The sequence below is a fragment of the Stenotrophomonas sp. S41 genome, from assembly GCF_016624625.1.
Taxonomy (GTDB): domain Bacteria; phylum Pseudomonadota; class Gammaproteobacteria; order Xanthomonadales; family Xanthomonadaceae; genus Stenotrophomonas.
Genome location: NZ_JACVTV010000001.1, coordinates 57,672 through 115,342, shown reverse-complemented (window position 1 = coordinate 115,342; position 57,671 = coordinate 57,672). Strand labels below are relative to the sequence as shown.

Below are 57,671 nucleotides of genomic sequence, written 5' to 3'. Positions count from 1 at the left end.
ATGGAAGATGTTGGTCTCCTTGCCGAGCTGGGTGGACAGGGACATCGCGCAGTCTTCGCGCAGCGGATCGATCGGCGGGTTGGTGACCTGCGCGAAGGCCTGGCGGAAATAGTCGTACAGCGGGCGGCTGCGCTGGCTGAGCACGGCCATCGGCGTGTCATCACCCATCGAGCCGGTGGCTTCCTGCTCGGTCTCGGCCAGCGGCCGCAGCACCTGCTCCACTTCCTCGCTGCTCAGCTGGTACAGCTTGTGGTAGCTGCGCAGGGTGCCTTCGTCGAAGGGCTCTTCCACCAGCGACGGATCGATCAGCTCGGTCTGCAGGTAGGTGACGCCCTGCTGCAGCCACTGCTTGTACGGCGCGCGGCCACGGTTGATGCGGTCGATGGCTTCCGAATCGAGCAGGTCGCCGCGCTTGAGGTCGATGGCGATCATCTCGCCCGGGCCGAGCTTGCCCTTGCGCACCACGCGCTCGGTCGGCACTTCCCACACGCCCGCTTCGGAGGCGACCAGGAAGTGGCGGTCGGCGGTCAGCATCCAGCGCGCCGGGCGCAGGCCGTTGCGGTCCAGCGTACACACCGCATAGCGGCTGTCGCAGGCGACGATGCCGGCCGGGCCGTCCCACGGCTCGCTGTTCAGGCCATGGAACTCGTAGAACGCAGCCAGGTCGGGATCCTTGAACTCCAGCGACTGGGTCGCCGGCGGCACCAGGATGCGCAGCGCCTGGATCAGTTCCATGCCACCGGACACCATCAGCTCCAGCATGTTGTCCAGGCTCTGCGAATCCGAGCCGTGCATGGAGATGACCGGATCGAACTCGGCGATGTCGAAGCGCGGGGTCTTCCACACCTTGCTGCGCGCCTGCGCCCAGCGGCGGTTGCCTTCGATGGTGTTGATCTCGCCGTTGTGGGCGAGCATGCGGAACGGGTGCGCCAGCGGCCAGCGCGGCAGCGTGTTGGTGGAGAAGCGCTGGTGGAACACGATGGCGCTGGAGGCCAGTTCGCGGCGCTGCAGGTCCGGGAAGAAGCGGCTCAGCTTGTCCGGCAGCACCATGCCCTTGTAGCTGATCGCGTTGGGGCTGAGGGTGGTGACGTAGTAATCGGCATGCCCGCGCAGCTGCTGTTCGCTGCGGCGGCGGGCCAGGAACAGGGCCAGCGCGAAGCCGCCGTCATCCTGGCCGACACCGGCGTCGACGAACACCTGTTCGATGCGCGGCAGCGTGTCGCGGGCCAGCTGGCCGCAGACGCTGTCATCGGTGGGCACCTCGCGCCAGCCGGCCACCTTGCAGCCGACCGCTTCCACCTGTGCCTGCAGCTGCGTGCGGCAGGCCTGCGCGGCCTCGGCATCATGCGGCAGGAACACCAGGCCGGCGGCGAAGCGCGCACCCACGGTGATGCCCGCTTCGCTGGCCAGCAGTTTCAGGAAGGCATCGGGGCGGCGCAGCAGCAGCCCGCAGCCATCGCCGGTCAGCCCGTCGGCGGCGACGCCACCACGGTGGGTCATGCGCGAAAGCGCGGCGATGGCGGTGTCGACCAGTAGACGTGAGGGCTGGTCGTCAAGCTGCGCGACCATGCCGAATCCACAGGCATCGCGCTCGGAGCGCGGGTCGTAAAGCCCTTGGCGGTTGCGGGGGGCCATCTCTACCTCGATGCGAAATGAAATGAGCAGGGACACTCGTGCCCGCTCATTCCCTGGAGCGCATCATGAGGCCACCGGATGCCTCGACTAGATCACAGTTGTTGCAACGCCGCAATACACGGTTGCGCGTGCAACCAAAACGCCGGCAAACCCTTGCCGGCGTTGGCTTTCCGTCAGCCGCAGCGAGCGCCGCTGACCAGGCCCTTTTCGTCCACTTCGATGTTCAGGCGATCGCCCAGGAACTCCATCGTGGCCACGTCGTTGGGCTTGAGTACGCGCACCTGGCTGGCGGCGGCATCTTCCTGGGCCTGCTTGCCCAGCGCGTCGGTGTAGGCCTGGCCGACCAGGCTCTGCACCTGGCTGGCATCGCAGTTGCCGGCCGGCGGTGCTTCGGTGGCCTTGCCGGCTTCATCGGCCGGGGCCTTGGCGGCTTCGGCGGCCTGCTGGGCGTGGGCGGTGGCCGAATCCTGCTCATCCAGCGCTGGCGCCTGGCAGGCGGACAACGCCAGCACGGCCGGCAGCAGCAGGGCGGAGAGCGAACGGGCGCGAATCTGGAACGGCATCATGACTCCGGAACGGAAGGGACTGTGAAGACCCGAGCATAGCCGCGAAGCCCCCCTCACGTGTTTGTCTTGCGTTATTGACGTGGCCACGCCGCGCCGATCGCCACACTGGCGGCATGCCTCCTGCCCCCACCCCCGAACGACAGGCCGCACGCGCGGCGGGCCTGCGCTATGTCGATGACACCCAGCCCGGCATCAGCCGGCGCCGCGCAGGCAAGGGCTTTGCCTACCGCGATGCCGATGGCCACGCCGTACGCGATGCCGCCACCCTGCAGCGCATCCGCGCGCTGGCCATCCCGCCGGCCTACACCGCCGTGTGGATCTGCGCCCACGCCAACGGCCACCTGCAGGCCACCGGCCGCGATGCGCGCGGGCGCAAGCAGTACCGCTACCACGCCGACTGGGCGGCAGTGCGCGATTCGGGCAAGTTCGACCGCACCATCGCCTTCGGCGAAGCGTTGCCGGCCCTGCGCCGCCGGCTCAGTCGCGATCTCAAGCCGCGCGGCTTCCCGCGCGAGAAGGTGCTGGCGGTGGTGGTCGCGCTGCTGGCCGACACCCTGGTGCGGGTGGGCAATGAAACCTATGCCAAGGAAAACAAATCCTTTGGCCTGACCACGCTGCGCAACCGCCACCTGGACCTGCTGCGCGGCGGCCGCGTGCGCATGCGTTTCCGTGGCAAATCCGGGCAGCTGCACGAGGTGACCGTGGGCGACCGCCGGCTGGGCACGCTGGTGCGCGGCGTGCAGCAGCTGCCGGGGCAGGCGCTGTTCCAGTACCGCGACGACGACGGTGTCGTGCAGCCGGTCGACTCCGGTGCGGTCAATGATTACCTGCGCGAGGTGATGGGCGAGGACTTCACCGCCAAGGATTTCCGCACCTGGGGCGGCACCCTCGCGGCGGTGCAGACCTTCGCCGCCACCGAGCTGCCGGAGCCGTCCAGCCAGCGTGCGCTGGCCAAGGCGCAGCGCGAGGTGGTGTGCCAGGTGGCCGCGCGGCTGGGCAATACCCCGGCGGTCTGCCGCAAGGCCTACATCGACCCGTGCGTGTTTGCCGGCTGGGAGCGTGGCGAGTTGACCTCGCTGGCGGGCCTGCGCGGCCCGCGGCAGTGGGAGCAGGCCACGCTGAAGGTGCTGCGCCGGGCGCGGCGGCTGGCAAAGCGCCGTGGGGCAACGGCCCCGTAGCGTCGAGCTTGCTCGACGGCTCTTACCCGCAGTAGATCGCGGTGATGTTGTTGGTGCGACCGGTTTCGATGGTCAGGCGATCACCGCCTTCCTGCGCCGCACCCGCCGCCGGATCGGCCGTGCCGCTGGCGGTGTTGCCGCTGTGCTCGCGGCTGCCGCGGGTGACCTGCACGTGCAGGCTGTCGCTGTCCACGCGCGCGCGCTCGACGGTCATGTCCGAGGCGGCGAGGCCGACCGCGCCGCGCACCATGTTGGTGTGACACTGACCGGAAATCACGCCATCGATCGGCTGGATCTGGGCAACCGGACTGCTGCTGCAGGCGGCAAGGGCGAAGCAGACGGCGGCGGTGGCAATCGCATGTTTCATCTGGGCATTCCTCGTGTCGTGGCCTGAAGAGTGCGACGACACGCGTGGTGGCGGAATGAATGCCGTGCACGCGATGGACACGGTGCGCTCACTGCCACCGACAACGCGGGTAGGGACACTGCACGAGCGGCGCACGCCGCCCCCGCACGCCGCCCCCGGTAGTGCCGGCCGCTGGCCGGCAGCCCCTTTCCCTCCCGAGGAGACCTGCATGGCCACCACCAAGAAGACCCCCGCCCGCCGCAAGGCGTCGCCCAAGGTGCGCAAAGGCAGCACCACGGCAAAGACCGTCGCCGAAACCGACCGCCCCCGCGTGGTGAAGACCGCCACCCGCAAGGCCGCGTCGAGTGACCCGCGTGCCGCACGCGTCGCGTCGCGCCAGCGGCGCCTGCAGGACCAGGAGAAAGCCAAGGATGCGCGCGCCACCAAGAAGGCGACGAAGAAGACCGCCACCCAGGCCGGCGCACGCCGGCAGCCCGAAACGATGCCGGCCCAGCACCTGCCCAAGCCCGGCCACGAACACGCACTCGAACTCGCGCCGCGCTTCCTTGCACCGGATTACGTGGGCAGCGGCAAGCTGCAGGGCATGCGCGCGATCATCACCGGTGGCGATTCCGGCATCGGCCGCGCGGTGGCCGTGCTGTTCGCCCGCGAAGGTGCCGATGTCGCCGTGCTGCACCTGGATGAAGCGGAGGATGCGGACGTCACCCGCCAACACGTGGAACGCGAAGGCGGGCGCTGCGTGGTGATTGCCGGTGACGTGCGTGACCCGCGCTTCTGCAACAAGGCGGTGAAGCAGGTGGCCAAGGCCTTCGGCGGCATCGACATCCTGGTCAACAACGCGGCCTTCCAGCTGCATTGCGAACGTCTGGAAGACCTGGAAGACGCGCACCTGCAGGAGACCCTGCAGACCAATATCGGCGGCTACATCCAGATGGCACGGGCGGTGCTGCCGCATCTGGGCGAGGGCGCCAGCATCATCAACACCGGCTCGGAAACCGGCCTGTTCGGCAGCAAGGCACTGATCGATTACTCGGCGACCAAGGGCGCCATCCATGCCTTCACCAAGGCGCTGGCCAGCCAGCTGCTGCCGCGTGGCATCCGGGTCAACTGCGTGGCGCCGGGGCCGGTGTGGACGCCGCTGAACCCGGCCGACAAGCAGGCCGAGGACGTGGCCGAGTTCGGCAAGGACAGCGACATGGGCCGCCCCGCGCAGCCGGAAGAGCTGTCGCCGGCCTATGTGTTCCTGGCCTCGCCCGCGTGCGCCAGCTACATCAGCGGCGCGATCCTGCCGGTGATGGGCGGCCCGCGCGGCTGACGCGGCGGTGGTGCCGGCCGCTGGCCGGCAGCTATCCTCGGCGCATGCGAACAGAGGACGGGTTGGGCATGGACGGCACCGTTGAATACCTGTGGCTGCCGCCCGGCGCGACACCGCCCGAACGGGCCTGCTCCCCTTACCGCGCCATTGTTGCTGTCGAAGCAGCCGTGGAGGCGGACTGGCAGGCGCGGGTGAGTGGCTGGTTGGTGCGCAGCGGTTGCCGCTACATGATGGCCTGGGGCATCGAGTGCAGCGGTTGGGATGATGCGGTGGACCTGGGATCGCTGGAGGGCGAGGGCGCGGACTTCGTGATGACCACCTGGCATGACCGCGACACCTTGGCGGAGGTGTTCGCGTTCTGCGCCATTGCCCAGCACCCTACGCTGGAACTGCCGCACACACTGGTGTTGCATGTGGCTGAGACGGCCGACGAGACGCGCGTGCTTGCAGATGTTCAGGGCGCTGTTGCAGCAGGCGCATGAAGATCGGCGATGCGCGGAATGAACCGCTGCGGGTTGGCGCCGACCAGGTTGGTCAGCACCACCACCGCCACGCCGCGGTCGGGGTAGACGATGAAGGCCGAGCGCGTGCCACCGATGCCGGCCACCTGACGGTCCGGCGCCGCCTGCAGCACCGGCCACCCGGCGGCCCAGGGGCCGGCCCGGCCATCGGCGAGCGGCTCGGCGGTCCACATGCGCGTGCGCGCAGGCGCGCCCAGCAGGCGGCCGTCGGCCAGCGCGGCCAGCCAACGGGCGGTGTCATCGGCGGTGGTCAGGATGCCACCGCCGGCCCACAGGCTGGGCGGCATGTCGTAGAACCAGTGCGAGAGGCGCGGCGGCGTGTCGGCGGCCTCGGTTGCACGCGGTGCCAGGCTGTACATCGTCGCCGCGTCGGGCACCAGATCGTAGCTGTCGCCAAAGGTGGTGCGGTCCATGCCGACCTTGCCGAACTGGCTGCTGGCGAGGAAGCGCTCGTACGGCATGCCCGATTGCCGCGCGATCCGCGCCAGCAACAGGTAGTTGGTCTGGTTGTAGGCGAAGCGCTGGCCGGGTGCGGCATCCATCGGCCGCGCGGTCACGGCCTGCCAGGCCTGCGCCTCGGTACCGCCGCCCAGCAGCCCGCGCTCATCGAGGATGTCCGGCAGGCCCGAGGTGTGCGCCAGCAGCTGGCGCACGCGAACCCTCTGCCAGGCCGGCGGCAACGCATCGAGATAGCGCGCCAGCGGCGCATCCAGATCCAGCTTGCCCTGCTGCGCCAGCTGCGCGGCCGCCACGCCGGTGAAGGCCTTGGTGGCCGAGTTCAGCGGAAAGCGCGTGCTGCGCGTCGCGGCGACGCCGTTCTCGACGTTGGCCAGGCCGAAGGCTTCGGACAGCACCACCTGGCCGTCCTTGACCACCGCCACCTGCAGGCCGGGGATGCGCGCGTCCTGCATGGTCTGGCGGATCAGGCGGCGTGCCTGCTCGTTGGCGGCATCAGGGCCGGGCGAAGCGGCTGCCACTGGCAGGGCGGCGAGGAGCAGGAGCAGGACGGGCAGCGTTGGGCGGAACATGGGGATTCCAGACGGGTTGTCGGAAATCGGATGCGTGGGGCGGGGAGAAGGTTTAAGCCTGTGCAGACCATTAAAGATTGACGCTGATTTCCAACAAAGTTTGTCGCCCGCCCCGCCGGCGGCACCTTCACAGTCCAAGCCATTGATTCTATTGACGTGATATGAGGCCCTCGGCTGTAGGGCCCCAGTCTTAGCTCGTCAACAGCGGGGCGAGGTCCACAGGTCCAATATTGCCTTCTGAAGGAGCAGGACCACGTGCGGCTCGCTCTGCTCTCGGCATGCGAGAAAAAGTGAGATGAGGTCGACATGGCAGCTGGGGCCAGCGAGAGCTGCAGGCGGCACGCGCCAAAGCTCGATTTCATCAATTCCTACAGTGCCTTGGCCGGGTTGAAGCTGACACGCAATGATGTCCCCCGCGTCTTCGTGAAAGACGGCCAGCCGCCGGGTGGCTGGAGGAGCTAGCCCGGCGACTAACGCTAGAGCTGAGGCCCCAGAGAGCCTTACGTGCTCAGGAACTGGGTCGCATCGTGGTGTCCGAACCACGCTAGTCACCGGGCTTCTGCAGAGCGCCTGAATCAACGACCAGGCAATCAGGGGTTCGTCTAGCTCTATTCGATACCCCTTTACACCCCAGTCCACAACAGCAATACCGAAGTCAAAGATCTCATGGGCGATCAAGCGAGCACTTCTATAGGGAAGCCCAAGGCAGAACATCTTCTCTGCAACGATGAAATGACGCTCACCGCTTATGAGCGCGCTAGTCAAAACGCCCTGAGCGACAGGGCTCAGTGGCGTGCGGTCCATCTCGTTAATCCGGTTGATCCATCAAAATTCGAGCGGCCTGCCTGCGCGTCCGCTTAAGATATTCATCTGTGAGATCCGGAAACAATTGCGAAAAACCTAGATCTCTCATGTAGAACATCGCGCCGACCTGGGCAAGCGTAGGTATAGGGTGATCAGGAGGCGCAAGAAGCCCGGACTCCAGCGTTGTCCGGATCGACTGGAGCAATAGACCCTCTGCTTTAATGCGCGCTCGGCCCGGCACGAACTGTGATTCGAAGGCAAATCGACTTGCCTGCTCCGCGGCCAACCTGGGCGTACGGATCAGAGAGACTGCGGAAACCTGATACTTACAAGCAGTACCTACAATGTTGGCTATCGTCGGAATGTTCCAGTGGGGAATGGTTGGTGCTAACTCCGAGTGAGCTCCTTCATCTGGCCAATCCTCGTGATCCAACGCCCCGTAGAACTCTGCCAGGCAACTCGCATTGGTTCGCGTAAGATCGCCAGCCGAGATCGCACCAACTATCTCCTGAACTTCAGCTTCGCCAAAAAAAGGCCTGAACTCGGGGCGAACCAGTCGATCAGGGCCAACCAGACTAGCTTTGCAGTGAATGCATTGATCCAGTTGTCCCCTATTGGAGCCGTCACCTTTCGAGTAAACAGTGTGAGGTTGAGTGCACCGTGGGCAGATCGTCCTGAGTAGAACTTTGTGAAAGGGGCATCGCATCATAAATCGCGATGTCCATATCAAGCGGTCGAACGCGGGACGCATACGTTTGCGGTCCTCGACAAAGCACTGCTCGCACCATGCTCGTGCAGTTCTTAGTGACGTGTTGCGAGGACTACATCCGTCAGACGATAGCGGAAGAAATGTCAGGCGAGTCAAGTCAGGGCTACCGCTTAGCTCCGCGAGAAGATCGAGCTCCGAGCGTGCGTCAGTTGGCGGTCGAGGTACACGGCGGTCACGCGCGGGGTCGGCAGCTTCATCGTACGCGCGTACCCGTTTGACAATCCCTGACAGCTGACGGGGTGTTAGGCCGTTACTCGCGGCTAAACGTGACTGAAACGAAGTCAAAGACTCTACTTCCTCTGTTCCGAGCCCGATCGGATCTAATTTCAGAAGAAAAGTAGTCATTGCGCGCTAGGGTAGCGATCAGGATTGCGCTGGAATGGCCGCCCTTTCTTGGGCTTAGGTGGCACCTTCGTGGACTTGGGTGGCATCTTGCCAGGAGCGCCAATCAACGTAAGCTCGCCCTCTGAATCTGCCTTCCATTCCACCTGCTGAAGCCGATCCATCCCATCTGCGATGTCTTTTCGCTGCACCTCCCACTGCAGCTTGGTGGGACGGCGCTCAGCGAGAGACGTCTTATCAAACGGAATTCCGTGAGCTGCACACCAGGACAAACAGTCTTTGAGCCTGCGTTCAAGAACACCAACGCATCCGTTCGACTCCTCAATCAGCATGCTCGCCGAATCGATAAGGATCTTTCCCAAGCCGAACAGTTTGGGGCTCTTTGACATCGTCTTGAGAATTCGCTCCCACTCGCCTAAACCTGTCGTCAGGTCATACGGAGCCAAGTGGAGCACGACTGTTCGCATGGCCAAGTGCGAACGTATAGAAAGTGCAGGCTCAAGTAGGTCATAGCCTCCGCACACTACAAGGTTCCTGTCAGGCCCTGCCAAATTCTTGAGAGACTCCATCAGTGTTGCGGCGAACTTTGGGTCTTTGGTGCGAGTGATAGCCTGGCCTTCATCAATCAAGACGTACCGAACCCCGCGGCGGGACACGAGCTCTGTCAAATTCCCAAGCAACACGTCCTCACTGTGGCTCCTTGGCGTGGGGTAGAAGCCTGCTCGCTCTATGCGCGCAGGATCGAACAGCGGGTGGCCTCCATCTTCAAGAAGCGCACGGATCAGCTGCTTCGGCGTCATTCGGGAATCCTGCGAGGGATTTGCCCTTGCGCCAATGATGGGGATATGGCCTAGCTCTACGTGTGTGTAGAGCGTATCCCTAAGATGCCGTGCGAGAAGCCCCAATAGCTGAGACTTGCCGTTGTTGGAAGGTCCTACTATCAGAATGATGTCGCCGCCGTTGCTGAGCCCGGTAAACGCCTTCAGATAGCGCCAGAGGATTGAAAAGTTCTGATGCATGATGGGGGCGACCGTGAAAGCCGGAGCCATATTCTCAAGCTCGGAGACAAATCTGGTCTTAGGACACGCAATCACTGGGCACCGCCTTCATAGATATCAAGTTCACTAACGTCTTCCCAGTCAGTACTGGTACTTCCCTCCGGAGGTCCCGCAGCTGTGTCGTCATGCGGCGCGCTTGGGTGTGCCTGCTCAGAATCGCTGTTCCGACCACCTTCTTCCGTCGACATCGCTAGTTCTGCCTGATATTCACCAGCGAGCACAGGCCTTGGTTGAGTCTGACTGGAGGCGGCAATGGACGACGCTTCGTCGGTGGCTCGCCTTGCGCGACGTGAAATCTCGATTGCTTCGTGCAGCGGCAATAGACTGGCTGTCGTGCCTCTGGCTTCGTGGTCGTGCGCAGCTTCCATCAAGATGGACTCGACACTTCTACCCGCAGAGGCAAGCCCCTCACGACAGATTGCCGTGTGCCACTGGCCGTCCAAGAAGAAGTACATCACCGATCCACCGGACTCCGGGTCAAGTCGAGGGTGCAGCGCGCTAACCTTTATCGACTTCCCGATCAATACAGGAGAGTAGTACCGCCGATCTTCCCAACGTATAGCGCCTCTGGTCTCCGTCTTGCCCTTAATCGGCTTCATGAAGGGCGACGTGTAGACGTAGAACCTGAAGTCCAAATCACAAGGAACGCCTTGAGCACCGAAGAGCTCTTCCGAGCGAAGCCGCAGGGCAATCCGGTCAACTCCTTCATCTCCATAGGCTGAGCCATCGTTGATCCAGGCCATTGCAATGTTGAGATCAATCATCAGATCACGGAGCTTGCGCTTAGGGAGGTTCTTAGGTTGATGACTTGCGGAGGTGCCGCGCATGGTCTTTACGGCTGGAATGTAGCCGGCAGCACCCTTTACCGCAGTCTCCTGAATGGTCCAGTGATAGCGCTCGATCTCACTCCCCGCTTTAGCTTTTGCAGGCGGGCGCCTGATCAAGGACACTCCGAGTTCCGCTGCCGCGATGCAGAACTGCTTGCTCAAGAAGTCAGAGCCGCAGTCGTGGTAGATGTAGCGACTGAGATACCCATGCTTCCGAACACACTGACGCATCAGAAGGCCGAGTGTCGCCGCGCTAGGAGACTCGAATCTGATGACGGCCGCGAGTATCTCTTTGTGTTTGTGGCACAAAAAGCTACTGAGTTGAGGGGAACGCTCAGACTCCTCACAAAGTACCGGCAGATGGCAGTGGTCGCTGTGTGACACCTGGAATGGGAGGGTACACAGCGGCTTCTGGACTGATGGATCGCCATAGGCAGAGTCTGCGTTTGCCCTGCGCTTGCCACCGATCCCATAGGCGTCCTTTGCATTGTGGCGTCGACTGTTCCAGAGTCCGTAATAGGTAGAGAGGCCAACAAGCTTGAGCGCACGCCCATCACTCACGGCTTGAGCGACATCGAGCTTGTAACTGGCATAGGACTGCTGAACAGAGTCATGGTGTGGGCTACCTCGATCAGTCCTGATCCTCGCACCTGCAAACTCGATGTCATCGCTAGTGAAAGTCGGCTTCCTGCCGCACTTATCCCAATTTGGGTACAGGCCACGAATGCCGTGCGTCATGTAGAGCTTCTTGATCCGCTGTTCGGTACGCTTTCCGAACTTGCTGACGCCGCTGAACTCCGCAGGATCCATCCCCGTCGCGATCGCGTAGCGGATGCCGACGAGTGGTAGATGCTTTGGATCGCAGGTGACCCACGAGACATCGGCACCGCGAACTGCTGCGGCTGCCAACGCTTCCACAGCCCTTCCTACATTGCAGGCGTCGGCCGGTGTGATGCAGATGCACGTGTTCTCGGGGTCCCACAGGCTGCAGCGCTGGAGATCGACGAATACATGGCCATCGCAGATCGCTCGGAGAATCTCCGTTCCAGTTTCCAAGTGCAGCTTGTCGACAATTGCTGCCAAGCTTGTCGGTTGCTTCTTGGCGACAAACTTCTTAATTGCGGAGAGTGACCCTTCGTCGCGCTCCGAATTGGATATTTCCTGGCTTGCAAGTAGCCTTAGATTCTCCGAATAGATCCACGAGATAGTCTCTGCCGGCACAACCTGGTGAACAATGCCAAGCTCACCAAAGTACTTGTGGGGCGGCTTATAAGTAAATTGGCCACTCTCATATGCCCAGAGGTGAGGACTTTCCTTCTGTAAGGCAGTCAGCGCTTCTAGTGGCTTCACTTCATACACAACTACTTTGTCGCGATGGATGACGAGGTAGTCAGGCGTGTGTTGATAGCTGTGGAGGCGGCCAGCCGGTGTCCGCCACGGCGCGAAGACCGTGGTGGGCTGGTCGATCAGAAACAGCGTGGACGGGTGAGCGCTGACGCATATAGCGAAATCGTGCTCAGAGCTCGACTCAAACTGTATCGTCGCCGCCCTAGGATCTACCCGAAAGCCACTCTGCACGAAGCTCTGAATCTCTCCAACGCGGCTTCGCTGATGTGCACCGCCAACCTTTCTGGCGGGAGGACTATTGAGTGCTTGAATGACATAGCAGATGCCTTCCTCCGGTAACCCCAAGGAACGAAGGTGTGCGACCGTGTCCTCCAAACTGATGAAGTTTGCAAGGTCGCTTTTCGTCCGGGGGCGGCAGCCCGCAGACCAGGAAGCCTCCGCGCACGACTTAAGATCGTCCGCACAGATAACTGTGGCAGCATGTTCCACGCCTGATGAATCCGGCGGCTGCACCGAATTTGGCAATCTGGCCATAATTTAGGCAAAAAGATTGGCCTCCCCGCTTTGACGGGGCCCCACGAGGTGGTATCGTAGGGACGTCTGGCGTTCAAATCAGACATACCCTAGCGGTTCCCGAGGCCCGTGCTTCCGCAAGCACGGGCCTCGTTTTATGGGCTGGCGACTTAGTGCGCTTGCTCCTTATCGTTTGCTTTTGCGTTCAGGTTATCTGGGCGCTTGTACTGCTCAAACAACCAATCGGCCAGGTCACCCGATCGAATGACGCGAGTGCGTCTTCCGGGAAGCAACACAGCTGGGACGCCCAGTCGGTCATTGGCAGCGGCTCTACGAGCTGCCCCGTAGGTTCGAAAGCCCATGACCTGCCATGCTTCCGTGATCGGAACGAACAAGCCGTGCTCATTCGTGATCCGCTCAGTGAGTTCGCTTGGCGAACGGGACTGAAGGACATGGTGCTGGATGGCAAGGGGATTCATCCCCGAAACGCTAAACCATTTCTTCTGATACGCAAACACCCCTCGCCAATGCTATTGATGCGCGAACGTGGCGATTGAGCGACAAACTTTCGAGAAGCCTTGATGCCAAAGGATTTGCACGATTTTCTCTCGCGATTCGCGATTGGCGCGAAGATGGCGCCGAGTGAATGAACTTAAATCTACTGCCATTGAATTGCGCAAGCTAGTCCAGACTGCCGTGTAGGAAGCATGTGCATGGAAGCAACTCAACCCAAGCGATGTGTGCCTCAATTGCGGCAACTTTCCTATAATTTATGATAGATCGCTTGATCGCGTCCGCATGCGGACGATCGTGTTTCCTGTCTCATCAGCGCGCCTGGTGTCACGGACGGAGATCTGTCAAGCCTCCTTCCGTGGTGGTGCGGATGAGCCGGCCGGCAGCGAGCCGGCCGGCAGTGTAGGGATGCAATATTAGATACGTCGAAAACTTCTGAGCCGTTATGATGATTATCAGGCAATGCCAATCACGTTGAGCTTATTGGGGGCTCGATAATGATCAAGAATCCGGACTGACTGGTCTTATATTGACTATTAGTTCTAGATATTTAAGGAGTTGCCGTGCGTGCCATTGCGAACTGCCTTGCCCGATTCGGGATTCATGATTGATCCGGATAGAAAATTAGGTTTATGCAGGTCTGGCAGAAATGAGCCGGCTATCACATCTAAAGGACGGCTACGAAACTTGGGTCGTAGTGTGGGTTCCCCCAACATCGTTTCTCCGTTGGCTCGGCCATTGGATAGCATAATGGGCTGCAAACTATTTTTGATTCACCTATCGGGTAGTCCATCGAATCATGGGCAGGGCCGGGGATCCAAAGATCTGACTTTTCAATCAACGCATCTAAATTGGAGGCAAATGCCGCCGACAGGTGCTGGTCTCGGTAGAGCTCTGTGATGGACCTGCGGCATGCCGCCATGAGCGTTGCGACAACGGTGTGGCCCTGAAAGAGCTCAGTCAATCTTTACTCAGGCCACCGTCGATCTTGCTGTGCCACTGCACTGTATCCATTGGCCGTATGCGACGGTAGCCGCCCTTGGCCAGCCTGATTCTTCTGTAGTCACTGAGCCTGGTGCTAGCCTCCGCCATGGATGCCTGATAGTGATCAGATCCCAGATGCCGGCAGTCTGTCCACAGTGTCGCGCCCAAAAATCTAACACCTTCAAGAATCAACTCACGCCTTTCCAGGTAGTGGATATGTCCGGTAGCTACACATGCAGCTCCCAATTCCCTTTTGAGCGAATCGAGGTTGTGGCCATATCCCTCGTGGCTTCCTGGAACATAGATGACCGGTAGGCCTGAGAACGCCTCATGTGAGCATGCCACGGCGCGAACGCCGACCTCTATGTCGCCCGCGAGCACAATGATGTCAGGCTGCGATACGCGGAGATCGGGCTGTATCGTCTCCAGTCCAGCCTTGGCGGTGGCATTGGCATCGTGCCAAACCTCGCTATGCAGATCCGAGAGGACCAGCAAGCGCATGGCTACCTAGGATCAATAGCAATTGGCGAATAGCCATTGCCACTGAGAACCGCAACGCGTTCAACCAACTGCCGGTACGCAACGCTCAACCCATCGTCCTTCGACGAGTAGGGGGACCCGAACAGAGAGATCTCAACCCAAAGATGCTCCTGCCCCGGCTTCACATACGGACCGTGATCATCAAGCAGCAATGCCTCACCCAGACGAGGCGAAACGAAGGAGAGATCCTTGGTGTGGCCTGACCACGATACATAGACGAGGTCGGCAAACCACTCTGGAGCCGTGGCTTCGCCTACCAACAGTTTGGCAATGCTTCTAACCCTGGCCTCGGGTACCGTGGTGAAGAACACAAGGTGATCAAAGTGAGACCGAACAGCGTTCAAGAACGCATGCAGACCAGGCCTCGGAATCTGACTGATTGCATTGGAGATGAGCGTCCCTTCCAGGTCCAATGCCAGGATGGTGGGCTTCATACGTGGCCTCCGCTTTCACTCGGAGTCCATACCTTGCACCGCTGCTGGGCACCTGTCTACCGCGTGAGCCTACTGGTACGTCCGCGCCAAGAACGTAAGGCGCCTGGAAGCCCCTACCCACGACGGATGAGGGCATTGGTAGGGGCTGTCGCGCCAGATTTCTTGGCCGACGAACTTGGCAACGGCTGTGCGGCCTAAATGTAGCAGCAGAGCCGACAGCAAAGCCTACTTCAGGCTCTTGTCAGCGCTAAGGGACGTGGTGGCTGGAGGTGCAAAGAGCATCTCTAGCACCTGCGCTCTGACCGCATCATCGGCTCCCTCCTGATTCGCCGCAGCCTCAAGCAGTTGCAGGAGCTGTTCCAACTCAGCTGTCATCCCCTCGTGATCCGCACCATCGGTAGCTGCAAATTCCTTCCAGCGAAAGAGCAAAGTTCCAATAGCCCTTTCGTGCGTGCTACCGATCGACTTCAACCTGACACTATTAATAGCAGCAGCTAGGCGCTTTTTTAGATCAGCCACGGTCTTCCTCCTCTAAGCTATGCATCGAGTGCAACTGCAAGCCAATCTCCGTCGAGACTACGCGATGCATAGTGAATCGAATTGCTCACGCGCTATCACAAATAAAGCGATTGGCCCGCTCCAAGAGTGATCTTCCACTGGAGGAGCTTGGTGCGTAAGTCCGGCCTCCGTGAAGGCTACTGGCCGTCAATGATCGGCTTCAACTCGTCAATCAAAGCGCGCGCCTCACCTACTGTAGTTGTAGTGAGGGCTCTCTCTAGGTAGTCGCCGCTTAGAAGGTTCCGGCCGCAGTAGATCCCTACGGCCGTAACCAGTGCAGCATGCGCTGTCGCGGATAGCTTGTCTGTAGTCACGCCATCAAACTCTGCTTGATTAGCGACCCAGCGGCCATCCTCGTTGGTTGCTATCGCCAAGGCTCTGCCAACGAAGCCTTCGTCCTTAATCATGCGCTCCATAAGAGCTCCAAAAGCAATTACGTTCCGAATAGGTGTCACGCGTGGGCCAGAAAGCCGGATTGCAGTGCTGGCATCAGGTCGCTGCAAGCGACTACTGCCCACCCCCGATAGTAAGGTTTCATCGAATTCATCGCCACCTAGAAGGGGAAGGTTCTCGTACATCAACCGCTGCTTCAGAGAAGGCCAGTCGTGTATCAAACCATCGAAATGGGATTAGGGATCAATCAAAAAAATATTTCCCATTGACACCTGGAGAGAGGCGTGCGCTAGCGTTCTCTCAATCTCGATGTGTGAACACTAGCCCGTGCCGCTCATGTCACTCTGCCCATATGGCACGCAACCCGTGACTCGCTTCGCTGAGGGCTGCACCGGGCATCCAACAGTCGAGGTTCATAGAACGCCAAACTTAAGCCGCATCGCCAGGGCTAAGGTCAATGCCGGAGGTTTGCAGAGCGACACGGGTCACGGGCCAGGATAGTGGCTCGGGGTTAGGATCTGGCGAGTACGAACGCGCTCTCAGCAGTCAGCTCTTCTCGTGGTTGGCTAGCGCAGCACGGTGACGGGTCTCACCTGCATAGCTCTTGGCACGATCGACATCGGCCTTCATCCCAATGATCACCTGCTCGGCATCTGGATCTTTGAAAGCCCTTTCAACAGTCCGTACCACCCCAAAGAGATTCCATGCCGCCACAAGCACTAGATCTTGATATGGCTCATCGATGAAGGCATCACCGTGCGCTTTTCTCCTACCGGAAGCCCCGAACCAGTGAGGGTTCTTCATGAAGGAGGGTACGGTCCCAGGTCCCAAGCTCACCAAGTAGCCGTGAACCAAGCTATTACGGTATTCATGGAGATCTCGCGCAGCGCAGGCAGCCACAGCAAGTACAGCGTTGCAGTCGTCGCTGAGCTTGGGGCTACCGGCACCTAGCATTTCAAACTGCTGGCTAGCGTTCATCGTTTCTGTAAATGGCCGCTTGCCCTCCATGGGCACGCCGCTCAAGGACCACAGTGCGCGCTCAAGGGTAGTCTCAAACAGACCATAAGCCGTGACAAATGCGCCAATCATGACCAAGTGATGCGGCATCAGCCCCATCGCCATCAGGCGAGTCTGGATCGCTCGAGAGCTTGATACGTAGTCGTATGCCATTGGAGGTGCATCTCCTAATTCTTAGCATCCATCCGGCAGCATCTCTGGCTGCCGTCGAGTTGAAAGTTGAGGCCTGCGCTGATGCAGGTGTGACCAGCGCAAGCAAAGCAATGGCCTTAGTAACGAACAGCCGGACAACTCCTGCTCAGGCAGCTGACCTACCAACGGTGGCAAACGATCTCAGCGCGGCTTCAGCCCTTGTCACCGCTTCAGATAGCTCGTGCACGACGTTGTCGAACTCGGGATCAGCGGCCCAAACGCGATCCTCAGCTTGAGCCAATCTATCTCGAGAGCCTTCGTAAGCTTTGATCTGGTCGTCGCTTGGGTACCTGTCGAGAAGGTGCGCATGGTGAAGCATGATCTTCTTCAGGCGACCAGCCGCGGCTGCTTCATTGCGCACCCCGCGGAGCACTTTCAGGATCTCTTCTATGGCGTCCTGCGCCTCCTTTCCGAGGGCTGCACGGACTCTAAAGCGAAGGGCCGCCAACTGTGATGCAACTTCTGCATGTTGCTGGTAGCGAATCTCGACCACCCCGTACTCCTTTCGAAGATCAAAATCCTCTTCGCTCTCCTCCTCCCCACGATGAACCGACTTCATCTCGCCAGCCAAAGCAAAGGGCTGGCGCATGTGTCCAATCGCGTCCACCACCCGGTAAACCAAACTCAAGGCGTCCTCAGCAAGGGCTTGGCTCCGTGTGCCACGCAACTGCTGCTTCCACGTGCTAAGTCCCAAGCCTCCAACAATCGCAACTGCTATCGCCCCAAGACCCTGGGTCACGGCGCCAAATACCGCGGCCGCAGCCGGCCAATCGACTTCAAGTGCCAAGCAATTCATGGTGACCCCCACGGCAAGAAGACGCGAATATTGGCACGCTGGGCCATCACCCTCGCTCGCGCTGTCGACAACACCGCCTCCAGCGCGACAACGTCAATTTCTCCGCGTTTGGTGTGAAGTATAGTTAACGAAGCTACCCTGCGAGGCGCTAAGTCACTGATTGTTTTACGTACAGCAAAGCAAACCTCGCTAATTGAATTCACCCTATCAACGCTTCTGGATGACTGGATCATAGCTAATGGCGCTAATGGCTTCGGATGAGCCGCAAAGGCTTGTGGGAGTAAGGTCGAGAGGGCTCTCGGGCAGAATCGCGCTTGAAGATGGCGCGGCAGCATTTGAATCGACGCTGGAGCAAGACCTGATCGAGCTTCTTGACTTCGATCCACGGGTATCGGAGATCTTGGTGCAGCCGTTCTCCCTTCATCACGAAGAGGACGGGGCACGCAGGCGATACACGCCCGACGTCCGGGCCACCTTCATCGCACCAGGCGCGGAAGTGGTGGTCTACGAAGTGAAGTACCAAGAAGAGCTGAGAGAGAACTGGCAGAAGTACAGGGCTCGCTTCGGGGCGGCCTATCGTTTCTGTCGTCAGAACGGCTGGCGGTTCAAGGTCATGACCGAGAAGCACATCCGAACGCCTTTCTTGGCCAACGTGAAGTTCCTGCGCCGGTTTCTGCGCCTTGCCGAGCAGGAGCTGACCACCGGGCAGCTGCTCTACACCTTGAAGGCCCTGGGGCCAACTACGCCCCAGGCTTTGCTCGCTGCCACCTATATGTCATCTGAAAGCAGGCTTCGGTCGATCCCGATGCTGTGGAAGATGGTTGGCGACGGCCGAGTCGGCTGCGATCTCAATGAGCCGTTGACCATGGCTTCAACCATCTGGATGGTGCCCTAAGTGCTAGGACCTTCTCGAAAATTCTATTCCGTCGCGCCTGGCGTTGAAGTCAGCTGCGAAGGGCGCCGATACGTGGTCACTCACGTGATGACGCACAGTAGTGTGCTTGCCAAGGACTTGGGTACGGGAGAGAGCAAAACGCTACGGGTGGAGATGCTGACCCCGATCGTGGAGGCCGATTCCACCCAGGAACAGGCTGAGCGGGACCTTGCTCTCTATTCGGATGAGGAGTGGGCCGAAGGCCAGCGTCGCCTGTTCTTCATCAAACCTCTTCTGGAAAAACCCGTGCGGTACAGGGCGGACGTGGAGGAGGTGGCCAAGGTCGCGGGTGTCCACTTCACTACGCTCTACAAGTGGCTGAGAGCCTTTCTGCTGAGTGGCCATGTGTCATCTCTAGTCCCTGCCAAAGCTGGCCCTCGCACTGGAACGCGCATGCTCAGCGCAGAGCAAGAGTCGGTCATTCAGTCGGCGATCGACGATAAGTACCTGTCGGAAGATCGCGGAACCGCACAGGACGTGGTGGACGAGGTGAAGCGGCGGTGCCGTCGGATGAAGCTGAAGGTGCCTAGCCACATCACGGTACGGGCCCGCATCCGAGATATTCCTAAGGCGACTGCGCTGCGAAAGCGTGGCTTGCGCGATGAAGCCCGGGATCAGTACCAGCCCCTCCGCGGCTCCTTCCCGAACGCTAATCATCCCTATAGCGTCATCCAGATTGATCACACCCCTGCAAACGTCATCGTCGTCGATGAAGTCAGCAGGCTGCCGATCGGACGGCCGTATCTGACGTTGGCGATTGATGTCAGGACGCGAATGGTGGCAGGTCTCTATCTGTCGATGGATCCACCCTCGTCGGTTGCAGTGGGCATCTGCCTATCGCAGGCCATCTGCCAGAAGCGCGAGTACTTGGCCTATCTGGGCGTCACAGGTGAATGGCCAGCGTGGGGCGTGATGGGCAAGGTCCATTCGGACAACGCCAAAGAGTTCCGATCCAGAGCGCTTTCACGTGCCTGCGAGGACTACCAGATCGATTTGCAGTACCGAATGAAGAAGACGCCGCATTACGGTGGTCATATCGAGCGCTTGATGGGAACAGCCGCACGAATCTTCCTCGGGCTGCCAGGGAAGACCTTCTCCAATCCGAAGGAGCGCAAGGGCTACGACTCTGAGGCCAAGGCGGCAATGACCCTCAAGGAACTGGAGGCCTATCTGGTGGACTACATCGTCAACAAGTACCACAAGAACATCCACTCTGGCATCGGGATGACTCCCCTGGTTGCATGGGAGAGGGGCATCTCCGGCTCTGATAAAGAGCCGGGTATTGGCCTTCTGCCTGCGCCAGAAGATCCTGCGCGGGTGCAGCTGGATTTCATGCCCTATGAAGAGCGCACGATTCAGCGCTATGGCTACCAGCTGGACAACGTCCACTACTACGACCGCGTCCTGGACCCTTACATCAACAGTGTTGATCCGAAGACCAAGCAGAAGGCCAAGTATCTGATTCGTCGAGATCCGCGGGATATCAGTGTTACCTACTTCCTGGATCCGGCTGATAACCGGTACACGGCTGTGAAGTACCGCAACGTCGCGCATCCTGCGATCAGTCTGTGGGAACTCAATGCAGCTGCATCGCGCCTGAAGGAAGAGGGACTCAAGGGCGTTGATGAGGACCAGCTCTTTGACACGGTCGATCGCCTTCGCCAACGAGTGGATGACGCACTGAACGCGACCAAGTCGGCTAAGGCCGCTCGTCGCTCGGCAGCACGTAGGCCACCAGGTACGCGGCCTGCTCCGGCGAAGCAGCCTGCCCGTACCGTTGCTGTCCCGTCTGCTGCCAACGATGAGAGCATCCACGGTCAGAAGGGTGCCAATGATCAGAGTTTTGGTGACGATCCCTTCGCCGAACCCATCACCCCCTTCAGTGTGTCCCTGAAACGATGAGCGCCGAGCACCTGCTACCGGAAGTTGCCGAAGTCTTGGATGAGCCCAACAAGGACCGCATTGAGTTCTGCCGTCAGGACCGATGGGTTGGGTACACCGCCGCAATCAAGGCTCTGGATGAGCTTGACGACTTGCGCAATTTCCCCAAGAACCTGCGGCCCAACAACATCCTTCTCGTTGCACGAAGTGGGAACGGAAAGAGCTCGATCATCGACTACTTCGTGAAGCGCCATCCCATGGGAGCAACCGAGGAGGGGAAGTTGGTTGTTCCCGTCCTGAAGGTTGAGATGCCAAGTAAGCCGGATGAGTCCGAGTTCTGGTCACTCATCCTGTGGATTCTGGGCATATCCCACCGTGAGGGGGACCGGGCTGCTCATAAGAAGCGGCAGGCCAAGTCAGCCATGGTCTACGCCAATGTGCAGATGCTGGCACTGGACGAGTTCAACAACGTTGCCGAGGCAGGCAGGGCGACTGCCGACCTTCTAGCAGCAATCAGGAACTTGAGTAACGAGCTGCGAATTCCAATCGTGGCGGCGGGGACTGAGAAGGCCATCAACGCGCTGAATCTGGATCCCCAGCTCAAGTCACGCTTTGAGCCGATAGCGCTGCCCAAGTGGAGTCTGGACAAGGAGTACCTGAGCTTTCTTGCTTCCTACGAGCAGCTGCTGCCTCTCGCAAAGCCCTCCAAACTGATCGAGAGGGAGCTGGCTACCACGGTGTTCTCGATGGCTGGGAACACTATTGGCCAGACCGTAAAGCTACTCCGCCGAGCAAGTGTGGCGGCCATTGAATCGGGTACCGAGCAGATCACCCTGGATCTGCTGAAGAGTCTGGAGTGGACACGCTCTGATGGCTGGGACACCGTCGCTCGCTCAGTCTGAGCTGTTTCCCTTCCACCGGGGTGTTCTTCCGGTGGAAGGGGAGCTCCTGAGCTCTTACCTGCTTCGGCTGGCAGGCGCGCACAGCGCCGATCACTACCGGTTCTATTCCACGCTTCTACCGCGAGCGCAGCTTTGGAATAGGGATATCGATCGAGGTTCAGACGAGCGTGTGGCCAAGCTTTTGGTAGAGCGGTGCAGGTTGGCGCCGGCGGTGGTTGAAGCCATGTCCCTTCGTAGCTATGAGGTCGCCATTGCCGGCCCTGGTGTCAGGAAAGGGCCGGGCCGTGGCACATGGATCAATCCTATCGGGGTCTTTCATCGGACCCGCACCTTGGCTGGGCTGCAGGTCTGCCCGGACTGTCTTGCCGAGCAAAATATCTACCAGCGCATCTGGCGACTGTCCTTCGTGACAAGCTGCCCGTATCACCTTTCGCCCCTGCTGGTGGTGTGTCCAGGGTGCGCGGCGCCCATCATTCCTCATCGGCAGCTGGCGGGCACATCGATCTGCCACAACTGCCATATCGATCACTTGTCGCGAACCAGGCGAGTCACCGAATTGGCCGCGGTTCCGCCAGGTCAGCAGGTGCTGATCGACGCCTTGGCTGGACGGGGAGTGCCCACTTTGGAGGAACGCATCCCTTTGCCGGAGCTGGTCAGGGGAGTCGCTTTGCTGCGACGTTGGGGTATGTTTCGCGCACCTTTAAGCGCCAAGGGCGTGCCCATTGAGAGCCAGAGCCCGTTTGTCAGGTCGGTGTACTTTGATCTGGTCCAAGAGTTGGCAGTCCAGTGGCCAGATTCCATGGGCCGGCTCATGGTCAAGGGTAGAATCTCACGGCAGACCTTTGAAACGGCCAAGCCTCCATCTTGGCTGGCTTGTATTGGTCAACATCTGTCACCTCGCCACAGCCTGAAGGCTCCGCAGAAGGCTCAGAAAAGTCTGGCATCCTGGCTGAAGCACCTAAGGCTCACAAAGCCCGACGGTTGGAGAGAGAAGAGGGCATCTGCGTTGGTTAAGGCAGCAGCAAAGTGAGTGGCATCCCGGCCGAGCCACGCCAGCGATGGTGCGATAACTGCGGCAGAGAAGTGGCCAAGATGCACCGCCGCCACAAAGGGAAAGCGTACTGCTCCTCCTGCTATGTAACTGAATTTATTCAGGTTGAATGTGGTGGGTGTGATGGGATGGCCCGTGTTCATCGAAGAGATGCGTCTGCCCCTCGATGCGGCCAATGTCAGCGTGCGAGCCGTTCGTGTGTTCGCTGCGGCAAGTCCGTTCCGCGGGCTGGTGTACGCATTGGGACGGACGCAGTGGCGTGCCCATCGTGCGCTCCGAACCTCAGAGAGACTGAGGCCTGCTCAAGCTGCGGTCGCCTCACCAGCAGGTTGACCTGGGGAGGGGAGGGGAATCTGATCGGGCGTATCTGCGAGCCGTGCAGGAACAGGCCTACGCATTCGACGTGCGTCCACTGCCGCCGGTACCGCGCTATTGCAGGACTTACTGAGAGTGGGTCACCCCACTGCATCGACTGTGGATCCTCTGGAGAGGCCTGGCACGCTTGTCCGGGTTGTGGAATCTCAATAGTGGGTAAGGGGCGCGGACACTGCAGGAGCTGCTTGAATCATGAGCGTCTTGGGCATGAAGCTCGGCTTGCGGCTACAGCCCTGTCCGGCGCATGGACGATCCAGTTGCTGGAGGGCTTCGTGTCCTGGCTCCTAAGCCATGACGCGGCAAACCCTAAGCTGCCGGCAACGCTGCTGTCCCACACGGCGTTCTTCGTTGCCTTGGATCGTGCCTTTGATTCATCAGAGCGTTTGCTCCCGCAGGCGATGCTCGATCTATTCTCAGTGCAGGGTCTTCGCCGACACGTCCTGCCACTTCGTTTCCTGGCTGAGAGGGTCGGTTTGGAGATCACCGACGAAGAGAAGGCTGAGCACGTGGAGACGTGCCGCATAGGTGCGATCATTGAGACTGTCGAGACTAAGAGCTGTAGCGAGGACTTTGTTCGCTTCAATCAATGGCTGATCCTGGACGGCAAGCCAACAAGGACCCGGCGCCTCTACATCTCCACTGCAGCCAGGCTCTCCCAGTCGCTTGGCTGGATCACCTTGTCCCAGCTTGACCAGAACGTGGTAGATCGCTACCTAAGCAAGAATCCGGGGACTAGAAACGATCTAGGTGCCACACTTCGGTTTGCACGTGCAGAGCTGGGATGTGATATCAGACTTCCTCCTCCACGCACCCGTCGTGTCCAGGAGGAAAAGCCTGTTCGGCAGCTTCGTGCCCTACTTAAAAAGATCGAGCTGGGTGGTGAGGCTTCGCCGATTGAGCTCTTTGAGAAGGCCGTCTGTGTGGCGATGCAGATATCCCCCGCGGCCATCCGATCAGGAAAGTGGTGGCCCGAGAAGCGCGGAGGCAGGTGGCTGGTTGTGTCCAGCACGGAAACCATCAATGCGCCGGCAGAACTAAATGACGTAATCGCCGGCTGGATGGCCGCTCGCTGTTAGAGCCTGCTCTCAAAATCCTCGACCATCTCGGCCAGAGAAAGACCAGAAAGATAGGCGATGTCTCTGAGCTCTACAATGTCCAAGCGCCGCTTCCCGCGCTCCACGTCACTGATGAATGACTGACTGCGGCGCTGCCTCTCCGAGACCTGGGTCTGGGTGAGCCCTGTAGCGAGGCCGGGCAGCGCCCTTGGGTGATGCCCTTTATTTGCAGAGGATCTGGTGAGTTTGGGACACTTCGTGAGTAACGGACCCGCGATCCAAGCCGCTGCCAATCCCTTGGGGATCGGCAGGTTACATCAGCGTGGTACGAAGCGCTCGGCTTCGAGGGGCGGATCGATGAACACGTCATCTGGGATCAGCATTCCCTCCTGATACAGGTCAAACCTAAAGGCGCCAAGAACGCTCCCACTCTTCGGGTTCAAGCCATCCCGCTGAAATGCCTTGGAGATGATCTCATTGGATGCCCCCTCCAAATCGGCGTCCCCTGATCTCTTCTCATCCGATCTTATCCAGCGGCGAATGATGCTCACTTCTTCGCTGCTCAAGCGGATCAAGATCCATCTACTCTCATCGCTCATAAACACTCCTATGTTCTGCAGAATGGGCAACCCCGACGGATCCAGGGCCACATAAGCCATGACGGACAACTAGGTCCGATCGCGGATCATGTATCGTCCTGCAGATCAATCCCCTCTCTTACCGTAGCATCGCTGGAGAGCGCTGAGCTCTGGTGGAGGGTATGAACCAGAGCTCAGCGGTTGGGCGGGTGTTTTGCAGTCGTATTGATCCGATGGTAGTCAGCGTTCTCCTTAAGTGCTCTGGGCTAAGCTGGCTTTTACGCGAAGGGCTGCGGGCTCACTAGGGCGGGCTTCTCCTCGTTGATGCATGCCCGGCAAGTACCACCTATTTCCAGGCAGGAACTGTGAGGCGCGAACCTGGAGGTGCAATATGTCAGCATCCAGTGCGATGAGGAATCAGGCAACGGTATGTGATCAACACGGCCACAGCGAGCACAAACGAGATAGGCACAACGAATGTCTTCCTCCGGCGCTCTGAACAAGTACGCGTTGATTGTGTTCAACCTCACCACTATCCCTTGAGTCACCAAGAAGTCTAACGCGCGATAGACTGTAGCCGGGCCAGCACCAGGCATGGTTGTGCGGATGGTGTCCAGTAGAGCGTATGCCTTCATTGGACGTCCTGATTCGATCATGGCCCTAAGTACATTGACACGCGCCGAGCCCAGTCGCTCACCACGCTGCAAAAGCAAGCCCTTGATAGCACTCAACATTTGGGCGTCTCTTTTATGCGGGTCTGCATCACGCGAGGTGTGTCGGGCCGGCGATGGATCGATGAGGTTCTTCACATGTCCATTCTTGTGATGAGTTGAGATCAAGCACGAATCGGTCGCACCACAGCCAACAGCGCAACCTCGGGTTCCGTTCTAATCGCCACTAGTTTGGCAGCGCTGGCAGGTCCCGGTGATCTCAATGTGATCGGATGTGGGCCGGAATCCTTCTGCCAGGGGATGCTGAGCCAGCTGCCCAGGAGTGATCGGCAGCGTGACCTGCTCGACTGTCCCACAGCCCGTGCAGATCAAGTACGTCGAACCCTCATCACGCTCGCACAATGAGAGCTGGTACGCACTGATGGAGTCTAGCCGCACGATGACTCCCTCTCTACGCCAGAACGCCAAGGCGCGGTAGACCATCACGGGTGCAGCACTGGGTCGTCCGGCGCGAATCACGTCGAGGACCGCGTACGCACTCATGGGCTTGGACGCATGAGCGAGGATTTCCAGCACCATTCGTCTGGCCAACGTCGGGCGTGCGCCACGGCTCAAGCAGAGGGCTACAGCAGCATTGATGGCCGCTTGATTCGGCGCCCGGGTCCCGTCGATCATCGTGGCTTGGACTGTATCTCTTAGCGGCTTCATCGGTGAGATTAACCGCGCTCAGCTCAATTCATTGGCCGCTTGCTCGAACCACTGGCGGACCTGAGCAAGGTGGTCAGGTCCCCAAAGCCTGATGAACTGCTGCGTGTAGTGATCGGTGCTGCTACTAAGTGCAGCGATGCGATCCCTAATGAAAGGCAGGGAGAGAGGGATACTGCACTCAACCTCGATGCAGTGGCGCCACTCCGAGTAGGTTCTGGGAACAATCGTCATAAATTCACCTGGTGTCCTTTGATCTCCGGCGGATGCTGAGCCGGCCAATGGCAAAAGAAGGGCTGACCAAACGCAATGTTATAGTATAACATTTGCAGACTTGTTCAATCCCTAGGCCTTTTCATGCTCTCCCCCCAAAATGACCGTCGCCTGCCCGTGACGGTGCTGTCCGGCTTCCTTGGAGCCGGCAAAACCACGCTATTGAACGCAGTCCTGAACAATCGGGCGGGGATGCGTGTCGCAGTGATCGTCAACGATATGAGCGAGATCAACGTCGATGCTCAGCTGGTGCGAGACGGCGGTGCCTCTCTTAGCCGGACGGAGGAAGCATTGGTAGAGTTCAGCAACGGATGCATCTGCTGCACGTTGCGAGATGATCTACTGCAAGAGGTCAAGCGACTGGCCAGCGAGCAGCGCTTTGACTACCTGCTCATTGAGTCAACGGGTATTGGCGAGCCGATGCCTGTCGCGGCCACCTTTTCAGTAAGGGACGCTGAAGGCTTCTCTCTGTCCGACATTGCTCGTCTCGACACAATGGTGACGGTGGTGGACGGGCAGAACTTCCTCAAAGATTTTAGCTCCTCAGAGCGACTTGCCGATCGGGACATGCAGGCTGGTCCTGAGGACGGGCGCGGTTTGGTCAACTTGTTGTCCGAGCAGGTGGAGTTCGCAAACGTTGTGATGATCAGCAAGCGAGATTTGGTTTCCGACGCAGACCTGTTCAAGGTCAAGGCCGTGGTGAAATCGCTGAACCAGGATGCTGTGATCGTTGAGGCGACCCGCGGCAACGTGGCACTAGATCAGATCATGAACACCCGCTTGTTTGACTACACCAAGGCGCAGCTGGCGCCGGGCTGGATGAAGGAACTGCGAGGGGAGCATGCTCCTGAGACCGAAGAGTACGGAATCAACAGCTTTGTCTATCGCGTGTCGCGCCCCTTCCACCCACAGCGATTGGCCGAGCTCTTGTTGCAGGGTATTCCGGGAGCCATCCGCGCCAAGGGATTCTTCTGGCTGGCCAGTCGTATGGACTGGGTCGGGGAAGTCTCGATTGTAGGAGGTTCCACCCAGACGGAGGCGGCTGGCTTTTGGTTTGGCGCCCGCCACCGCGTCGAAGCCGGTGTTGTCGGAGTGCCTCCGGAGGCCATCGCCCTACTTGAAGGCGGTCGCGCCATGAGCACATCACTGCAGGACTGGACTGCGCCGTTACCCAGCGCAGAACTAGTCGATGATACTCAGGAGTATCTGTCGATGCAGCGGCAGTGGCACCCTCAGTGGGGTGACCGGCGTCAGGAGATTGCGGTGATCGGGGTAGGCTTGGATGAAGCGCAAGCTCGCAAGGCCCTGGATGCAGCACTTCTCAGTGATAGTGAGTTGGTCCGGGGGCCAAGTGCTTGGCTCCAGTTGGCCGACCCATTCCCGGTGTGGCGGCGATGAGCGGCCAACTGGCCATCTCGTGTTCGCTGGCGGCCGACTCGGCACGCTTGGATGCGGGTGCCGCACTTCCAGACGTATCAGTGAGCGAGCGCTCATGTATTGCGCGCCCCCTGGACTGGGTGGGTATGAGAGACATACGCATGCCGGTGTGGCTGGACGATGCGCTGTCGCCCGCGGCCCAGTTGGCCAGCATCAGCGCCCTGGTTAACTTGCCCGATGCAAGCGTCAAAGGCATTCACATGTCCCGCCTCTACGGACTGCTGTTCGAGGCGAGTCAATCTCCGCTATCCCCACAGGGGGTGGTCAGCCTCCTGGGCAAAGCTGTTCTGAGCCACGCAGAGTGCGGCTCGAACGCGGCCAAGCTGAGCTGGCGCACCGAAATGCTACGACCAACACAGGCATTGGTGACTCAGGGTCTGGAGGGATGGTCTTCTTACAAGCTCCTGATCGATGCAACCGTGCATCAGGATCGTGTCGAGATATGGGCGGAAGTAGAGATCATCTATTCCTCTACCTGCCCGTGTTCAGCCTCATTGGCCAGGCAGTTGATCGCGGCAAAATTCCAGCAACATCACGGGCAGGAGAATGCCGTGTCCGTAGAGAGAGTTGTGGATTGGATAACGAAGAATGGGACCTCGGCGACCCCGCATAGCCAGCGTAGTCTCGCACGTATCCGCGTCTTGGTTGATGCCGCCGGCGGTTGGCAACTGACTCGGCTCATCGAGGCGGCCGAAGCTGCGCTGGCTACCCCCTCGCAGGGCCCAGTCAAGCGCGCTGACGAGCAGGAGTTCGCCCTCAGGAATGGCGAGAACCTGATGTTTGTGGAGGACGCTGCTCGCAGGCTGCTGTCCCAACTTCAGCCAATGTATCCCAGCGGATCAGTTGAGGTCACCCACCTGGAAAGCCTGCATCCGCACGATGCGTTTGCTCAAGCATCTTGGACGGTGCCCGCATGATCGCGGACACCATTCCCGTCACCCTGATAACGGGCTTTCTTGGTGCGGGCAAGACCACCTTGCTCAACCATCTAGGGGAACAGGGGGCCTTGAGTGAGACACTCGTAGTCATCAACGAGTTTGGCCAAGTTGGACTTGACCACATGCTGATGATCGAGGCCAAGGACGACTTGGTGGTGGAGCTGAGCGATGGATGTGTCTGTTGCACGCTCCACGGTGATCTGACCGAAGCGCTCATCAGGGAACAGAGTGACAGAGCGCGGGCCGGAAAGGTGCCTTTTCAGCGGGTAGTCATTGAAACCTCGGGCATATCCGATCCATCCTCCATTGGTGGTGCCTTTGTATCGGATCCACAATTGGCAGGGCGCTTCCATCTGGAGGCGATTGTTGCTTTGGTAGATGGTCCGGCTGGCAGGCAGAACATCGAGAGCTATGCGGAAGCGGCCGCACAGGTTGCTCTCGCTGACATGCTCATCGTGACGAAAGCCGCACACACCGAGGCAGCGAAGCTGACAGCGTTGAAGGAGCTGCTATGCCAACGCAATCCCTTTGCAAGACTTGTGGTCCTGGATGAGGAGACCATCGCGGCTCAGGACGTGTTCGACAGCGATTTGGCCTTGCGTCGGCCATTTGTCGAGGTCGAAGCTCCCTCTTCAGGCTTCATGATGGGAGGGCAGGGAGGCCTGTTGCTTGGCGGTAGTGCGTCCCCGTCTCCCTCGGCCGTCTCCGGCCATGCGGGACGCTACAAGGTCACGAGTTTTGACTGCAAGGAGGCACTATCAAGGGAGAACCTCAATGCCTGGTTCTTCACCATGTTGTCCCTTCTTGGCGAAAAGATTCTGCGGTTCAAGGCCATAGTCGACGTGGAGGGCGAGGAAACGCCGACGATCCTCCACGCTGTCCAAGGGCTGATCAGCCCGCAAGTTCAGCTTAGTGCATGGCCAGCACAAGGAAGGCTTACGCGGATGGTCTTCATTACAGAGGAGCTAGCTACGCCGGTACTCCAGGCAGGCTTGGATGCCTTCTTTCCTGGCAGTTTCCGGCCTTGCGTGCAGGTCCGTCAGCCGTCTCAAAGTCCAGGGGCGGCTCCGGCTGAGCTTGTTCAGCCCTTGCTGCAGGAGGCTGAGCTGTAAAGCCTGTACTGCGCCGGTGTCTCCCTCTCCAGCCAGTGACGGTGGGGGGCACTGCCGGTTCTCTCACCACGAGCCTCCAGGCCGTTGCCGCGAAAGAGTGCGCCCTTGCCCGCAGGAGGGGGCCTGTAGCTGTGCAGACGCGACTAGCTGAGCAAGCATCAACCTACAGCAAGCTAACGATCGAAACTGAGATAACACAACGCTTCATCATTTGCGTGATGCCTATTCATCGTGATTTACGGGATTGAAAGATTCATTCCCGCGTGCAGCACGTGGGAGTGCGGCACCACCGAATTTGGATTCGGCTAAGCCAAATCACGTTGGCGAGGGTGCCCGAGCAACGTTGTTGGTTCGCTAGGACGGAAAAGGGCAACGACGCCCTTCACGCGTACGGCGTGATGAAATCGTTAAAGATGATATGTTATAGCATTGCATTTGAGCAGGATTGTTTTTCCGTGACCGCTTTCCCCGCTTTTTCTTCACGCAAGTGCGCACTCGCTGTTGCCATTTCCCTGTCCTGCACTTGGAGCGCCTTTGCGGCTCCAGAGGCCAGCGAGCTCGATCCCGTCGTAGTGACGGCCACCGCGACCGACCGGCTCGCCAGCGACGCGCCGGCATCCATCAGCGTCATTACCCGTGAGCAGATCCAAGCCCGCGCCGTCCTGGACCTTAGCGACGCGCTTCGAGGTACCACCGGCGTAACTCTGGCCGGCGTCGGCTTCGGCCGCCGCGGTATCCAAATCCGCGGCATGGACCCCGAGTACACGCTGGTCATGCTCGACGGACAGCGGGTGAATGCCGCCAGTGACGCGATCGCGCACGCGGACTTCGATCTTGGCTGGATGCCGGCGGCGGCAATCGAGCGCATCGAGGTTGTGCGGGGACCTATGTCCTCCCTCTATGGCTCTGAGGCTCTGGGCGGCGTGGTGAATGTCATCAGCAGGCGCGCAACCGACGAATGGCAGGGCAACCTCGTCTACAACGGTGGGGTGGTGGGCGGACACCGGGGAGGCAATACCACCCAGGCCGGGCTCTATGCCGGCGGCGCGCTGGTGCCGGGGACCTTGGGCCTAAGTGTGTTCGCAGAGCACCGCCAGAAGGACGCCACCAAGGACCCCTTGGACGAGCGGCTCGACGAGCAGGAGCAGCGCCGGGTCAACACCGGTCGCGCAGTGCTGACCTGGACGCCCACCGAAGGCCAGCGCGTGGACCTGTCCCATCTGGAGGGTAGCGAGTTCCGCAAGCGAAACGCGCTCCAGGCCGGCACCGCACCTTATGTCTACGAAACCGTTGATGACATCCGCCGGCAGCAAACCACCCTGATGCATCAAGGGGATTGGAGCTGGGGCCAGACCCGGTTCAATGCCTATCAGAGCAAGCTGGAGCGCGAGAACCGTCGTGACATCGGTGAGGCTACGCGACCGCAGTACCTTCGCGACGATATCGTCGACGGACGTGCGACCTTGAATCTGGGCGAATCGCACCGTCTCAGCGCCGGCGCTGAATGGCGGCGCGAGCGTCTCGATGACGCTTCTGCGGCTGCCTCCGGCCAGGTCAAGTCGATCCAGACCGCCATCTTCCTGCAGGACGAGATCCAGATCACCGACAGCCTGTCCGTCGTGCTCGGCGACCGCGCCGATCATCACTCCGAGTTCGGCTGGCACCACAGTCCACGCGGCTACGCCGTGTGGCACCTCAGTGAGGCGTTTACCCTCAAGGGCGGCGTGGGCACTGGCTTCAAGGCACCCAGCCTGAAGCAGCTCTCCCCAGAGTACTCGGCTGTCGGTGGCGGTGGTCGGTTCACGATCGTAGGTAACCCGCTGCTCAAGCCTGAGCAGAACACCAGCTACGAGCTCTCCGGAGCTTGGCAGCAGGATGGCTGGTCGGTGCAGGCCACCGCGTTCCAGAACGAGCTGAAGGATCTGATCCAGACGGTCTGCGTGCGGGCCTGTGGTGTGCGTGGACGCGAGCTTCGCAACTACACCAACGTCGCTGAAGCCAGAATCCGGGGCGTGGAACTGTCGGGGACCGTTCCCCTGACCGAAGGCCTTCGCCTGGAAGCCAACTACAGCTGGCTGGACACCGAAGACAAGCAGACGGGGCAGGCGTTGAACGAGCGGCCCTCGCGCAGCGGTGCCGCAAACCTGGTGTGGGAACGTGGGCCGCTCCAGGCCACCTTCCGCGGCGAGTACGTGGGTACCCAGAAGCAGGCCTCTGGTACGGCTCAGGTTACGCTGCCGGACTACGCGCTCTTCTCCCTGGACACGCGCTGGGCCATCACCCCGAAGCTGAGCATGGTGGTGGGCGTGGACAACATCGCTGACAAGCGACTGGACGAGACCGGCGCGCTGTATGCCTACCCGGAAACGGGCCGGTACGTGCACGCTGGCTTCGATCTGGCCTTCTAAGATGCGACTGCCAGCATGGCTTCTGCTACTGGCACTGTTTGCCCCCCTGCCCGCATGGGCAGGGGGGCTTCGGGTCGAGGTGGTGACAACCGACTTCGTCATGCCGGCCAAAATCACCGCGATCGATGCCATTACGGGTGCCGAAGGGGTGCACGTGGCACAACGTGTCGTCGGCAAAGGGCGAGAGCTGCCCCCATCCTGGCCAGCCGGTGCTGACTGGGTCATCCTCGACAGCCCACGTCCCTCAGATGCCGAGCAGATCCTGGCAGCGGTCAGGACAGCGTTGACCTCTGCCCAGATTCCCTGGGTGCAGGTCGGCGGTGGACCGCCGGTCTCGGGGCAGCTAAGCCCCGACCACGCAAGGCAGATCGCAAGCTACTACGGCAATGGCGGAGCCACTAATTATCTCAACCTGGCCATTTGGCTGCACAAGTGGTCTACGGGTGATCCGGGCCTGGGCAGTGTGCCGGCGGCCCAGGTATTGCCGGCTACCGGGTACTACGCAGGTCCCGGTCGAACGACGTCGGCCAGTCAGTCGGACATCGAGGATGTCTGGAGAAAGGCTGGCCAGCAGGCTTGGCCGCGAGTCGCGGTGCTGATTGCGGCCAACAACGTCAGCTCCATGCAGACCCAGGTCATCGATGCCCTCATCGTAGAGGGGGCACGCAAGAAGGTCTCCGTCTTCGGAGTCTGGTATCCACAGCAGGCCCGCAATGGGCTCTCCAGCGCGATCGGGGCGATGGACGTGTCGGCCGTGGTCAATCTCACCCATCTTCAGAACGGGGCGGCGTTGATTGAAGAGTTCTCAGGCCTGGACGTCCCCGTCATTCAGGCGCTGAACTACCGCCAAGGAAACGCACAGCAGTGGCGTGACGCCACCAGCGGCGTGCCGATGTCACTAATGGCCACCTTCGTGACCCTCCCGGAGACCTGGGGCATATCAGACCCGACGGTCATCTCCGCCACCGACAGGGGAAGCCTCCAGCCGATCCCTGAGCAGGTGGAGGCCCTGGTGGCCAAACTGGCCGCGCTGTCCCGGCTGCGTGCGGCACCCGCATCGGACAAGCATCTGGCACTGATGTTCTGGAACTCGCCCGATGGCGAGAAGAACCTCTCCGCGTCCCATCTCAACGTTCCGCGTAGTATCGCCTCGCTGCTGCCAAAGCTTGCTTCGGCAGGGTATGCCGTGACGCCGGCCGACGAGGGGCAGATGATCGAGGACGCTCAGGCGCTGCTCGGTGGTTACTACCGACCGGCGTCGCTGGATGCGTTGTTGGCCCGAGATCTGGCCGTAGCCTTCCCGGTGGCCAGCTACGAGCGCTGGCTTGAGACCCTGCCGGCCAAACGCAAGAGCGAGCTGATGCAGCGGTGGGGCGACCCGAAGAACAGCCCGTACGTGCGAAACGTGAAGGGTCAAGCCAGCTTTGTGCTGCCTCGACTACTGCTCGGCAACCTGTTGGTGATGCCGCAGCCTCCCCGCTCCGGTGGGGTAGGGCAGGCCACGCATGATCTGGATGCCGTGCCCAGTCACTACTACCTGGCCACTTACCTGTACCTTCGCCAGGGCTGGAAGGCAGACGCCTTCATCCACTTTGGTACTCACGGCACACAAGAGTGGACGCCCGGGAAGGACCGCGGGCTGTGGGCTGGCGACTACCCATGGTTGGCCGTTGGCGACGTACCGGTTTTCTACCCGTACATCCAGGACAACGTCGGGGAGGCCATGCAGGCAAAACGCCGCGGCCGTGCCGTCGTGGTGAGCCACCAAACCCCGGCATTTGCACCGTCAGGTCTCTACGACGAACTTCGTGACCTGCATCAGCTCGTCCACGAGTACCAGCAGCTGGACGAAGGCCAGGTCCGTGAGTCGACCGCCGCTCAGTTGCGGCAGATGGCCGCCGATTCAGGGATGGCTGGCGACATGGGCTGGAGCTCGGTGGACATGCAGACCCGGTTCCCGGCATTCCTGCAGGCGCTTCACGACCATCTCCACGAGCTGGCACGCAGGCAACTGCCCCTCGGTCTTCATACCTTTGGTGAGCCTGCCGCCGATGACCTGCGACTGTTCACCGTCATGCAGCAACTGGGCCCCAACTATCTGAAGGCGCTTGGCCTGGATCCGGCGGAGGCCAACAGCGGCGATGCCGAGCAGATTCGTAGCGCCGCACCCTATCAGACCTTGGTGAGCTACCTGCGCGATGGCAAAGCTATCTCCGCGGCTGACGGCCCTGAGCTGCGCGAACAACTGGAGCGTGCCCGTCGGCTCGACGCCGAACTGGCAGATACCCAGGAGGTCGAGTCTCTGCTGAAAGGCCTTGCCGGCAGATTCGTGCCCCCAGGTTCCGGTGGCGATCCGATCCGCTCACCGGAAGTCCGCAGTGGCCGCAATCTTTACGCCTTCGAAGCGGACAGGATCCCGACCAAGGCAGCCTTTGAAAGCGGGCGCGTGGCATTGGACCAGCTGCTGGAGGCCTACCGCCAGGAGCACGGCTCGGCCTTCCCGGGAAAACTCGCCATCAGTCTGTGGTCCAGCGAAGCCATCCGCCATCTCGGTGTTCTTGAAGCGCAAGTCCTGCATGCCATGGGATTGCGACCGCGCTGGGACGACGCCGGCAAGGTCGTTGCCCTCGAGATCGTTTCCGAGGCTGAGATGGCGCATCCGCGCATCGACGTCGTCGTTCAGGCAACCAGTGTCTACCGCGACCAGTTCGACCCGTTCCTGAGGCTGCTGGCTGAGGCGGCGGAGCGTCTGGCGGCCATGCCTGCCGAATCCAACAATCCTATTGCCCGCAACTCGCAGGCTCTTAAGCAGAAGCTGATGGGCTTGGGGGTGCCGGAAGAGCGAGCTGGCGCTCTGGCAAACCTGCGGGTCTTCAGCAACGCGCCTGGCGCATTCGGCAGTGGCCTGAACAAGGCAGTTCTCGATCGCAGTGAAAACGCTCCGAAGGATGACGCCACGCTAGCAGCGGGCTTCTTGGAGAACCTTCAGTATGGGTACGACGCCAAGGGCCAGGTGCAGACATTGGCCGGAGGCAATCTCTTCGCCGAGCAGTTGCGCGGTGTACAGGCCGCCGTGCTGTCGCGCTCCTCCAACGTCAATGGACTACTCAGCACCGATCACCCCTTCGAGTACCTGGGGGGTCTGGCGCTGGCGGTACGGCATCTGGACGGTACGACCCCGTCACTGTTCATCTCCGATCTTCGCCAAGCCAGCCCAAAGACCACTACCGCCACCCGGTTCCTGGCCGATGAGCTGCGGGCCGGGGTACTCAATCCAGCGTGGATCTCCGCCATGAAGCAGGAGGGGTATGCCGGAACCCTGGAGGTGCTCAAGACCACTGACAATCTGCTGGGTTGGCAGGTAACCGCGCCAGGTACTGTGCGAGAGGAACAGTGGCAGGCCATGCATGACACCTATGTCCGTGACATCAGGGGGCAGGGTGTTTCCGACTGGTTCGAGCAATCCAATCCGACTGCACAGATGCAGCTCATCAAGCGGCTGCAGGAAGCCGTCGCGCGTGGCTACTGGAGTCCCAGTGATCAGACCCGCTCAGAGCTTCAACAGCGATTGGACCGCCTCACTGAGCTGACCAACATGACGTCGGATCCATCCAGGAAGGAAGCCCCGCCCGCGACCGCGACCGCGACAGGATATGGAATTTCCCAAGGCAGCGCCCAGGCTGCTGCCGCCTCCAGTCCCAAAGCTTCGGACGCCTCCCCGGAACCTGCCGCGAGTCCAATGCCCACCGTGAGAGGACGCGTGATGCGCCAGATGAATCCGCCACCGCCGGCAGATGCGGGCAACACGGCCTTGGCGCTCCTCACGATCCTGATGCTGACCGCTCTGGGGGCGTGGTTCCAGGCGCGTTCGATGAAAAGCAAAACCTAACGAAGACCTTGACCCATGAATGCTCTCGAAAAAACGCTTTACGACCTTTCCCACATCTTTCTCGCCCCCGTTCTAGTGCTCATCCTGGCAGCCTTGGCCTATGCCTTTGTCGCCCTGGGAGGATTTGCCTGGGAAGCGGTGAAGCGGCGTAGTGGCCGGCCAGCCAGCGGCCTTCTTGCCTGGCATGCCCGCGAGGGCGGGACTACCGATGATGCAGAGCTCTGGATCCTCAAGCGGCTTGAACTGCTCCGCATCGTCTCTCGCACCGCCCCCATGCTCGGCCTGGTCGCCACCATGATCCCGATGGGCCCCGCCTTGCTGGCGTTGACCAGGAGCGATGCACAGAGCGTCGGAGAGAACATGGTCGTCGCGTTCTCGTCCGTCATTCTGGCGCTGGTTGCGGCCAGCATCACCTTCCTTGTCATGACGGTACGTCGACGCTGGCTGCTCGAAGAGCTCCGCCAGCTCGAACGTACGCTGGAGGCCCGCTGATGCGCTTTCTCGAAGACGATGAGGCGGACGATCCGATCCTTTCCGTGGTCAACCTGATCGACCTGTTCCTGGTGGTCACCGGGATCCTGATGATCGTCATCGTGAAGAACCCGCTCAACCCGTTCTCCGCCGCCGATGTCACCGTCATCGAGAACCCGGGAAAGGAAAACATGCGTATCACGGTGAAACAGGGTGAGGAGCTCACCCGTTACGAGTCCACTGGCGAGATCGGGGAGGGGGGCGGCGTCAAAGCCGGGATCACGTACCGCCTTCCCGACGGGCGCATGGTCTACGTGCCGGAAGGCAGCTCGGTTGAGCCGGCCGCGCCCTGATCAGCCGAACGAGCTTGGGTTACCAGCGAACTGAAGTCACTACTGAAGGAGAAAAGAGACTCATGAAGGCACTTCACCTGCTTTGCTTGGCAGTCGCAGCCTGGACCGCTCCGGTCCACGCCGAATCGGAGCGAGCGCTCACGGAGGAAAACGCTCCCTTCTCGTTGCCGGCGCTGCCTTACCCGGCAACCGCCCTTGCTCCGGCCATTGATCAGCAAACCATGGATATCCATCACGGACGGCACCACAAGGCCTACGTCGACAATCTCAACAAGGCGGTTTCCGCATCACCGCAGTTGCAGGCGCTCTCGCTGCGCGAGCTGCTCGCAGTCTCAGACAAAGCCGGCCCGTCACTGCGGAACAACGCCGGCGGCCACTACAACCACTCCCTGTTCTGGTCGCTCCTGGCTCCGCCGGGGCAGGGCGGTGCTCCCAGTGAGGCACTGCTGACCGCGATCAACAAGGATTTCGGATCGCTCCCGAAGTTCAAGGAGGCCTTCTCCAAGGCTGCAACGGGCGTATTTGGTTCCGGGTGGGCATGGCTGATCCTGGATGGGGAAGGCGCACTGAAAGTCGTCACAACGCCCAACCAGGACAACCCGTTGATGCCATTCACCGACACCCCCGGAGTACCGTTGCTTGCTCTGGATGTATGGGAGCACGCCTATTACCTCGAATACCAGAACAAGCGCCCCGCCTACATCGACGCATGGTGGAGCGTGGTCAATTGGAACGAAGTCAACGAGCGTTTCAAGCGCGCCAGGCAATGAAGATCCCTGCTGGAGAACCCGGACGTATGCCTTCCCAGAACCCATCACCCTTTAACCTGGAGCCTCTCATGGTGTTTCGCGCGTGTGTCCTTTCAGCCGCCATCGCGGCAAGCCTCATCACGGTTAGTGCGCCTGTTGCCGCGCAGGCCCCGACGCAATCAGCGCATGCCCTCAGCACCAACCCGCTGATCGGCCCCTGGAGTACGCCGGAGGGAACGCCACCCTATGACCGGATCCGACCGGAGCACTACGAGCCGGCGTTCGACGAGGCTATCGCCGAGGCACGTGCCCAGAGCACTGCAATTGCCGATGACAAAGCTGCCCCGACGTTCGAAAACACCATTGAAGCGATGGAAAGGTCCGGCAGGCAGCTCGCCCGCGTTTCCAGTACCTTCTTCACCGTTGCTTCTGCCGACGCCACGCCGGCCAACCAAGCCATCCAGAAGAACATCGCGCCAAAGCTGGCACGCCTCTCCAATGAGACGCTGCTAAATCAGAAGCTGTTCAAACGCGTCGATTCGGTGTTCCAGGCCAGCGCCAGTCTGGGGCTGGATCCTGAGCAGCTGCGCCTGGTGGAGGAAACCCATGCCCGCTTCGTTCGAGCCGGCGCTGCGCTCTCGCCCGAGGCACGTGCACGGGTGGCGGCCATCAACGAGCAGCTGGCAAAGCTGGGCGTGGAGTTCGGCCAGAAGCTGCTGGCCGACCAGAAGGCCAACGACGTATGGCTGACCGCCGAAGAGGTGAAGGGGCTTCCAGCCGACCAGGCAAGCGCCGCCCGTGCGGCCGCAACGGCGGCAGGAAAGCAGGGAGCCTATCTCTTCCCCGCCACCCGATCGGCCGCGGAACCGTTCCTGACCTCGTCGCCCAACCGACAGGCGCGTGAGAAGATCTGGCGGGCCTTCACCTACCGCGGTGACAACGACAATGGCAACAACACCGGCGCGGTGATCACCCAGCTGGTCACGTTGCGCGCCGAGCGGGCGAAGCTGATGGGCGCAACCAGTCATGCCGATTTCGTGTTGGCCGATTCCATGGCCAAGACGACAGACGCTGCCAATGATCTGCTGATGGCGGTGTATCGGCCTGCGCTTTCCCGAGCCAAGGAGGAGCTGGCCGATATCCAATCCTTGGCGACTAGGGACGGCATCACACAGGTAGAGCCATGGGACTGGCGTTTCTACGCAGAAAAGATCCGCAGCGAGCGATTCTCGCTCGATGAGGCCGAAGTTCGGCAGTACATGCCTTTGGACGGCATGGTCGACGCCCTGTTTGAGACCACGCGAAAGCTATTCGGGCTCACAGCTGTCGAGCGTCACGATATCGCGCCCTATGCTCCCGGCGTACGCGTATTCGAGATCCGGGAGGCGGATGGCTCCAAACTGGGATTGTTCTACGCTGACTGGTACGCGCGTCCCACCAAGCGCCCCGGTGCTTGGATGAACAGCATTCGGGTGCCGAACACCCTGCTGGGCGATGCGCCGATCGTGGTCAACAATCAGAACATCCCATCGCCGGCTGACGGTCAACGGACGCTGATCAGTTTGGACGAGGCGCAGACGCTGTTCCATGAGTTCGGACATGGCTTGCATGGGCTGCTCTCCACGGCGCGTTACCCGAGCTTGTCCGGCACTGCGGTCTCGAGGGACTTTGTGGAGTTCCCGTCACAGGTGTACGAACACTGGATTACCGACCCCTCGATTCTCCGCGCGCATGCACGTAACGCAGCGGGCGATCCCATGCCTGAAGACATGCTTCAGGCGTTGCTGAAGGCACAGACCTTTAATCAAGGCTACCAAACTGTCCAGCAGCTCTCCTCGGCGATCCTTGACATGCGCCTGCACTCGTTGCCGGAACTGCCTGCCAACTTCGATGCGAGCGCATGGGAAGCCGAGCAGCTGCGTGAGCTCGGCGTGCCTTCAGAAGTGGGCATGCGTCACCGCCTGTCGCACTTCAGCCATCTCTTTGATGGCGGATATTCGGCCAGCTATTACGCCTATACCTGGGCAGAGGCCATGGATGCCGACGGGTTTGATGCGTTCGTGGAATCGGGGAATGTCTTCGATCCGAATCTTGCGCGTAAGCTGAGGGAGGAAGTGCTCGAACGCGGCAACACCCGCGACCCGGCGGAAAGCTACATCAAGTTCCGAGGACGCCTGCCGACTGCAGATGCGCTGTTGCGGAACCGTGGCCTGAAGTGATGACCTACGTGTAGGCAGAGCCTTGGCGATGGGGTATTCCCCTCGTCGCCAAGGCCGGTCTGGCTGGCAAAGCAGCAAATTCGACTCGGTTCAGGTCGCCTCGCCCTGATGCGCAATGCTGTACTGGCGCCTACTCCACGATAATTGGGAAGGCTGAATGCGCGATCCTTGAGCATGTCATTACCTTTGCCGCGGAGGCGCGCCTGTATGCCTTGCCGGGATAGCTACCTTTCCCGCAGGTAGGTGCGGCGCGTTCGAGAGCTACTGCTTCAGATTGGCCTTTGCATGCGCGTGCTTCTCATCTTCCAAGCGCTGCTTCCAACGAGCGACCAGTCGATCCAAGGCGGCGAAGCAGAGGATCTGTCCATTCTTTCGTACATGCTGGACGTAGAGGTCCGCCCGATCTCGAATGGAGCAGACGGTGCCGCCGATGGTATTGAAGAGCATGTTCTCTTCAAGATCGTTGGCCTCAATTCCAACAGCCATGAACTCATAGTAGTTCAGTAGGTACTTCATTCCCTCGATGGCTTTGACCTTGGATTCATCCAATGTCGGAGGCTGTCCGGCGCCACCTTCCTCCACACTCAGGGAGCTGAGCGTCTGTTGAGCCAGTACCTTCAAGTTGTCGGATGAGAAATGTCCCTCGTCGTCCTTGGTGACGTTGCAGCCGAATGGGAAAACCATCTGTACGTCCAAGGCACGACGCAGGAACTCGGCGCTCGTGCGCGTCTGCATCAGCAGGTTGAATGAGTTATTGGTGCGGTGGTTCTTTGAAGTTGCCTGGAAGTGGATGTACCAACCCATTCCGGCAGTCCAAAGCGCTGCAATAACTGGAGGGAAGTTAAGGTACTTGTCCGACAGTTCGCGCCCGGGTGCAACGAAGCTGGCTGAGATCAGGTAGTACGAGCTATAGAAGGAGATAAGCGTGAACAACAGAAGCATCAGCGAAACGCGGACAACTGACCATACGCTCTTGGCACCGCCGGCCATGCCGCAACGAACAAGCGCCGGTACTAGCGCGTAAAGTACGACGATGCCGGCGGCGGCGATCAACCATCCTTTGATCTGTTCATACGGCTCAAAGTCGCACCAGTCCAAGCCTACGCAGATCAACGCAATGGACGTGACTGTTCCTAATGCACTTTTTTCGGTCTTACGCAGATGCGCCAGCACCGATGTAGTTCCTTCTTCGATAGCCGCCATGTTCCCCCCTAGAACATCAGAAATAGAAAAGGCCCCCATTAGGAGGCCTTTTCTTGAATTTGTACAGATGCGGCTTTAGATGTCGCCAGTGCTCTGATTGACCATAAATTACACTCCGTCTAGATGGGAACAAACAACAAGCTCTGACTTACCGTAGCAAACGCACTTGTGAGGATGACGGCAACTACCTCCCGGCAAGCCGCGCAGCATAGCTGTCGGATCCTGCGTCGTCAACGGACGCGTTTTCCTAGCAGCAATGCTTGATGCGAATGTCTCATGCCGAATAGCTGCGCGCAAGTAGTCAACTTACTGCGGAAAGGATGAACGGATATGCTGAATGGAATCGCGAATGGACTCATAAGTCATTGTATGGACGAGGTATTTTTAGGTTAGCTAGGTGGCAGAGACCCTACATCTGTATGAACGTTTCGCCATGGAAGAGGTCATGCATCATCGTGTGGAAGGGGGCTATTTCGGCAGCCGGGAGGGCTGCCGTGCTCAGGATGCGGCCATCAGGGCTCGTCAGGCGGGCTTGCGTGCCACCAGCCGGCGACCTGGCACTACATTGGTGATCTTGCTCGTAGGGGGGGATGACCCACGGTAGGGTCTCGGGTTGGCATTCGATCCAGATCACCGACACTTGCCGCTGCGGCTCAAAGACAGTCTGGGCCAGGCCTGGAAACCCAAGCATCAGTTTCGGGTCCAGTGGCCTGCGTCTATGACCACTTGGGGGCATAGACGCAGGCCTCAGTAGGCTGTCGGCCACGCGGTGTAGTGCGGGTCAATGGTGATCAATGCGCCCTTGGGCGCTACCACCCGCTCAGATTCGACGTTTGCGACTGTCCAGGTACTCCCTGATTGGAAGCAGTGACATCTCCATATGCCTTTTCACAACGCTGCTTTGCTGCGACTCAAGTCGTTCATGAAGCTTTTGGTAGGCCCGCTCGTCCTTCGAGACAAGGAACTCGTAGAGAATACGAGTCAAATCGTCTCTATGCTCCGCCACAAAGTCGGGATCAGCATCCAGCGCCCGGGCATACCAAAGCAGCTCACCTGCCAAGGCGCAGGCCTTATCTACGTCGTCGAGCCTGGCCTGGATACTGGGAACAATGACTGTACCCAACTGGGCTGGGATGTCTGCATTGCGTTCCTTCCAAGGACTGCCATCCCTCTGCTCGAACATGAAGATGGCGTTGGCCAGCAGGCCGGCGGCGGCCGAGGTCGCTACCCAAAGTGCATTGCCCAGTGTGCCAATCACAATGTCCGTCAACACCCCCCTGTTACCTGGTGCCACAAATGGCGGGACGGCACCTTTTGCGTCCGCCAAACCTCCTGGTTCTGCGGCGCTCTCATCGCCTGTGGGTTTCTCGTTGGCATCCTGCATAGCAATTCATCCTAAAGCCGTTGGTCTAAGACGATGTGTCAGCGGCGCGGACCCTTATGCTGCAGGTAGAACCCTGCGCCCCATCAATTCGCTAGCGGCACGATCAGCTAAATCTTTAGGTGGGCCACAGTCATCAGGTTCCGGGGCCGCCTTCTGACCGCAGAGGCATTCTTGCGGAACTGCGGCCTGAAGTGGTGTCGAATGGGTAAATAGGACCTTGGCGACGGGGTGCGGCTGTCGCCAGGGTCCACAAGGGCAGGGCTTACAATATGAGCAGTCGGGCGCCGCATGGAAAGCGAGGCAGCACGATGGAGAAGAGAGTCTATGTTTCATCACGAGAGCTGCCCCTTCTGTTAAGCGCTGTATTGGTAGCGGCCTCCCTGTCTGCCTTAACTGATATTCCTATAACTCTCGCTGGGAAAGCACCGGGTAAGTCCAGAACGTGCGCTCGCCATACGCTGATCGCACCTCCCACCAGCGCAGGCGGGCCTGCGGATCAGCGGCAAACGCAGGGTTGCTAGCCAACGTCACTTCGAATTCAGCTCGAAGGTCCGCGTTGGATTTCATCATTTCGTCAGCCAACGGCGCTAGGAGGTGACGGGGCAGGGGGGATTCGGCAGGAAGGGCGCGGTCATACCACCCCATTGCCAAGATTGAATCTTGGCTGCTGGGCTCTAAGAGCGCTGCTGCCAACAGTCTGAGCGGTTGATCAGTGGGAACGCGAAGCGTGCCTGCAGGCAACTGGACGATCGCTTGAGACCGATTGAATCCAGTCCTTTGCAGGCCGTTCGCCATTCGAACCAGCTCTACCCTAGTGGTCCGATCGCCCGGCACGGGCTCGGTGATGATGTGATGGGTATGCAACAGATCGACGATGTTCTGATTGCCAGGTGGAATCAGCCAAGCAATAGGCAGTGGCGCGGATTCCGTCACGCGCGTCCCGAACACCGGAAGGCGCTGCACCTCTGACTGGCCAGTCCAGAGCAGCTCACGGGCGCCGGAAGCCGATGAGATGTAGTCATCATAGCGGTAGGTTTGGAATTCTCGGTACTCCAGTGGAACTGGATCGCGCTCCCAACGCACGGCAATGTTCGGTGGACGCATGGCGCGATCAGCGACCTTTGCCTGTTCGATAGCGCTGGCATCGCGGGAGACTGTGCGCAGTGACTGCTCCATAAACGCGTAGGTGCCCAGTACACGCTGTCTGTAACCCTTGAACCGATGGTTTTCGATGAGCACCGTGGGAACGCCGATGAAGTCTCCGTAGCCAGTCGAATAGCGAGGGCTCTCAACGCTAATCCTCAGACCCTGTGAGGGTGAGTCTTCATTGACCCAGCTCGGATAGACCGCTGGAACATTGCCTGCAGCAACAAGTGCATCCTTAATGTCACGGCTGTACGCGCTCATCAGCCAATCAGCCGTGGATCGCGAGCGCGCATAGGTGCCCCAGCCCGCAAATGCCCAAGTTACGTCGTACTGATAGTCCGTGCCATCGCTTGCGTGCACGTCGATGTACAAGGCCGGATCAAGTTGATGCAAAAGACCGACGACGGCCCTCGCTTCTGGAGATTCTATGCGAGCATAGTCCCGGTTGAGATCAAGTCCTTGACTATTCGTTCGCGTTCCCTTTTGGGCGGGTCCACGCTGGCTGGGCCTACCCAAGGGAGAGGCCGCAGCATGGCCATCTACATTGAGCACAGGGATGAAAACGACGTCTACGGCATCAAGCAGATCTGCGCGTCCGCGGACGGCGATGTCTCGAAGAAGCATGAGGCCCGCGTCGAGACCGTCGATCTCGCCCGCATGGATGCCTGCCTGAATCAGAACGGTCGGACGGGGCGAGCCCCCCTTGCTGGCTTTTGCGTAGAAGATGCCTCGGCCCTGCGAGGTCTCGCCAAAGCGATGCAGGGAGATCAAGGGCGATGCCTTAGACAGCCGACTCAAAAAGTCGATCGCAGCCGTATAGGTAGGCGAGCTTTGGAAGCCGCTTGACTCCGTGCTCGTATCCCACTCGTCATGATGCACGTCGCCCTTTCTCTGGTCCTGCCACTGAACTTCAGGTGGCAGAATTGAAGGCGTCCCGAGTGCTGGAAATGACAGCATCGCCATCGTGGCAACTAAGGAAGTACGCAGAAGCATAGGGCCTTCTCTCCAAGTTAGATTCAAACGTTCTAACCTAGCATGCTCGCAATCTTGCGCAATGCCCCCCTGCCGCTAGAGGTCCTACATCAGGGCCTGGTGGTTGCCGGTGTACTGAATCCTTATGCTTCGCTTTCATCGAACATACAAAACTCCCACCCTCAGCAGACACCACAAGCGCAGGCTCAGCGCCGTTCGTCGGCGACCCGGGTGATTCATCGGCGGCTTCTGTGACTTGGTCGCAAGCGGGTTGCTGCGCCGCCCCTGAGGATGGCAATTTGCGCAGCGATCACGTCGACTTGGAGCACCGCATGCCCCCTGGTGCCCTGTATTCGCCAGATCCCCGGCCCGCGGCTGGCTGCCCTGAGTCCGGCTGACGCCGATCCTGTTGATCCTGTTCCATGCGGTACCGGTGATCCCGCTGGACGGGTGGATGCAGTCGCAGCATTGGTCAACGCCGCGCGGCGATCCGATCGGGCTCGCTGGCTTGCATGCGCTGCTGTGGATCGGCTTAGCGCCAACGCTGGCAGCCGTGCTCGCCTGGGTACGGTTGGTCGGAGGGCGCTCGCTGGCGAGTATCGGGCTGACCGGCCCGGCACCGCTGAAAACCGTCCTGCGCGGACTTGCCGTTGGATTCGGCACAGTCGCGCTGGTCGTAGTCGCGATCTGGATGGCAGGCGGCATGCAGGCCGCAGGCTTGGGGCAGGCCTGGCGCTCGCCCGTCAGTCTGCTGCACATCGGTCTGCTGCTATTGCGTTTCATGTTCCAGGCGACCGTGGAAGAAGTCATCTTCCGCGGTTGGGTGCTGTCGGTGGTGGCGCGCAAGACCAATGTCGCCGTGGCAATGCTTCTGGTGTCGCTCGTTTTCTGCTTCCTGCATTTCAGTCCGCATCAGCCGCCTCAGGTGATACTCAGCACGTTCCTGTTCTCACTCTTCGCCTGCGCCTGGGCGCTGTGGACCGGCAATATCTGGGGGGTGATGGGCTGGCACGCGGGGTGGAACTGGTTGCTCACGACCGGCTTCGAACTGCCCGTCGCCGGCATGGGCGCGCACTTGCCGGCGCTGCTGGTGGCGCTACGCCCGCAAGGCCTCGACACCCTCACCGGTTGCACGCAAGGGCCGGGAGGTAGTTACCTGTGCAGCATTTTCTTCGTCGCCGCGATCGCGTGGATCCATTGGCGAAAGACGCGCGGAGCTCACAACTCCTCACCGACCAGCAGGTAACGCCACTGCCCGGGCGGCATCTCCCCGTCCAGGCCCTTGCCGATCGGATGCTGGTCCGCGCCGTAGCGGCGACGACCAAGCAATGGAGTGTCTGCTAGCGCTAGTTGGACCCACCGACGCGCCGCCGGGAGGTTTCAATGCCATAACGCCATAGCGCTATTGCACATAGGTATATGGGGCAGCAGGAGGACCTCACTGTTCATGGACGGGACCAGGAGGGTTGATCAGTGCTTTGTTAGCTTCAGTGAGCCAAGTCTGCAGCACGGGTTGGACGCCCCCATACCGTCGTCCGTGCCATCCGTTCGCGATCATTTTGCCGTCGCTGCTGATCAGCACCAAGTTGGGTGGCGCCATGCCTCCCAGAGAACGTATCGCCGGCAAGGACTGTAGTTTTCGATAGTCAATGGCGGGCCAAGGCATGCCTTCCGACCGCATGTATCGGCGCATCTCCAGCTCCGACTCGTCGGAGCTTACATAAACTACCTCAGTGTCAGCGCCCCCTTCTCTGAGAGCGTCGCGTATTCGGATCAGTTCAGGGGTGAACGCATGGCATGGACCACACCACGATGCGCCAAAGTAAAGTGCAATGAGGCTTGGAGGGCGTGCCCATTCATACGGAACCGAACGTCCCTCATTGGGAACAACCAAGTTCTGTTCGATTTGATGGCGACGGTCCTTGTCGGATGATTGCGCGGCGCCGGCAAGCGCAATCATGCTCGCCAGCAGGACGGCCCGACCTGCAGCTGTCACAGCGCGCCGGCTAGAAAGCATATCGAACGCTGGCGTAGAAGGCGCGCGCGAACCTGGGTCCATAGACGTAGTCGCTGTCACGGGTCGCACCCGCCTCGAGATCTTTCTGTCGCTGGTCGAAGATATTTCTTATGCCAAAAGAGACGTCGACGCTTCGTCCATCGGCTTGGTGGAAGTGCCTGGTTCCCCCTAGGTCCGTCACCCAGAAATCTGGAGTCCTGTTCAAAGAGGCGGTGTTGTTGTTAAGAGCATACATGCGCCCGGTGTACTTGAGCCCCACGTATGCATCCCAGTTCTGATTGGGGGACCATGTTGCCTGTGCCACCCCAGTCCATTCGGGCGTCTTGAGATAATCTCGAGTCGAAATGACGGTACCAACTCCGTCGACGGTATCGTCAAAAACCACTTGCGCTTGGTCGTAGCGCGAATGGTACCAAGCTACACCCGCGGTGAGCCGGAGTTCTTCTGATGTTTGCCAGCCCAAGTTGGTCTCAACGCCTGCAACCCGAGAGCCGCTTGAGTTGCTGCGGACTTGGTACAAGGATCCATCTTCTCCGGTTTGCACCTCGCTGAGCACGAAGGTGTCCCGCAGTTTGGTCAGTGACACCGTCGCGTCCCACATCCACGTTGGATCGGCCGGGTCGGAACGCCAATCAAGGCTAAGCATGCCTGTCAATGCGCGTTCCTCCGACAGCCCCGCTTCGTTCCGGATGCGAATTGGCTCGGCCCCGAGAGTATCGACGTGAAGATCTTCGCTGAAGACCTCAGGCGCACGGAATCCGGTTGAAATGCCGGCCCGCAACTTGAGCCGCTCGTTTGCCTGGAATGCCAGCGCGATTCGAGGGGAGTAGACAGGATCGTCGAGGGTCGAGCTTTTATCGGCGCGCACTCCCAGCACCAGATCGACTGCATCGCTGACGGTCCATTCGTCCTGAATGAATGCCCCCAAGTTGGAGAAGCTGTCGTCTGACGCAGTGCCCAAAGTCTTCCCGGCAGCATTGCGGTTCTCGTCCTTGACAGACTCGTGCTTGTACTGGACCCCGAACGCAATCGCATGGGCACCCATGCGCCAGTTGAACTGGCTGTCAAAGTAGTGCAGCGGATCCTCGGTGTAGCCATACTGATTGTAGGAGGTCGCTGCAGCGCCATCGCTAGTTGGGTCAAGTTGGGCTGCGTCAAAGCGTGGGTCTGTTGGGTCCGTAACTACATCGCCCAAGCCGCCGTAGAAGCTGTCACGCTTGATGTAGGCAAAAGAGTAGCCGAGCGTGAAGTCTACATCGTCGTTGACAATCTGATCCCATCGCATTCCGCCCCGGTGATAGTCCGTCTCAATCGATTCGGCAATGTTTGCCATCCACTCAGACTGGTCCAGGCGATTGCCGCCTCGGCGCTTTTCATGGGTGAATTGGTAGTTCGCCCGCAACGTGGTTCCGTCGTTCGGGGTGTACCATCCTTGGAAGCCAATGACCTGCTGCTCTTTTTCCGTGATTTCGCTATAGCCGTCGTGATTGAAATCGATCGCGTCGTTCTTGGCGGCCTGGCCTACCATGGAAAGACCGATGCGGCCGCTTTCCGACACCATATCCCCTCGGCCATCGATGCCATGGATTGGCTCGCCCTTCTGCACGTCCACGTTGTAGCGTAGGAAGCCACCGTTTTGGGTCGGTTGCCGTGGGATCAGATTGATCACCCCGGCGACCGCGCCAGGGCCATAGAGTGAGGAGCCGCCTCCCTTGACGACCTCGATCGTATCGATGAACGCCGCCGGGATTTGCTCTAGCCCATACACCCCACCCAGGGTCGAAAGCAGGGGAGTTCCATCGAACAAGATTTGGTTGTATGCGCCTGGCAGCCCGAGCAGCTGCGCTTCGGACGTGTTGCAATTCTGACAGTTGCTTTCGACGCGCAGGCCATTGATGAGTTCGGCAGCTCTAGAGAAGTCCAGTGCGGCCCGCAACTGTATGTCTTCACCCCGAAGGACTTCTGTTCGTACGGGCACGTCCGACAGCAATCGCTCAGTGCGCGTAGCAGTGCTGACCTTGACCTGGACTGCATCCAGCTGTGTTGCGCTACCGGGGCGATCCTCGTTGGCGCGCGCGTTGGGAGCCAGGGTCACCAGCACAGCAGCTGTCAGCGCTGACAGGACAGGGCGAGTGAGTACCTCACCGTAAGCAGTGCGGCTTGAAGGGATCAAGGTAGGTCACCATCGTGGAAGTAGAATTCCAGTAAGAGTAACGTTATAACATCACATTACGTGTCCCGAAAGTCATGCGGTACTTGTCCTGATAGTCATGCAGGACAAGTCGGATCCGGATTGGGGGATTCTCCTGCCTCTGCTTTGGACTCGGGGCGGCATTTGCGACAGAGCCCGGTCACTTCAAGGGCCTCAACAGAAGGCGCGAAGCCCGCCGCTGCGACGATGGCGAGAAGTTCTTCTTGGGCCATGGGCGACCGGAGGGCCTCTACAGAGTCGCATTTCTTGCATACCAAGAACGCGGCGTTCGCTCCGGTGCCGGGAGGCCGAAGGACAAGTGCGTTGATAGAGTTGAGCTTTACCGCCCATCCCTGCGCTTGCAGGAAATCCAACGCCCGATAGACCGCAGGCGGTGCAGCGGTGGGGGAGCCCTAGCGCACCTCCCCCAAGATGGAATAGGCCTTCATTGCATGTTCGGCCTTGGCCAGAATTCGCAACACGCGCTCGCGAGCGTTGGTCAGGCAGATGCCGCGCTCCATACACGTTGATCTGATGGCGTCGAGGGAGGAGCACGCCCTTTCCTCGTGACCGGCCACGCTCGGTGTCGCTACTTCACTTGAAGAAAGCAGGACAGACCAAAAACCCTCCGAACCGTTCGGTCTCTGAATGGCGCTCCGACCTCTTGCGCGACGGACTCGTAGGCGGAGCAAAAGGGCTTGCGGTCTTCCGCCATGGGCGACAGCTGTCAGCGCAGGAAAGGCATCAATTACCCGAGCTGCAATGTTATATCATTTCACTCCACCGTTGTTCTTCAATGTTGTCCGCCCTCACTCCGGAATACCCAACGTGAACAGATCTGAATCCTTGGTGGCAAGCCTGCTGGCTTCCGCTGTTGCCCTTGCTCTGGCCGTGCCTGCGTCGGCACAGGCGGTGCAAGCACGTCCGAGTACCATCTCTCAAGACGATCCTGGTTCTGACAATCCCGCCGTCACGGAGGTGGCTCCCGTGATGGTCACTGGAACTCGGTTCAATGGCCGACTTATCACGGAGTCGCCGGTCCCCATCGATTCGGTGTCCAGGGAGGACCTCCGGCGGAGTGCGTCTCCGCTTTTGGAGGATCAGCTGAAGGTTCAGGTGCCCTCCTTCAGCATTCCGCGCCCCTCCACGGCAGGGGCAGTCGACTTCTACACGGCTCCGTCGCTGAGAGGTTTGTCGCCAGGCCAGTTGCTGGTACTGGTCAACGGCAAGCGTCGGCACGCATCCGGCGACCTTTCCATCCACAATCAGATTGGTCGCGGCGACGTTGCTTACGATCTAAACGCCATTCCCAGTGCAGCTCTTGAGCGCGTCGAGGTGCTGCGGGACGGGGCGTCGGCTCAATACGGATCCGACGCCATCGCAGGTGTGATCAATCTTCAGCTCGCCCGTGACTTGGGGGCTGGGGCAGACACCAGCTATAGCGTGACCGATCAGGGCGACGGCCAAACGGTGGATACCAATGCATGGATTGGCCTGCCCGTATGGGAGACGGGGTTTTTTCGTGCGACAGTGTCGTACCGAAAGAGTGATGGTACGAATCGGGCGAAAGAAGACACCCGTCAACAGTACTTTGGCGGGAACGGTTCCCGCATGCCTTCCGGCAATTTTGGCTCCGGCGTAGGGCTGACGCCCTCCAATGGCGCTCTCGATCCGCGAGAAGCCACCGTGGACCGAAACACGTTCCGTCTCGGTGAACCGGAGTATCGGCAGAAGTCGATCTTCATCAACTCCGAGGTTCCATTGACCGACAGTGCGGATCTGTACCTGTTCGGGGGCTATAGCCGGCTCAACGGCGAGTCGGTGGGCTTCGCGCGGAGGGCAGGTCAAGACGAGACGGTACGTGCGCTGCATCCCGACGGCTATTCCCCGACCGTCCAAGCAGAGCTTGAGAACCGGTCCCTCGCTGTCGGTGTAAAAGGGCAAGACCTCGGTGGACTCGCGTATGACATTTCAACGGTCTACGGGGAAAGCCTGGTCGATTCAACCCAAGTCAACTCCAACAATCCTTCCATGGGCCTTGGCAGCCCGACCGCGTCTTATCGCGGCGGCACGCGATTTGGTCAGTGGACCACCAATCTCGACTTCACCAAGGACCTCAACGTTTTCCAAGCATCGCCCATGAAGCTGGCGTTTGGGTACGAGTTCAGGCGCGAAGCCTACGAACTGGTGCACGGAGACGTCGCGAGTTACCTCAACGGCGGGGTCCCGATCCTGGATGGACCCAATGCTGGAAAGGTCGCCCCGGTGGGATTCCAAGCCAACTCAGGCATTGTTCCGGAAGAGGCACGGAAAGAATCGCGCCACAGCCACGCTGGCTACATCGAAGCCGAGCAGAGTTGGGGGCCGCTGTTGCTGTCTGGTGCCGTCCGACACGAGCGCTACTCGGACTTTGGTAACACCACCAACTACAAGCTTGCATCGCGCTTTGAGCTCACCCCCGAGTGGGCGCTCCGGGCGTCGGTGAGCACCGGCTTCCGAGCTCCTCAGCTGCCCCAGAGCTACTTTGCCACGACCTCCATGACGATCGTCAACGGCGTCCAAACGTCGTCGAGGCTCCTGCCGGTCGGAAATCCCGTCGCGCAGCTCTTGGGCGCGAAGGCGTTGAGGCCGGAAAAGTCTGACAACGTTTCTCTGGGGCTGGTGTACAACAGCGACGCAATCGCCGCCTCCGTGGACGTATATCAAATCAAGCTCAAAGACCGCATAGCCCTGTCCTCCACGTTCCAAGGTGCAGCAGTGGGTAACATCCTCACCAACAATGGCTTTGCCGGGGTGAGCTCGGTCAGCTACCTGACGAACGCGGTCGACACGACGACGCGCGGTGTGGATTTGACGGTCCGGTATCAAAAGGAACTGTCGGACGCGAGTCGTTTTGTCGCGACGTTCAGCGGCAACTACAATAAGCAGGAGTTCGATCACATCGCGGGTACCCCGGACGCGCTTACGCAACTTGGTGTGACCACGCCGCTCTTTGACCTGACCCAGCAGGTCCGCGTCACGGACAGCATGCCACGTGACAAACTGAGCTTGGACCTTGGGTGGGAAAAGGGCGATTGGGAGCTTCACTTCACCAACACGCGTTACGGGAAGGTGGGAGCGGTCGCGTTTACCAGCCTGACCCCCGCCCAGATCGGCGTTCTTAGCCCTGGTTACTCAACCAAGGTGGTGCCCATTGAGGGCAGTGATCGCAGTCAGCTGATCCAGTTCTTCAATGCGAAAGTCGTCAGCGACTTAACCGTTACGTACAAGCCGACCAAGAACTGGATCCTATCAGCCGGCGTCAACAACCTATTTGACGTGTATCCCGACAAGAACATCGCTTCGACCGTGGAGAGCGTGGCGGCTGGCACCAATGGGTCTGACAACGTTGGGATCTTCCCTTACAACTACATCTCGCCCTTTGGCTACAGCGGCAAGACGTACTTTGCCCGTGCCCAGTTGCGCTTCTGATTAAGGATCCATGCTCATGAAAAAGAAACGACTCCCGATCGCCATTGCATTGACGGTGGGTTGCGTGGCCTCGCTCATTGTGGCCGGTGCGTCTGCTCAGGGCACAACTGTGAGCAAAGATGCCACTCGCATCGGACGCAGTGCCGTGCCAAAGGCCGCAGAATTCCAAGAGCTCTATGACTTTGATGCCGCGGCGAAGACCCTCCCGGACGCCACGTTTCCCTACGAGGCCCGCCTTCACCGGGCGCACGTGATCATGCTGTCGAAACAAGGAATTATCACACGCCAGGAAGCCGGCCAGATCCTCAAGGGGCTCGACGCGGTGGATCGTGCAAGTGAGACCGATGCGGGCTTGCGGACGTACCTGCCGTATGAAGCGGCCCTCATCCGAGAAATCGGGCCCGTGGCAGGAAAGATGCATACCGGCCGGAGCCGGAACGATCTGGCTAATGCAGTCAACCGCATGTACTACAGGCATCAGGTGAATCGCATCCTTGAGGCACTCATTGCCTTGAGGTGGACCCTGGTGAAGAAAGCGGAAGAGAACACCGACACCGTGATGGTGGTCTACACCCATCGTAAGGAAGCTCAGCCGATCACTCTCGCGCACTACTTGATGGGAATCTCTGAAAGCTTGGGCAAGTCGATCCAGCGCTATGAAGAGCTGTACGTGCGGATGAATCAGAACCCGCTGGGCTCTGCCGCCGCTGCTGGGACGAGCTGGCCCCTGAACCGCGAGCGCACGGCGGATCTTCTGGGCTTTGAGGGTCTTGTCGTGAACACGGTAGAGGGTACTGCTGGCTGGGACCACATTGCAGAGTTGGCATCCGACAACGCTATCTACCTGAGCGGATTGGGCCGACTGGCCTCGGAGATCCAGCTTTGGAGTACGGATGAGTACCGCTCGGCGGAATTGGACGGCGCGTTTGCGGGGACCAGCAGCATCATGCCGCAGAAAAAAAACCCTGATTCCTTGGAACGCACCCGCCAGATCGCAGCAAACTCGGTCGGCTCGCTGACCTCCGTTCTGACCTCGCTCAATGCCATTGAGTATCAGCACAGCGTCGCGCGTGTGCCGCTTGAGCCCCGATCCATCGATGCGCTGATTGCAGCCACCCATGCCATGACTGGGGTGGTGCGGACGCTTCATCCCAATAAGCCACAGATGCTCAAGTATGCGGCGGAGAACTATTCGACCATGACGGACTTGGCCGACCTGCTGGTCAAGCAGGGCAACATCGATTTCCGCGAGGCACATGAGATCATTGCATCGGTGGTCGTCAAAGCATTGGATGCGGGGCTGCGCGCGGACCAGATCACTGCCCCCATGATCGAGGAGGCTGCTAAGGCGAACCTGGGGCATTCGTTGAAGCTCACCGCCCAGCAGGTCAGCGATGCCCTTGATCCCGTCAAGAGCGTCGAGCGCCGCAACGGCACGGGCGGGCCGGGCAAGACGGCCGTGGCGCAAATGATCGCGTCGACAAAGAAAGAAATAGACGGTTCCTCCCGGCGCTTGGCAGAAAGGCAGGCCAAGCTGAGCCAATCCTCAACGCGCTTGGACGAGCAGGTCGCCAACCTGTTGCGGCCGTGACTACTGCGGCTGGTGATGACCGATCGCCAGCTGTTTTTCTCAAGGTTCTGTTATGACTTCACAACATCGGCGCCGCTTGGCCGTCATAGGTGGGGGCGTTGTTGGGCTATCTGTCGCTCGCGCGCTCGCGGTGGAAGGGGCTGACGTGACCCTCTTCGAACGCTCCTACGTCGGCTCGGGCACGAGCGAATTGAGCTTTGCCTGGGTGAATTCCAACGGCAAGAAGCCGCAGACTTATCACGAACTCAACTGCGCAGGCATGTTGGAGCACGTTCAACTCCAGTCCCAAGCCAAGTCGCATACGCGCGCGACTTGGCTGGATGAGTGCGGCACGTTTGAATGGGCCAGGGGTGCCGATCAAGTGGCTCGCCTCTGCAAACGTGCCGACTCTCTAAGAGAACGCGGTTACCCAGTCGAGCGTGTCTCCTTCGCGGACGTTCGTCGTCGACTGCCAGATCTGCATTGGGACGGGTGCACGGGCGACGTTTGGCATTATCCGACGGAGAGCATGGTTTACCCCCACTTGCTGATGGCATGGTTGCGATCGCAGGCCTCCGCGCTCAACTGCGTGGTGCGTGAGAACACGGGTGTCGTTGCTTTGGAAGAGACATCGCAGGGCGTGACTATGCGCTTGGCCTCCGGCGAAAAGTGGCAAGGCGAAGCGTGTGTATTGGCCACCGGGCGATGGATTCCAGAGTTGACGAGGAAGCTAGGGGCACCGTTGGCGATGATCAATGCCGACGAACCCAATAAGAGGGCTTGCGGCTTCTTGGCGATGACGCCTCCGCTGGCCATTCAGTTGGATTGCAACCTCATCACCCCCGAACTCAACGTACGGCCCATCGGTGGGGGACGTCTCATGCTGCAAGCCCCCGATCTGGACCAGTACGCGCACCCCGCATACCTGCCCGCCCTTGATGGCTCGGTCGGACAGGAGTTCACCGCACGGCTTTCTCGCCTTTTTGCCCACATCCGCCCTGGAAGTCTTCAGTCCATCCGAGTAGGCCAACGTGCGAGGCCGGCTGACGGCTTGCCGGCCGTGGGTTATTTGGTGCCTGGGGGCAGGGTGTATGCAGTTGTTACACACAGCGGCATCACTTTGGCACCGTTGCTGGGCAGGCTTGCGGCGGTTGAACTGATGAGAGGGGAGAGACATCCACTTCTCTCAGCCTATTCTCCCGCTAGATTGATAGGAAAAGTGCAGGACGATTTTTCCGAGGTTGAGACCATTCACTACCCAGCTGCACAGTAGAGAGCACGGCGTGCGCTCGCGCCGCTTGGGCCGCACCGAACCGGTTCAGAGGGAAGTGGGTAGGCGCCGGGCGGCGGGGGGAATCCGGCGCCCGGCCGCAGGTAGGAGGCGCCTCTTATTTCAGAAAGCCTCTGAAGTCACGTCAGGTGGTTTCACTGAGTCGAAGCGAGCCTAAATCGCCAGAATCCGAGGAATGCCGCTACTCACTTCTCTATGGGCGCCGATATGGCCTTCAGCCAGAGTTGGTCCCAGGCCCGCCAGCAAGTAGCGGCGCATCATCCGAAGATTGGACTGGGGCGTTGCCGTTCGCTTCCGCCTTCTAGCCCTTGTCAGCGATGAAGGACTTTGCCGTGCTCGCGGACAGGCTGCACTTCTGGTTGCACTGCTGCAGCAGCTATCGCAAAAAAAATGACTCTTTTCTGGCCGTGCATCAGCAGATGAGTTGGAAAAGCGCACAAGCGCTGAGAGGTCCTCCACTCCGGGGTATCCTGTCCACACCGAAGTAGCACTTGGTTGCGTTTGAGGGTAGGAGCATTTGAGGATCACAAGCCTCATGGACACTCTTGGACGAACCGGGTGTGCGAATTGATCGTGGCATCCCCAATCGAACCCGTACGCAGGCCGTAGCCTTTGCGTTTAAGGCTAGATCCCACGCACTCCGGGATAAGTTAGTTTGGCACCCGTCTGTGATGCACCGAACGCCTTTATCCGGGATTTTCTGGGCAGATGTCGAGGTCGCCGGATGGTTGTGCTGCTGGTGGCACGACACACATCTCCATCTACCCCTCTCAATTGACTGCAATGCACAAGGGCTACACCGAGGGTACGGTTATCCTTTGCAGATCCAGCTTGGCCCTGAGAGCGTAGTTCTTGCGGGTCACTGCAACGGTGTGGGTCAGGCGCAGATCCAGGTAATCTTTGAACATCGGCGGCCGCGAAGCCCCCAGATAAAACTGCCGATCCTGCTTGATCGCAGCCGGCAACAATACGTCGGACAAATCGCTGTCGGTCGCATCGGTCACCAAGCAGGGCGCGTAGCGGAAGCCGAGCTTGCGCAGGAGGTACAGTCGATGTGAGCCGTTAGTCAGGACGATCCGGCGGCCAATGCGCGTCGCACTGACTAGGTTGTCGCTGAAACCCAGATAGATGACAAGGGCGTGGCTAGCTGCGCCGAATGGCTCGTAATTGGCGATGGAGCTGGGGTCGATGGTCGCCACGTCGAGGAACCGCAGGTCGTTGGACGCAGATGCGAAAGTGAAGCTGCCCTCGGACTGGGTGAAGCGCACATCCGGATGTGCGTGGCGGCCACTTCGCGCTACGAGCTCAATAATTTCGCGGGCATCGGGCGACGCCGCGGTGGCCGCCGCAAGTTGGTCGATGTGGCGCAGGTTGATGCATTCCTGGAACACCACCAGTCGGTCGATTTCCACCATTTGCCAACGCCGGGGCACGACGCTCGTCATGCGGTGCATCGAAGGTTGACGGAGTGGCTGCTCGGCAAGTGGCAGCATCTCTTCAGGCAGCGCGAGAACATCCATGGCATCGGGGTGATCCGCTTCCTCCTGCTGAAGGCGGCGCACCAACTCGCGAGCGTCCCGCCACTCTTCTACCAACAACGACTCATCAAAGCTTCCTGGCGGGCAGCGTTCCCTCACGAAGCGGATGAACTTCGACAGCGGAAAAAGGCCCTTCAGCAAAAGGGTCGGATCGAGGCTATCGTCATTGATCTCGGTGAGCATCCATCTCGCTCTCTCGTGGGAATCATTGCAGTGGCGACAATTGAAGTTGGCCGTCACGCCAAAATAATATGTTATATCGTAACATTCGATTGCCTTGGCGGCAATCGCCCTGAAAACATGCAGGGGAGGCTGTCTCGGCCGTTATGCATCCTTCAAATCCTGAGGGTGCATCCACTAGACAGAGGAGATGTTCATGAACGAACTGACTGAGCTGGTTGGAGTGGGTGGAGTGGGTGGAGAGCAGAATCACCGAGATCATGATGAGTTGATCGAGCTGGGTTCGGTGGTTTCCGAAACGAAGGCGCACAACCACGGTACGTTGTGGGATGGCGTCTTCCCGACGACTTCGCCGTAATCCATTGCGCTACGCATAACTTGCGGTGCATGCCCCCTGCATGCACCGCTCTGACGCCTGCAGCCGCATGAGATAACTTTCGCGATGGACCCGTCCGAAGGACCATACTTCCTCTCGAAGCACGCACACATTTGTGTCACCGGCGACGCAATGGTCTTTCTTGACCAGGCCGCCGGCAGCTATCTCTCCGTTGATAGAGGCAGGGCGGCAGAATTGGGTGGGCTGGTGCTGGACTGGCCACTAGCCTCCTGTGGAGCACCAAGGCCGAGGATGCTTCAGTCTCTGCTTGATCGGCGCCTCATTACCCAAGACCCGAGGCTTGGAAAGTCCGCAGCCTGCGCCACGATTGCGTTGCCCCTGCACTGGGTGCGTGATGGCGAGTCCCGAGGATGCCCACCGATCACGGCCCGCGACTTGTGGCGCTTCTTGGTTTCGGTCGCGCGCGCAGCTTGTAGCAGGATGTTGCTGCCTTTCAGCCACACGGTCTCGGCAGCGCGTAGGCGCGGTCAGGCATCCATGTCTGGCAAGGTGGACCTACAGCAGTTGGCCCTCTTAGTTCGGATGTTTGATTGGTTGCGACCGATCGCCTTTAAGAAGACCGATGAGTGCTTCCTCTATTGCCTGGCCATGCGCGAGTTCCTATCGCTGTACG

At 60.0% G+C, this 57,671-nt stretch carries 44 protein-coding genes (2 of these 44 cut by a window edge); 23 read left to right on the top strand and 21 right to left on the bottom strand.

The window, feature by feature from the left end; translation table 11 throughout:
- Both gltB and IAE56_RS00455 read right to left on the bottom strand, forming a co-directional pair.
- Positions 1 to 1,635: the 5' portion of a glutamate synthase large subunit gene (gene gltB, locus IAE56_RS00460; RefSeq protein ID WP_200751020.1), read on the bottom strand. Its footprint begins 2,820 nt before the window's first position; the window shows 1,635 of its 4,455 coding nt (coding positions 1-1,635); it begins with the start codon at positions 1,633 to 1,635; its stop codon lies off the left edge, out of view.
- Between the two features lie 173 nt (positions 1,636 to 1,808).
- Positions 1,809 to 2,198: an I78 family peptidase inhibitor gene (locus tag IAE56_RS00455; protein ID WP_200751019.1), complete on the bottom strand. Its 390-nt coding sequence runs from the start codon at positions 2,196 to 2,198 to the stop codon at positions 1,809 to 1,811.
- Between the two features lie 116 nt (positions 2,199 to 2,314).
- Between IAE56_RS00455 and IAE56_RS00450 the strand changes: the two genes are divergently transcribed.
- Positions 2,315 to 3,379 carry a DNA topoisomerase IB gene (locus IAE56_RS00450; RefSeq protein WP_200751018.1) on the top strand — a complete coding sequence of 355 codons (1,065 nt, stop codon included), beginning with the start codon at positions 2,315 to 2,317 and terminating at the stop codon, positions 3,377 to 3,379.
- A gap of 22 nt (positions 3,380 to 3,401) precedes the next feature.
- Here IAE56_RS00450 and IAE56_RS00445 read toward each other — a convergent pair whose 3' ends face one another.
- A complete protein-coding gene (locus IAE56_RS00445; RefSeq protein ID WP_200751017.1) occupies positions 3,402 to 3,746 on the bottom strand; it encodes a hypothetical protein in 345 nt (114 codons plus the stop codon).
- A 208-nt stretch (positions 3,747 to 3,954) separates the two neighbouring features.
- Here IAE56_RS00445 and IAE56_RS00440 point away from each other — a divergent pair, with 208 nt between their 5' ends.
- Positions 3,955 to 5,061 carry an SDR family oxidoreductase gene (locus tag IAE56_RS00440; protein ID WP_200751016.1) on the top strand — a complete coding sequence of 369 codons (1,107 nt, stop codon included), beginning with the start codon at positions 3,955 to 3,957 and terminating at the stop codon, positions 5,059 to 5,061.
- Positions 5,062 to 5,129: 68 nt separating this feature from the next.
- Complete coding sequence (locus tag IAE56_RS00435; RefSeq protein ID WP_200751015.1) at positions 5,130 to 5,543, top strand: hypothetical protein; 414 nt, start codon at positions 5,130 to 5,132, stop codon at positions 5,541 to 5,543.
- On the opposite strand, the gene IAE56_RS00430 is transcribed toward IAE56_RS00435, so the two are convergent.
- From IAE56_RS00430 to IAE56_RS00385, 9 genes are all read right to left on the bottom strand, one after another.
- Positions 5,516 to 6,580, bottom strand: coding sequence for a serine hydrolase domain-containing protein (locus IAE56_RS00430; RefSeq protein WP_200751038.1), 1,065 nt, complete (start codon positions 6,578 to 6,580; stop codon positions 5,516 to 5,518). The genes IAE56_RS00435 and IAE56_RS00430 overlap by 28 nt on opposite strands.
- A 1,944-nt stretch (positions 6,581 to 8,524) precedes the next feature.
- A complete protein-coding gene (locus IAE56_RS00420) occupies positions 8,525 to 9,544 on the bottom strand; it encodes an ATP-binding protein (RefSeq protein ID WP_200751013.1) in 1,020 nt (339 codons plus the stop codon).
- A 71-nt stretch (positions 9,545 to 9,615) separates the two neighbouring features.
- Positions 9,616 to 12,246, bottom strand: coding sequence for a hypothetical protein (locus IAE56_RS00415; protein ID WP_200751012.1), 2,631 nt, complete (start codon positions 12,244 to 12,246; stop codon positions 9,616 to 9,618).
- Between the two features lie 1,497 nt (positions 12,247 to 13,743).
- Positions 13,744 to 14,268, bottom strand: a complete 525-nt coding sequence (locus IAE56_RS00410; RefSeq protein WP_200751011.1) for a metallophosphoesterase — start codon at positions 14,266 to 14,268, stop codon at positions 13,744 to 13,746.
- A 2-nt stretch (positions 14,269 to 14,270) separates the two neighbouring features.
- Positions 14,271 to 14,741, bottom strand: coding sequence for an NIF family HAD-type phosphatase (locus tag IAE56_RS00405; RefSeq protein ID WP_200751010.1), 471 nt, complete (start codon positions 14,739 to 14,741; stop codon positions 14,271 to 14,273).
- Between the two features lie 225 nt (positions 14,742 to 14,966).
- Entirely contained in the window at positions 14,967 to 15,260 is a 294-nt protein-coding gene (locus IAE56_RS00400; protein WP_200751009.1) for a hypothetical protein, read from the bottom strand.
- Positions 15,261 to 15,436: 176 nt separating this feature from the next.
- Complete coding sequence (locus IAE56_RS00395) at positions 15,437 to 15,877, bottom strand: hypothetical protein (RefSeq protein WP_200751008.1); 441 nt, start codon at positions 15,875 to 15,877, stop codon at positions 15,437 to 15,439.
- A gap of 361 nt (positions 15,878 to 16,238) precedes the next feature.
- A complete protein-coding gene (locus IAE56_RS00390; protein ID WP_200751007.1) occupies positions 16,239 to 16,862 on the bottom strand; it encodes a hypothetical protein in 624 nt (207 codons plus the stop codon).
- Positions 16,863 to 17,007: 145 nt separating this feature from the next.
- Positions 17,008 to 17,688, bottom strand: a complete 681-nt coding sequence (locus IAE56_RS00385; RefSeq protein WP_200751006.1) for a hypothetical protein — start codon at positions 17,686 to 17,688, stop codon at positions 17,008 to 17,010.
- Positions 17,689 to 18,004: 316 nt separating this feature from the next.
- On the opposite strand from IAE56_RS00385, the gene IAE56_RS00380 reads away from it, so the two are divergent.
- The 5 genes from IAE56_RS00380 (at position 18,005) to IAE56_RS00360 (ending at position 23,916) form a co-directional block, all read left to right on the top strand.
- Positions 18,005 to 18,592, top strand: coding sequence for a TnsA endonuclease N-terminal domain-containing protein (locus IAE56_RS00380; RefSeq protein WP_200751037.1), 588 nt, complete (start codon positions 18,005 to 18,007; stop codon positions 18,590 to 18,592).
- A gap of 87 nt (positions 18,593 to 18,679) precedes the next feature.
- Positions 18,680 to 20,533, top strand: coding sequence for a Mu transposase C-terminal domain-containing protein (locus IAE56_RS00375; protein WP_200751005.1), 1,854 nt, complete (start codon positions 18,680 to 18,682; stop codon positions 20,531 to 20,533).
- Positions 20,530 to 21,414, top strand: coding sequence for a TniB family NTP-binding protein (locus tag IAE56_RS00370; protein ID WP_200751004.1), 885 nt, complete (start codon positions 20,530 to 20,532; stop codon positions 21,412 to 21,414). The genes IAE56_RS00375 and IAE56_RS00370 overlap by 4 nt, the downstream gene beginning before the upstream one ends.
- Positions 21,383 to 22,444: a TniQ family protein gene (locus IAE56_RS00365; RefSeq protein ID WP_200751003.1), complete on the top strand. Its 1,062-nt coding sequence runs from the start codon at positions 21,383 to 21,385 to the stop codon at positions 22,442 to 22,444. Before IAE56_RS00370 ends, IAE56_RS00365 begins: the two co-directional genes overlap by 32 nt.
- Before the next feature lie 668 nt (positions 22,445 to 23,112).
- Positions 23,113 to 23,916 carry a hypothetical protein gene (locus tag IAE56_RS00360; protein WP_200751002.1) on the top strand — a complete coding sequence of 268 codons (804 nt, stop codon included), beginning with the start codon at positions 23,113 to 23,115 and terminating at the stop codon, positions 23,914 to 23,916.
- On the opposite strand, the gene IAE56_RS00355 is transcribed toward IAE56_RS00360, so the two are convergent.
- The 3 genes from IAE56_RS00355 to IAE56_RS21260 all read right to left on the bottom strand — a co-directional run bounded on the left by IAE56_RS00355 (position 23,913) and on the right by IAE56_RS21260 (position 26,083).
- Entirely contained in the window at positions 23,913 to 24,188 is a 276-nt protein-coding gene (locus tag IAE56_RS00355; RefSeq protein WP_234455792.1) for a helix-turn-helix transcriptional regulator, read from the bottom strand. The genes IAE56_RS00360 and IAE56_RS00355 overlap by 4 nt on opposite strands.
- Before the next feature lie 24 nt (positions 24,189 to 24,212).
- Complete coding sequence (locus IAE56_RS00350) at positions 24,213 to 24,461, bottom strand: hypothetical protein (RefSeq protein WP_200751001.1); 249 nt, start codon at positions 24,459 to 24,461, stop codon at positions 24,213 to 24,215.
- A 1,409-nt stretch (positions 24,462 to 25,870) separates the two neighbouring features.
- On the bottom strand, positions 25,871 to 26,083 hold the full coding sequence (locus IAE56_RS21260) for a hypothetical protein (protein ID WP_325167147.1): 213 nt from the start codon (positions 26,081 to 26,083) through the stop codon (positions 25,871 to 25,873).
- A gap of 123 nt (positions 26,084 to 26,206) precedes the next feature.
- Between IAE56_RS21260 and IAE56_RS00335 the strand changes: the two genes are divergently transcribed.
- The 9 genes from IAE56_RS00335 (at position 26,207) to IAE56_RS00295 (ending at position 39,698) form a co-directional block, all read left to right on the top strand.
- Complete coding sequence (locus tag IAE56_RS00335; RefSeq protein ID WP_200750998.1) at positions 26,207 to 27,520, top strand: GTP-binding protein; 1,314 nt, start codon at positions 26,207 to 26,209, stop codon at positions 27,518 to 27,520.
- Positions 27,517 to 28,476 carry a GTP cyclohydrolase FolE2 gene (folE2, locus tag IAE56_RS00330; protein WP_200750997.1) on the top strand — a complete coding sequence of 320 codons (960 nt, stop codon included), beginning with the start codon at positions 27,517 to 27,519 and terminating at the stop codon, positions 28,474 to 28,476. Before IAE56_RS00335 ends, folE2 begins: the two co-directional genes overlap by 4 nt.
- Positions 28,473 to 29,609 (top strand): GTP-binding protein, encoded by a 1,137-nt coding sequence (locus tag IAE56_RS00325; RefSeq protein ID WP_200750996.1) that lies wholly within the window; start codon positions 28,473 to 28,475, stop codon positions 29,607 to 29,609. Before folE2 ends, IAE56_RS00325 begins: the two co-directional genes overlap by 4 nt.
- A 455-nt stretch (positions 29,610 to 30,064) precedes the next feature.
- A complete protein-coding gene (locus tag IAE56_RS00320; protein ID WP_325167146.1) occupies positions 30,065 to 32,017 on the top strand; it encodes a TonB-dependent receptor in 1,953 nt (650 codons plus the stop codon).
- Entirely contained in the window at positions 31,962 to 35,906 is a 3,945-nt protein-coding gene (cobN, locus tag IAE56_RS00315; RefSeq protein ID WP_325167145.1) for a cobaltochelatase subunit CobN, read from the top strand. Before IAE56_RS00320 ends, cobN begins: the two co-directional genes overlap by 56 nt.
- A 15-nt stretch (positions 35,907 to 35,921) precedes the next feature.
- The gene (locus tag IAE56_RS00310) at positions 35,922 to 36,398 is read left to right on the top strand and encodes a MotA/TolQ/ExbB proton channel family protein (RefSeq protein ID WP_200750994.1); all 477 of its coding nucleotides are present in this window, start codon (positions 35,922 to 35,924) and stop codon (positions 36,396 to 36,398) included.
- A complete protein-coding gene (locus tag IAE56_RS00305; RefSeq protein WP_200750993.1) occupies positions 36,398 to 36,730 on the top strand; it encodes a DUF2149 domain-containing protein in 333 nt (110 codons plus the stop codon). The genes IAE56_RS00310 and IAE56_RS00305 overlap by 1 nt, the downstream gene beginning before the upstream one ends.
- Before the next feature lie 62 nt (positions 36,731 to 36,792).
- Positions 36,793 to 37,500 carry a superoxide dismutase gene (locus IAE56_RS00300; protein ID WP_200750992.1) on the top strand — a complete coding sequence of 236 codons (708 nt, stop codon included), beginning with the start codon at positions 36,793 to 36,795 and terminating at the stop codon, positions 37,498 to 37,500.
- A gap of 68 nt (positions 37,501 to 37,568) precedes the next feature.
- Entirely contained in the window at positions 37,569 to 39,698 is a 2,130-nt protein-coding gene (locus IAE56_RS00295; RefSeq protein WP_200750991.1) for a M3 family metallopeptidase, read from the top strand.
- Positions 39,699 to 39,959: 261 nt separating this feature from the next.
- Here the strand turns inward: IAE56_RS00295 and IAE56_RS00290 are convergent, their stop codons facing one another.
- The 3 genes from IAE56_RS00290 to IAE56_RS00280 all read right to left on the bottom strand — a co-directional run bounded on the left by IAE56_RS00290 (position 39,960) and on the right by IAE56_RS00280 (position 44,424).
- Complete coding sequence (locus tag IAE56_RS00290) at positions 39,960 to 40,901, bottom strand: DUF4760 domain-containing protein (protein ID WP_200750990.1); 942 nt, start codon at positions 40,899 to 40,901, stop codon at positions 39,960 to 39,962.
- 820 nt (positions 40,902 to 41,721) lie between these two features.
- Positions 41,722 to 42,285, bottom strand: a complete 564-nt coding sequence (locus IAE56_RS00285; RefSeq protein ID WP_200750989.1) for a hypothetical protein — start codon at positions 42,283 to 42,285, stop codon at positions 41,722 to 41,724.
- 402 nt (positions 42,286 to 42,687) lie between these two features.
- Positions 42,688 to 44,424, bottom strand: coding sequence for a M14 family metallopeptidase (locus IAE56_RS00280; protein WP_200750988.1), 1,737 nt, complete (start codon positions 44,422 to 44,424; stop codon positions 42,688 to 42,690).
- Positions 44,425 to 44,812: 388 nt separating this feature from the next.
- Here IAE56_RS00280 and IAE56_RS00275 point away from each other — a divergent pair, with 388 nt between their 5' ends.
- Positions 44,813 to 45,649: a type II CAAX endopeptidase family protein gene (locus IAE56_RS00275; protein ID WP_234455791.1), complete on the top strand. Its 837-nt coding sequence runs from the start codon at positions 44,813 to 44,815 to the stop codon at positions 45,647 to 45,649.
- Between the two features lie 192 nt (positions 45,650 to 45,841).
- On the opposite strand, the gene IAE56_RS00270 is transcribed toward IAE56_RS00275, so the two are convergent.
- Together IAE56_RS00270 and IAE56_RS00265 are read right to left on the bottom strand one after the other, a co-directional pair.
- Entirely contained in the window at positions 45,842 to 46,363 is a 522-nt protein-coding gene (locus tag IAE56_RS00270) for a thioredoxin-like domain-containing protein (RefSeq protein WP_325167144.1), read from the bottom strand.
- 46 nt (positions 46,364 to 46,409) lie between these two features.
- Positions 46,410 to 48,515: a TonB-dependent receptor gene (locus tag IAE56_RS00265; RefSeq protein WP_325167143.1), complete on the bottom strand. Its 2,106-nt coding sequence runs from the start codon at positions 48,513 to 48,515 to the stop codon at positions 46,410 to 46,412.
- 945 nt (positions 48,516 to 49,460) lie between these two features.
- Between IAE56_RS00265 and IAE56_RS00260 the strand changes: the two genes are divergently transcribed.
- The 3 genes from IAE56_RS00260 to IAE56_RS00250 are packed head-to-tail and all read left to right on the top strand — an operon-like array spanning position 49,461 to position 54,925.
- The gene (locus tag IAE56_RS00260; RefSeq protein WP_325167142.1) at positions 49,461 to 52,082 is read left to right on the top strand and encodes a TonB-dependent receptor; all 2,622 of its coding nucleotides are present in this window, start codon (positions 49,461 to 49,463) and stop codon (positions 52,080 to 52,082) included.
- Between the two features lie 16 nt (positions 52,083 to 52,098).
- Positions 52,099 to 53,673: an argininosuccinate lyase gene (argH, locus tag IAE56_RS00255; protein WP_200750985.1), complete on the top strand. Its 1,575-nt coding sequence runs from the start codon at positions 52,099 to 52,101 to the stop codon at positions 53,671 to 53,673.
- 52 nt (positions 53,674 to 53,725) lie between these two features.
- Positions 53,726 to 54,925, top strand: a complete 1,200-nt coding sequence (locus tag IAE56_RS00250) for an FAD-binding oxidoreductase (protein ID WP_200750984.1) — start codon at positions 53,726 to 53,728, stop codon at positions 54,923 to 54,925.
- Between the two features lie 812 nt (positions 54,926 to 55,737).
- Here the strand turns inward: IAE56_RS00250 and IAE56_RS00245 are convergent.
- Positions 55,738 to 56,664, bottom strand: a complete 927-nt coding sequence (locus IAE56_RS00245) for a hypothetical protein (protein WP_200750983.1) — start codon at positions 56,662 to 56,664, stop codon at positions 55,738 to 55,740.
- Positions 56,665 to 56,857: 193 nt separating this feature from the next.
- On the opposite strand from IAE56_RS00245, the gene IAE56_RS00240 reads away from it, so the two are divergent.
- Together IAE56_RS00240 and IAE56_RS21030 are read left to right on the top strand one after the other, a co-directional pair.
- A complete protein-coding gene (locus IAE56_RS00240) occupies positions 56,858 to 57,019 on the top strand; it encodes a hypothetical protein (RefSeq protein ID WP_200751040.1) in 162 nt (53 codons plus the stop codon).
- Positions 57,020 to 57,478: 459 nt separating this feature from the next.
- A protein-coding gene (locus tag IAE56_RS21030; RefSeq protein WP_234455790.1) for a lasso peptide biosynthesis B2 protein crosses the window boundary here: on the top strand, positions 57,479 to 57,671 show its 5' portion. It continues 134 nt past the right edge of the window; only the first 193 of its 327 coding nucleotides appear in the window; the start codon lies at positions 57,479 to 57,481; the stop codon falls past the right edge of the window.

What these genes read in the sequence shown, in the direction of transcription:
- IAE56_RS00455 (WP_200751019.1), bottom strand. Translation starts at nt 2,198, where the DNA reads ATGCCGTTCCAGATTCGCGCCCGTTCGCTCTCCGCCCTGCTGCTGCCG.
- IAE56_RS00450 (WP_200751018.1), top strand. Translation starts at nt 2,315, where the DNA reads ATGCCTCCTGCCCCCACCCCCGAACGACAGGCCGCACGCGCGGCGGGC.
- IAE56_RS00445 (WP_200751017.1), bottom strand. Translation starts at nt 3,746, where the DNA reads ATGAAACATGCGATTGCCACCGCCGCCGTCTGCTTCGCCCTTGCCGCC.
- IAE56_RS00440 (WP_200751016.1), top strand. Translation starts at nt 3,955, where the DNA reads ATGGCCACCACCAAGAAGACCCCCGCCCGCCGCAAGGCGTCGCCCAAG.
- IAE56_RS00435 (WP_200751015.1), top strand. Translation starts at nt 5,130, where the DNA reads ATGGACGGCACCGTTGAATACCTGTGGCTGCCGCCCGGCGCGACACCG.
- IAE56_RS00420 (WP_200751013.1), bottom strand. Translation starts at nt 9,544, where the DNA reads ATGCATCAGAACTTTTCAATCCTCTGGCGCTATCTGAAGGCGTTTACC.
- IAE56_RS00410 (WP_200751011.1), bottom strand. Translation starts at nt 14,268, where the DNA reads ATGCGCTTGCTGGTCCTCTCGGATCTGCATAGCGAGGTTTGGCACGAT.
- IAE56_RS00405 (WP_200751010.1), bottom strand. Translation starts at nt 14,741, where the DNA reads ATGAAGCCCACCATCCTGGCATTGGACCTGGAAGGGACGCTCATCTCC.
- IAE56_RS00395 (WP_200751008.1), bottom strand. Translation starts at nt 15,877, where the DNA reads ATGTACGAGAACCTTCCCCTTCTAGGTGGCGATGAATTCGATGAAACC.
- IAE56_RS00390 (WP_200751007.1), bottom strand. Translation starts at nt 16,862, where the DNA reads ATGGCATACGACTACGTATCAAGCTCTCGAGCGATCCAGACTCGCCTG.
- IAE56_RS00375 (WP_200751005.1), top strand. Translation starts at nt 18,680, where the DNA reads ATGACGCACAGTAGTGTGCTTGCCAAGGACTTGGGTACGGGAGAGAGC.
- IAE56_RS00370 (WP_200751004.1), top strand. Translation starts at nt 20,530, where the DNA reads ATGAGCGCCGAGCACCTGCTACCGGAAGTTGCCGAAGTCTTGGATGAG.
- IAE56_RS00365 (WP_200751003.1), top strand. Translation starts at nt 21,383, where the DNA reads ATGGCTGGGACACCGTCGCTCGCTCAGTCTGAGCTGTTTCCCTTCCAC.
- IAE56_RS21260 (WP_325167147.1), bottom strand. Translation starts at nt 26,083, where the DNA reads ATGACGATTGTTCCCAGAACCTACTCGGAGTGGCGCCACTGCATCGAG.
- IAE56_RS00335 (WP_200750998.1), top strand. Translation starts at nt 26,207, where the DNA reads ATGCTCTCCCCCCAAAATGACCGTCGCCTGCCCGTGACGGTGCTGTCC.
- folE2 (WP_200750997.1), top strand. Translation starts at nt 27,517, where the DNA reads ATGAGCGGCCAACTGGCCATCTCGTGTTCGCTGGCGGCCGACTCGGCA.
- IAE56_RS00325 (WP_200750996.1), top strand. Translation starts at nt 28,473, where the DNA reads ATGATCGCGGACACCATTCCCGTCACCCTGATAACGGGCTTTCTTGGT.
- cobN (WP_325167145.1), top strand. Translation starts at nt 31,962, where the DNA reads ATGCCTACCCGGAAACGGGCCGGTACGTGCACGCTGGCTTCGATCTGG.
- IAE56_RS00310 (WP_200750994.1), top strand. Translation starts at nt 35,922, where the DNA reads ATGAATGCTCTCGAAAAAACGCTTTACGACCTTTCCCACATCTTTCTC.
- IAE56_RS00305 (WP_200750993.1), top strand. Translation starts at nt 36,398, where the DNA reads ATGCGCTTTCTCGAAGACGATGAGGCGGACGATCCGATCCTTTCCGTG.
- IAE56_RS00300 (WP_200750992.1), top strand. Translation starts at nt 36,793, where the DNA reads ATGAAGGCACTTCACCTGCTTTGCTTGGCAGTCGCAGCCTGGACCGCT.
- IAE56_RS00295 (WP_200750991.1), top strand. Translation starts at nt 37,569, where the DNA reads ATGGTGTTTCGCGCGTGTGTCCTTTCAGCCGCCATCGCGGCAAGCCTC.
- IAE56_RS00290 (WP_200750990.1), bottom strand. Translation starts at nt 40,901, where the DNA reads ATGGCGGCTATCGAAGAAGGAACTACATCGGTGCTGGCGCATCTGCGT.
- IAE56_RS00285 (WP_200750989.1), bottom strand. Translation starts at nt 42,285, where the DNA reads ATGCAGGATGCCAACGAGAAACCCACAGGCGATGAGAGCGCCGCAGAA.
- IAE56_RS00280 (WP_200750988.1), bottom strand. Translation starts at nt 44,424, where the DNA reads ATGCTTCTGCGTACTTCCTTAGTTGCCACGATGGCGATGCTGTCATTT.
- IAE56_RS00270 (WP_325167144.1), bottom strand. Translation starts at nt 46,363, where the DNA reads ATGATTGCGCTTGCCGGCGCCGCGCAATCATCCGACAAGGACCGTCGC.
- argH (WP_200750985.1), top strand. Translation starts at nt 52,099, where the DNA reads ATGAAAAAGAAACGACTCCCGATCGCCATTGCATTGACGGTGGGTTGC.
- IAE56_RS00250 (WP_200750984.1), top strand. Translation starts at nt 53,726, where the DNA reads ATGACTTCACAACATCGGCGCCGCTTGGCCGTCATAGGTGGGGGCGTT.
- IAE56_RS00245 (WP_200750983.1), bottom strand. Translation starts at nt 56,664, where the DNA reads ATGCTCACCGAGATCAATGACGATAGCCTCGATCCGACCCTTTTGCTG.
- IAE56_RS00240 (WP_200751040.1), top strand. Translation starts at nt 56,858, where the DNA reads ATGAACGAACTGACTGAGCTGGTTGGAGTGGGTGGAGTGGGTGGAGAG.